At 68.8% G+C, this 54,342-nt stretch carries 58 protein-coding genes and 1 pseudogene (2 of these 59 running past the window's edge); 25 read left to right on the top strand and 34 right to left on the bottom strand.

The annotated features are described in order from the left end of the window. Positions 1 to 179: the start of an enoyl-CoA hydratase gene (locus tag BLW81_RS14150; protein WP_083407702.1), read on the bottom strand. Its footprint begins 640 nt before the window's first position; the window shows 179 of its 819 coding nt (coding positions 1-179); its start codon is at positions 177 to 179; its stop codon lies off the left edge, out of view. Positions 180 to 269: 90 nt separating this feature from the next. Here BLW81_RS14150 and BLW81_RS14155 point away from each other — a divergent pair, with 90 nt between their 5' ends. From BLW81_RS14155 to BLW81_RS14165, 3 genes are read left to right on the top strand one after another with little or no spacing between them, the layout of a single operon-like run. After that, positions 270 to 1,361, top strand: coding sequence for a CaiB/BaiF CoA transferase family protein (locus BLW81_RS14155; RefSeq protein ID WP_083410541.1), 1,092 nt, complete (start codon positions 270 to 272; stop codon positions 1,359 to 1,361). A gap of 17 nt (positions 1,362 to 1,378) precedes the next feature. Continuing rightward, positions 1,379 to 2,131 carry a 3-hydroxyacyl-CoA dehydrogenase gene (locus tag BLW81_RS14160; protein WP_083407703.1) on the top strand — a complete coding sequence of 251 codons (753 nt, stop codon included), beginning with the start codon at positions 1,379 to 1,381 and terminating at the stop codon, positions 2,129 to 2,131. Further along, the gene (locus tag BLW81_RS14165) at positions 2,128 to 3,126 is read left to right on the top strand and encodes an NAD(P)H-dependent flavin oxidoreductase (RefSeq protein ID WP_083407704.1); all 999 of its coding nucleotides are present in this window, start codon (positions 2,128 to 2,130) and stop codon (positions 3,124 to 3,126) included. Before BLW81_RS14160 ends, BLW81_RS14165 begins: the two co-directional genes overlap by 4 nt. 85 nt (positions 3,127 to 3,211) lie before the next feature. Here BLW81_RS14165 and BLW81_RS30160 read toward each other — a convergent pair whose 3' ends face one another. Together BLW81_RS30160 and BLW81_RS14170 are read right to left on the bottom strand one after the other, a co-directional pair. Continuing rightward, the gene (locus tag BLW81_RS30160; RefSeq protein WP_101953086.1) at positions 3,212 to 3,343 is read right to left on the bottom strand and encodes a hypothetical protein; all 132 of its coding nucleotides are present in this window, start codon (positions 3,341 to 3,343) and stop codon (positions 3,212 to 3,214) included. A gap of 199 nt (positions 3,344 to 3,542) precedes the next feature. Then, a complete protein-coding gene (locus tag BLW81_RS14170) occupies positions 3,543 to 4,094 on the bottom strand; it encodes a DoxX family protein (RefSeq protein ID WP_083407705.1) in 552 nt (183 codons plus the stop codon). 152 nt (positions 4,095 to 4,246) lie between these two features. Between BLW81_RS14170 and BLW81_RS14175 the strand changes: the two are divergent. The 3 genes and pseudogenes from BLW81_RS14175 (at position 4,247) to BLW81_RS14185 (ending at position 7,833) form a co-directional block, all read left to right on the top strand. Then, positions 4,247 to 6,519, top strand: a pseudogene (locus BLW81_RS14175) (MMPL family transporter). Further along, positions 6,516 to 7,211: a TetR/AcrR family transcriptional regulator gene (locus BLW81_RS14180; protein ID WP_083407706.1), complete on the top strand. Its 696-nt coding sequence runs from the start codon at positions 6,516 to 6,518 to the stop codon at positions 7,209 to 7,211. Before BLW81_RS14175 ends, BLW81_RS14180 begins: the two are co-directional and overlap by 4 nt. Then, entirely contained in the window at positions 7,192 to 7,833 is a 642-nt protein-coding gene (locus tag BLW81_RS14185; RefSeq protein WP_083407707.1) for a class I SAM-dependent methyltransferase, read from the top strand. Before BLW81_RS14180 ends, BLW81_RS14185 begins: the two co-directional genes overlap by 20 nt. Here the strand turns inward: BLW81_RS14185 and BLW81_RS14190 are convergent. Continuing rightward, complete coding sequence (locus BLW81_RS14190; RefSeq protein WP_083407708.1) at positions 7,830 to 8,543, bottom strand: NAD-dependent deacylase; 714 nt, start codon at positions 8,541 to 8,543, stop codon at positions 7,830 to 7,832. The two genes, BLW81_RS14185 and BLW81_RS14190, sit on opposite strands and share 4 nt — an antisense overlap. A 36-nt stretch (positions 8,544 to 8,579) precedes the next feature. Here BLW81_RS14190 and BLW81_RS14195 point away from each other — a divergent pair, with 36 nt between their 5' ends. Then, positions 8,580 to 8,945: an Rv1152 family transcriptional regulator gene (locus tag BLW81_RS14195; RefSeq protein WP_083407709.1), complete on the top strand. Its 366-nt coding sequence runs from the start codon at positions 8,580 to 8,582 to the stop codon at positions 8,943 to 8,945. Here the strand turns inward: BLW81_RS14195 and BLW81_RS14200 are convergent. The 3 genes from BLW81_RS14200 to BLW81_RS14210 form a co-directional block, all read right to left on the bottom strand. Further along, positions 8,942 to 9,718: a class I SAM-dependent methyltransferase gene (locus BLW81_RS14200; protein WP_173839723.1), complete on the bottom strand. Its 777-nt coding sequence runs from the start codon at positions 9,716 to 9,718 to the stop codon at positions 8,942 to 8,944. The two genes, BLW81_RS14195 and BLW81_RS14200, sit on opposite strands and share 4 nt — an antisense overlap. A gap of 73 nt (positions 9,719 to 9,791) precedes the next feature. After that, positions 9,792 to 10,313: a DUF1697 domain-containing protein gene (locus tag BLW81_RS14205; protein WP_083407711.1), complete on the bottom strand. Its 522-nt coding sequence runs from the start codon at positions 10,311 to 10,313 to the stop codon at positions 9,792 to 9,794. Continuing rightward, positions 10,310 to 11,140, bottom strand: a complete 831-nt coding sequence (locus BLW81_RS14210) for a class I SAM-dependent methyltransferase (protein WP_162277403.1) — start codon at positions 11,138 to 11,140, stop codon at positions 10,310 to 10,312. Before BLW81_RS14210 ends, BLW81_RS14205 begins: the two co-directional genes overlap by 4 nt. A gap of 48 nt (positions 11,141 to 11,188) precedes the next feature. On the opposite strand from BLW81_RS14210, the gene BLW81_RS14215 reads away from it, so the two are divergent. After that, positions 11,189 to 11,632 (top strand): PPOX class F420-dependent oxidoreductase, encoded by a 444-nt coding sequence (locus BLW81_RS14215; RefSeq protein ID WP_083407712.1) that lies wholly within the window; start codon positions 11,189 to 11,191, stop codon positions 11,630 to 11,632. 15 nt (positions 11,633 to 11,647) lie between these two features. Continuing rightward, positions 11,648 to 11,818 carry a DUF5302 domain-containing protein gene (locus tag BLW81_RS29380; protein WP_157897696.1) on the top strand — a complete coding sequence of 57 codons (171 nt, stop codon included), beginning with the start codon at positions 11,648 to 11,650 and terminating at the stop codon, positions 11,816 to 11,818. Between the two features lies 1 nt (position 11,819). On the opposite strand, the gene BLW81_RS14220 is transcribed toward BLW81_RS29380, so the two are convergent. From BLW81_RS14220 to BLW81_RS14250, 7 genes are all read right to left on the bottom strand, one after another. Beyond that, the gene (locus tag BLW81_RS14220) at positions 11,820 to 12,983 is read right to left on the bottom strand and encodes an MFS transporter (protein WP_268875599.1); all 1,164 of its coding nucleotides are present in this window, start codon (positions 12,981 to 12,983) and stop codon (positions 11,820 to 11,822) included. 74 nt (positions 12,984 to 13,057) lie between these two features. Continuing rightward, positions 13,058 to 14,692, bottom strand: coding sequence for a monocarboxylic acid transporter (locus tag BLW81_RS14225; RefSeq protein WP_083407713.1), 1,635 nt, complete (start codon positions 14,690 to 14,692; stop codon positions 13,058 to 13,060). After that, positions 14,689 to 15,039 carry a DUF485 domain-containing protein gene (locus tag BLW81_RS14230; RefSeq protein ID WP_083410544.1) on the bottom strand — a complete coding sequence of 117 codons (351 nt, stop codon included), beginning with the start codon at positions 15,037 to 15,039 and terminating at the stop codon, positions 14,689 to 14,691. The genes BLW81_RS14225 and BLW81_RS14230 overlap by 4 nt, the downstream gene beginning before the upstream one ends. Before the next feature lie 156 nt (positions 15,040 to 15,195). Then, positions 15,196 to 16,935, bottom strand: coding sequence for a sodium/solute symporter (locus BLW81_RS14235; RefSeq protein WP_083407714.1), 1,740 nt, complete (start codon positions 16,933 to 16,935; stop codon positions 15,196 to 15,198). Next, positions 16,932 to 17,306, bottom strand: a complete 375-nt coding sequence (locus BLW81_RS14240; RefSeq protein ID WP_083407715.1) for a hypothetical protein — start codon at positions 17,304 to 17,306, stop codon at positions 16,932 to 16,934. Before BLW81_RS14240 ends, BLW81_RS14235 begins: the two co-directional genes overlap by 4 nt. Continuing rightward, positions 17,299 to 18,063, bottom strand: coding sequence for a LytR/AlgR family response regulator transcription factor (locus BLW81_RS14245; RefSeq protein ID WP_083407716.1), 765 nt, complete (start codon positions 18,061 to 18,063; stop codon positions 17,299 to 17,301). Before BLW81_RS14245 ends, BLW81_RS14240 begins: the two co-directional genes overlap by 8 nt. Further along, on the bottom strand, positions 18,060 to 19,274 hold the full coding sequence (locus BLW81_RS14250) for a sensor histidine kinase (protein ID WP_083407717.1): 1,215 nt from the start codon (positions 19,272 to 19,274) through the stop codon (positions 18,060 to 18,062). The genes BLW81_RS14245 and BLW81_RS14250 overlap by 4 nt, the downstream gene beginning before the upstream one ends. Positions 19,275 to 19,300: 26 nt before the next feature. On the opposite strand from BLW81_RS14250, the gene BLW81_RS14255 reads away from it, so the two are divergent. Beyond that, positions 19,301 to 19,879, top strand: a complete 579-nt coding sequence (locus BLW81_RS14255) for an HhH-GPD-type base excision DNA repair protein (protein WP_083407718.1) — start codon at positions 19,301 to 19,303, stop codon at positions 19,877 to 19,879. Here the strand turns inward: BLW81_RS14255 and BLW81_RS14260 are convergent. Next, positions 19,869 to 20,276, bottom strand: a complete 408-nt coding sequence (locus BLW81_RS14260; protein WP_083407719.1) for a recombinase family protein — start codon at positions 20,274 to 20,276, stop codon at positions 19,869 to 19,871. The genes BLW81_RS14255 and BLW81_RS14260 overlap by 11 nt on opposite strands. 74 nt (positions 20,277 to 20,350) lie before the next feature. Next, complete coding sequence (locus BLW81_RS14265; protein WP_083407720.1) at positions 20,351 to 21,022, bottom strand: nitroreductase family protein; 672 nt, start codon at positions 21,020 to 21,022, stop codon at positions 20,351 to 20,353. 60 nt (positions 21,023 to 21,082) lie between these two features. Here BLW81_RS14265 and BLW81_RS14270 point away from each other — a divergent pair, with 60 nt between their 5' ends. Next, positions 21,083 to 21,229: a DUF1059 domain-containing protein gene (locus BLW81_RS14270; protein WP_068150949.1), complete on the top strand. Its 147-nt coding sequence runs from the start codon at positions 21,083 to 21,085 to the stop codon at positions 21,227 to 21,229. Positions 21,230 to 21,305: 76 nt separating this feature from the next. On the opposite strand, the gene BLW81_RS14275 is transcribed toward BLW81_RS14270, so the two are convergent. Beyond that, positions 21,306 to 22,241 carry an Rv1157c family protein gene (locus BLW81_RS14275; RefSeq protein WP_083407721.1) on the bottom strand — a complete coding sequence of 312 codons (936 nt, stop codon included), beginning with the start codon at positions 22,239 to 22,241 and terminating at the stop codon, positions 21,306 to 21,308. 53 nt (positions 22,242 to 22,294) lie between these two features. Next, on the bottom strand, positions 22,295 to 22,849 hold the full coding sequence (locus tag BLW81_RS14280) for a hypothetical protein (RefSeq protein WP_083407722.1): 555 nt from the start codon (positions 22,847 to 22,849) through the stop codon (positions 22,295 to 22,297). A gap of 98 nt (positions 22,850 to 22,947) precedes the next feature. Between BLW81_RS14280 and BLW81_RS14285 the strand changes: the two genes are divergently transcribed. After that, complete coding sequence (locus BLW81_RS14285) at positions 22,948 to 24,186, top strand: mannosyltransferase (RefSeq protein ID WP_083407723.1); 1,239 nt, start codon at positions 22,948 to 22,950, stop codon at positions 24,184 to 24,186. Here BLW81_RS14285 and BLW81_RS14290 read toward each other — a convergent pair. Then, positions 24,164 to 24,448 (bottom strand): 4a-hydroxytetrahydrobiopterin dehydratase, encoded by a 285-nt coding sequence (locus BLW81_RS14290; protein WP_083407724.1) that lies wholly within the window; start codon positions 24,446 to 24,448, stop codon positions 24,164 to 24,166. The two genes, BLW81_RS14285 and BLW81_RS14290, sit on opposite strands and share 23 nt — an antisense overlap. 27 nt (positions 24,449 to 24,475) lie before the next feature. Between BLW81_RS14290 and BLW81_RS14295 the strand changes: the two genes are divergently transcribed. Next, a complete protein-coding gene (locus BLW81_RS14295) occupies positions 24,476 to 24,865 on the top strand; it encodes a (deoxy)nucleoside triphosphate pyrophosphohydrolase (protein ID WP_083407725.1) in 390 nt (129 codons plus the stop codon). On the opposite strand, the gene BLW81_RS14300 is transcribed toward BLW81_RS14295, so the two are convergent. Beyond that, a complete protein-coding gene (locus BLW81_RS14300) occupies positions 24,862 to 25,122 on the bottom strand; it encodes a hypothetical protein (RefSeq protein ID WP_407662332.1) in 261 nt (86 codons plus the stop codon). The genes BLW81_RS14295 and BLW81_RS14300 overlap by 4 nt on opposite strands. A gap of 89 nt (positions 25,123 to 25,211) precedes the next feature. Here BLW81_RS14300 and BLW81_RS14305 point away from each other — a divergent pair, with 89 nt between their 5' ends. Beyond that, the gene (locus tag BLW81_RS14305) at positions 25,212 to 26,291 is read left to right on the top strand and encodes a hypothetical protein (RefSeq protein WP_083407726.1); all 1,080 of its coding nucleotides are present in this window, start codon (positions 25,212 to 25,214) and stop codon (positions 26,289 to 26,291) included. A gap of 18 nt (positions 26,292 to 26,309) precedes the next feature. Here the strand turns inward: BLW81_RS14305 and BLW81_RS29625 are convergent, their stop codons facing one another. Further along, positions 26,310 to 26,477 (bottom strand): hypothetical protein, encoded by a 168-nt coding sequence (locus BLW81_RS29625; protein WP_157897697.1) that lies wholly within the window; start codon positions 26,475 to 26,477, stop codon positions 26,310 to 26,312. Positions 26,478 to 26,526: 49 nt separating this feature from the next. Here BLW81_RS29625 and typA point away from each other — a divergent pair, with 49 nt between their 5' ends. Next, positions 26,527 to 28,422 (top strand): translational GTPase TypA, encoded by a 1,896-nt coding sequence (typA, locus tag BLW81_RS14310; RefSeq protein WP_157897940.1) that lies wholly within the window; start codon positions 26,527 to 26,529, stop codon positions 28,420 to 28,422. 78 nt (positions 28,423 to 28,500) lie between these two features. On the opposite strand, the gene BLW81_RS14315 is transcribed toward typA, so the two are convergent. Then, complete coding sequence (locus BLW81_RS14315; RefSeq protein WP_083407728.1) at positions 28,501 to 29,811, bottom strand: hypothetical protein; 1,311 nt, start codon at positions 29,809 to 29,811, stop codon at positions 28,501 to 28,503. Positions 29,812 to 30,369: 558 nt separating this feature from the next. Here BLW81_RS14315 and BLW81_RS14320 point away from each other — a divergent pair. Then, positions 30,370 to 32,196, top strand: coding sequence for an ABC transporter family substrate-binding protein (locus tag BLW81_RS14320; RefSeq protein WP_083407729.1), 1,827 nt, complete (start codon positions 30,370 to 30,372; stop codon positions 32,194 to 32,196). A gap of 66 nt (positions 32,197 to 32,262) precedes the next feature. On the opposite strand, the gene BLW81_RS14325 is transcribed toward BLW81_RS14320, so the two are convergent. Then, positions 32,263 to 33,432, bottom strand: coding sequence for an ICP22 family protein (locus tag BLW81_RS14325; RefSeq protein ID WP_083407730.1), 1,170 nt, complete (start codon positions 33,430 to 33,432; stop codon positions 32,263 to 32,265). A 624-nt stretch (positions 33,433 to 34,056) separates the two neighbouring features. Further along, positions 34,057 to 35,376 (bottom strand): hypothetical protein, encoded by a 1,320-nt coding sequence (locus tag BLW81_RS14330; RefSeq protein WP_083407731.1) that lies wholly within the window; start codon positions 35,374 to 35,376, stop codon positions 34,057 to 34,059. Positions 35,377 to 35,785: 409 nt separating this feature from the next. On the opposite strand from BLW81_RS14330, the gene mshB reads away from it, so the two are divergent. Together mshB and BLW81_RS14340 are read left to right on the top strand one after the other, a co-directional pair. Beyond that, complete coding sequence (mshB, locus tag BLW81_RS14335; RefSeq protein WP_083407732.1) at positions 35,786 to 36,652, top strand: N-acetyl-1-D-myo-inositol-2-amino-2-deoxy-alpha-D-glucopyranoside deacetylase; 867 nt, start codon at positions 35,786 to 35,788, stop codon at positions 36,650 to 36,652. 116 nt (positions 36,653 to 36,768) lie between these two features. Next, positions 36,769 to 37,197 (top strand): hypothetical protein, encoded by a 429-nt coding sequence (locus BLW81_RS14340; protein WP_407662333.1) that lies wholly within the window; start codon positions 36,769 to 36,771, stop codon positions 37,195 to 37,197. Positions 37,198 to 37,200: 3 nt separating this feature from the next. Here the strand turns inward: BLW81_RS14340 and BLW81_RS14345 are convergent, their stop codons facing one another. Further along, complete coding sequence (locus BLW81_RS14345) at positions 37,201 to 38,166, bottom strand: hypothetical protein (RefSeq protein ID WP_083407733.1); 966 nt, start codon at positions 38,164 to 38,166, stop codon at positions 37,201 to 37,203. A 220-nt stretch (positions 38,167 to 38,386) separates the two neighbouring features. Between BLW81_RS14345 and BLW81_RS14350 the strand changes: the two genes are divergently transcribed. After that, complete coding sequence (locus BLW81_RS14350) at positions 38,387 to 40,966, top strand: bifunctional FO biosynthesis protein CofGH (RefSeq protein ID WP_083407734.1); 2,580 nt, start codon at positions 38,387 to 38,389, stop codon at positions 40,964 to 40,966. 29 nt (positions 40,967 to 40,995) lie between these two features. Here the strand turns inward: BLW81_RS14350 and BLW81_RS14355 are convergent, their stop codons facing one another. After that, positions 40,996 to 41,337 carry a hypothetical protein gene (locus tag BLW81_RS14355; protein WP_157897698.1) on the bottom strand — a complete coding sequence of 114 codons (342 nt, stop codon included), beginning with the start codon at positions 41,335 to 41,337 and terminating at the stop codon, positions 40,996 to 40,998. A gap of 191 nt (positions 41,338 to 41,528) precedes the next feature. Here BLW81_RS14355 and BLW81_RS14360 point away from each other — a divergent pair, with 191 nt between their 5' ends. Continuing rightward, positions 41,529 to 42,077, top strand: coding sequence for a YceI family protein (locus BLW81_RS14360; protein ID WP_083407736.1), 549 nt, complete (start codon positions 41,529 to 41,531; stop codon positions 42,075 to 42,077). Between the two features lie 5 nt (positions 42,078 to 42,082). Here the strand turns inward: BLW81_RS14360 and BLW81_RS14365 are convergent, their stop codons facing one another. Genes BLW81_RS14365 through BLW81_RS14375 form a run of 3 tightly spaced genes read right to left on the bottom strand, consistent with a single transcriptional unit; the run spans position 42,083 to position 45,300 of the window. Then, on the bottom strand, positions 42,083 to 42,694 hold the full coding sequence (locus BLW81_RS14365; protein ID WP_083407737.1) for a DUF1353 domain-containing protein: 612 nt from the start codon (positions 42,692 to 42,694) through the stop codon (positions 42,083 to 42,085). A gap of 42 nt (positions 42,695 to 42,736) precedes the next feature. Beyond that, entirely contained in the window at positions 42,737 to 44,746 is a 2,010-nt protein-coding gene (locus BLW81_RS14370) for an NADPH-dependent 2,4-dienoyl-CoA reductase (protein ID WP_083407738.1), read from the bottom strand. Beyond that, positions 44,743 to 45,300 (bottom strand): PadR family transcriptional regulator, encoded by a 558-nt coding sequence (locus BLW81_RS14375; protein ID WP_083407739.1) that lies wholly within the window; start codon positions 45,298 to 45,300, stop codon positions 44,743 to 44,745. The genes BLW81_RS14370 and BLW81_RS14375 overlap by 4 nt, the downstream gene beginning before the upstream one ends. Positions 45,301 to 45,563: 263 nt before the next feature. On the opposite strand from BLW81_RS14375, the gene fdxA reads away from it, so the two are divergent. Together fdxA and dapC are read left to right on the top strand one after the other, a co-directional pair. Next, positions 45,564 to 45,887, top strand: coding sequence for a ferredoxin (gene fdxA / locus BLW81_RS14380; RefSeq protein ID WP_083407740.1), 324 nt, complete (start codon positions 45,564 to 45,566; stop codon positions 45,885 to 45,887). Beyond that, positions 45,884 to 47,005 (top strand): succinyldiaminopimelate transaminase, encoded by a 1,122-nt coding sequence (gene dapC, locus BLW81_RS14385; protein WP_083407741.1) that lies wholly within the window; start codon positions 45,884 to 45,886, stop codon positions 47,003 to 47,005. The genes fdxA and dapC overlap by 4 nt, the downstream gene beginning before the upstream one ends. On the opposite strand, the gene BLW81_RS14390 is transcribed toward dapC, so the two are convergent. Continuing rightward, positions 47,002 to 48,582, bottom strand: a complete 1,581-nt coding sequence (locus BLW81_RS14390; protein WP_083407742.1) for a PucR family transcriptional regulator — start codon at positions 48,580 to 48,582, stop codon at positions 47,002 to 47,004. The genes dapC and BLW81_RS14390 overlap by 4 nt on opposite strands. Positions 48,583 to 48,676: 94 nt before the next feature. Between BLW81_RS14390 and pruA the strand changes: the two genes are divergently transcribed. Then, the gene (gene pruA / locus BLW81_RS14395) at positions 48,677 to 50,302 is read left to right on the top strand and encodes an L-glutamate gamma-semialdehyde dehydrogenase (RefSeq protein WP_083407743.1); all 1,626 of its coding nucleotides are present in this window, start codon (positions 48,677 to 48,679) and stop codon (positions 50,300 to 50,302) included. Then, positions 50,299 to 51,261 carry a proline dehydrogenase family protein gene (locus BLW81_RS14400; RefSeq protein WP_083407744.1) on the top strand — a complete coding sequence of 321 codons (963 nt, stop codon included), beginning with the start codon at positions 50,299 to 50,301 and terminating at the stop codon, positions 51,259 to 51,261. The genes pruA and BLW81_RS14400 overlap by 4 nt, the downstream gene beginning before the upstream one ends. Here BLW81_RS14400 and BLW81_RS14405 read toward each other — a convergent pair. From BLW81_RS14405 to BLW81_RS14420, 4 genes are all read right to left on the bottom strand, one after another. Continuing rightward, positions 51,258 to 51,761, bottom strand: a complete 504-nt coding sequence (locus BLW81_RS14405) for an Rv2253 family sensor-like surface protein (RefSeq protein ID WP_197680372.1) — start codon at positions 51,759 to 51,761, stop codon at positions 51,258 to 51,260. The genes BLW81_RS14400 and BLW81_RS14405 overlap by 4 nt on opposite strands. Positions 51,762 to 51,829: 68 nt before the next feature. Beyond that, entirely contained in the window at positions 51,830 to 51,982 is a 153-nt protein-coding gene (locus tag BLW81_RS29775) for a nuclear transport factor 2 family protein (RefSeq protein ID WP_220096833.1), read from the bottom strand. Positions 51,983 to 51,998: 16 nt separating this feature from the next. Beyond that, positions 51,999 to 52,382: a VOC family protein gene (locus tag BLW81_RS14415; protein ID WP_157897699.1), complete on the bottom strand. Its 384-nt coding sequence runs from the start codon at positions 52,380 to 52,382 to the stop codon at positions 51,999 to 52,001. A 72-nt stretch (positions 52,383 to 52,454) separates the two neighbouring features. Beyond that, positions 52,455 to 52,940 (bottom strand): NUDIX domain-containing protein, encoded by a 486-nt coding sequence (locus BLW81_RS14420; protein ID WP_456093746.1) that lies wholly within the window; start codon positions 52,938 to 52,940, stop codon positions 52,455 to 52,457. A 94-nt stretch (positions 52,941 to 53,034) separates the two neighbouring features. On the opposite strand from BLW81_RS14420, the gene BLW81_RS14425 reads away from it, so the two are divergent. After that, a protein-coding gene (locus BLW81_RS14425; RefSeq protein WP_083407747.1) for an acyl-CoA synthetase crosses the window boundary here: on the top strand, positions 53,035 to 54,342 show its 5' portion. 93 nt of this gene lie beyond the right edge of the window; 1,308 of the gene's 1,401 nt are visible here — the first part of the coding sequence; its start codon is at positions 53,035 to 53,037; the stop codon falls past the right edge of the window.

Raw genomic sequence — 54,342 nt, forward strand, 5'->3', positions numbered from 1 at the left:
ACCCGCCGGTCGGAGGCCGCGGTGTTGAGGGTGTCGGCGATACCGGCCAGCATCGGCTGGTTCAGCGAGTTGAGGCTGTCGGGCCGGTTCAGCGTCACCGACAGCACACCGTCGGCGAGTTCGACGGTCAGATCGTCGATACCGGTGTAGGTGGGGGCGTCCGCATCCACAGATGTCATGACCAGAACCCTAGGGATAAGCGACTTGGTTATACAAGTAAGCTTTGTCGGCGATCAATGGCGTTCGTCGAACGGAAGGCGGCTGAAGCAATGGCGGGACCTCTGCACGGACTGCGGGTCATCGAACTCGCGAGCATCGGACCCGGCCCGCACGCCGCGATGATCCTCGGCGACCTCGGGGCGGACGTCGTGCGCATCGAGCGGCCGGGCAAGCTCGGTGGCATCCCCACCAGCAAGCGTGAGGCGACCCTGCGCAACCGTCGCTCGGTCGCGGCCGACCTCAAGAGCGACGAGGGCCGCGCGCTGGTGCTCAAGCTCGTCGCCAAGGCCGACGTGCTGATCGAAGGGCTGCGGCCGGGCGTGACGGAGCGACTGGGCCTCGGCCCGGAGGACTGCGCGAAGGTCAACGAGCGGCTGATCTACGGGCGGATGACCGGCTGGGGTCAGACCGGCCCGCGTGCGCTGCAGGCCGGCCACGACATCAACTACATCTCGCTCAACGGCGTGCTGCACTCGATCGGCCGGGCCGGTGAGCGGCCGGTGCCGCCGCTGAACCTGACCGGTGACTTCGGCGGCGGGTCGATGTTCCTGCTCGTCGGCATCCTGTCGGCGCTGTTCGAGCGGCAGACCTCGGGCAAGGGACAGGTCGTCGACGCCGCGATGATCGACGGCTCCAGCGTGCTGGCCCAGATGATCTGGGGCTTCCTGCAGGACGGGCTGTGGACCGACAAGCGCGGGGTCAACATCCTCGACGGCGGGGCCCCGTACTACGACACCTACACCTGCGCCGACGGCCGCCACATCGCCGTCGGCTGCATCGAGCCGCAGTTCTACGCCCAGTTCCTCAAGGGCCTCGGGCTGGAGAACGAGGACCTGCCCGACCAGAACGACATGGGCCGCTGGCCCGAACTGCGGGCGCGGTTCACCGAAGTGATCGCCGCCAAGGACCGCGACCACTGGGCCTCGGTGTTCAACGGCACCGACGCCTGCGTGACGCCGGTGCTGTCGTTCTCCGAAGTCGAGTCCGAACCGCACGTCACCGAGCGCAACACCTTCTACCGCGACGGGGACCACCTGCAGCCGATGCCCGCGCCGCGGTTCTCCCGCAGCGCGCCCGCAGCGCCGACGCCGCCGGGAGCTCCCGGCGCCGACACCGAAGCCGTCCTACGAGACTGGGCCTAGAGAAAGGAACACCACAAGTGGAGATCAAGGACGCCGTAGCCGTCGTCACCGGCGGTGCATCGGGCCTCGGCCTGGCCACCACCAAGCGGCTGCTCGACAAGGGTGCCTCGGTGGTCGTCATCGACCTCAAGGGTGCGGACGCGGTCAAAGAACTCGGCGACCGTGCGCAGTTCGTCGAGACCAACGTCACCGATGAGGCCGCCGTCAGCGCCGCGCTGGACGCCGCGGAGAAGATGGGCCCGCTGCGCATCAACGTCAACTGCGCGGGCATCGGCAACGCCATCAAGACGCTGAGCAAGGACGGACCGTTCCCGCTCGACGGGTTCAAGAAGGTCATCGAGGTCAACCTGGTCGGCACGTTCAACGTGCTGCGGTTGAGCGCCCAGCGGATCGCCCAGCAAGAACCGATCAACGGTGAGCGCGGCGTCATCATCAACACCGCGTCGGTCGCGGCGTTCGAGGGCCAGATCGGCCAGGCCGCGTACTCGGCCTCCAAGGGTGGCGTGGTCGGCATGACGCTGCCGATCGCCCGCGATCTGTCGCGCGAGCTGATCCGCGTCGTCACCATCGCGCCCGGCCTGTTCAAGACCCCGCTGCTGGGCTCGCTGCCCGAGGAGGCGCAGGCGTCGCTGGGCAAGCAGGTGCCGCATCCGGCGCGCCTGGGCGATCCCGACGAGTACGGCGCGTTGGCCACCCACATCGTCGAGAACCCGATGCTCAACGGTGAGGTGATCCGGTTGGACGGCGCAATCAGGATGGCTCCGCGGTGAGCATCCGGACGAAGTTTACTGAGACGTTCGGGATCGAGCACCCGATCGTCCAGGGTGGTATGCAGTGGGTTGGCCGCGCTGAACTCGTTGCGGCCGTGGCGAATTCGGGCGCGCTCGGGTTCATCACCGCGTTGACGCAGCCGACGCCGGCCGACCTGGCCAACGAGATCGCCAAGTGCCGCGATCTGACCGACAAGCCGTTTGGCGTCAACCTGACGATCCTGCCGACGATCAACCCGCCGCCGTATGACGAGTACCGCCAGGTGATCGTCGACTCCGGCATCAAGATCGTGGAGACCGCGGGTTCCAATCCGGCGCCGCACCTGCCGATGTTCCACGACAACGGCATCAAGGTGCTGCACAAGTGCACGTCGGTGCGGCACGCGGTCAAGGCGCAGAGCCTGGGTGTGGACGGCATCAGCATCGACGGGTTCGAATGTGCTGGGCACCCGGGTGAGGACGACATCCCGGGTCTTGTGCTGATCCCGGCCGCGGCGGACAAGATCGACATCCCGTTGATCGCCTCGGGTGGGTTCGCCGATGCGCGGGGCCTGGTCGCGGCGCTGGCGCTCGGTGCCGACGGCATCAACATGGGCTCGCGGTTCATGTGCACCGTGGAGTCGGCGATCCACCAGAAGGTCAAGGAAGCGATCGTCGCGGGCAGCGAACTCGACACCGAGCTGATCTTCCGGCCGCTGCGCAACACGGCGCGGGTGGCCAGCAACACGGTGTCGCGTGAGGTGGTCGAGACCCTCAACCGCGGTGGTCAGTTCGAGGACGTCAAGGACCTGGTCGCCGGGTCGCGCGGGGTGAAGGTCTACGAGACCGGCGACCTCGACGCGGGCATCTGGTCGGTCGGCGCGTCGATGGGCCTCATCAACGACATTCCGACGGTCGGGGATCTGGTCGCGCGCATGGTCGACGAGGCCGAGCAGCTGATCGGCAGCCGGCTGAGCGACATGATCGCGGACGAGGAAGAAGAGAACGTGGCGTAACGGTTCGGCGCGCAGGGGCTCATCAGAGCGCCCGTGCCGGGCAAACTCACCAACGCGAACGCGCGCCTACGGGCGCGCGTTTCGCTTATACGGCGGTCGGCAGGGTGTGCTCGTCGTCGAGCTGTTCGGAGGTGTCGCCCTCGACCAGGACATCGCCGTGGTAGAGCGCCTCGAAGTCAACCTTGATGACATCTGCACTGGTGTCGTCGATCCACATGTACTCGACAGTAGGGATAACCTTTAAGGATTCTTTGAGTCACGTTTCGGAATACTGTGGCAATTCTTACCGCCCGGTAGGGTCCGTTATTACCTGCCGGTAAGGATTTAGCTGGTCCAGTGCGCGAGCGTGCGGTTCCGTCCGCTGCACCGGCGGGTCGCGTACGAAACCGCACACTCGGCGGGCAGGCGGGGTTCGGCTAGCCCGGATTGCTGAAGTGGATAGGGTTCGTGCCCAGCAGCGCCACCCAGGTGAGGATTGCTGCGGCCACCGCCGCGATGAGCAGTCCGACCGCGACGCGGGTTCCCCAGTGTGTCCGGCCCAGCACCTTGGCGTCGAGTGAGTAGGCGCCCGCGCCGAGGAACAGCAGGCCGACGGCGCCCAGCCCGATCAGGAAGGGCACGTTGAACGGGTCGGACCAGAAGGCGGCCCCCGAGACGTTGACCGCCCAGGCGTCGACCATCGCCGAGATCACCGCAAACGCCGCCAGCGGTGTGAGCCCGCCGAGGATCAGGCCCAGGCCGCCGAGCGTCTCGGCCGCGGTGACCATGGCGGCGGCCAGGCCGGGCAGTCGCCAGCCGGCCTGCTCCATGAAGCCGACCGTCGCGCTGAAGTCGAAGGCCTTGATGAGCCCGGCCTGAAGGATCGCCGCACCGACGCCGATGCGCAGGATCAACAGGCCGATGTCGGCGGCGGAGTCCGGCCGCGTGGTGATCCCGTGGGTGAGTGTCGTCGTGTCTGGCGCAGTCATGGTGATTACGACTAGCAGACACTTCACAACTCATCGACAGGTTTTGCACTGAACGTATCCAGCGTCCGAACCGTGTCCGGAGTGAGGGCGCGTTGAAGCAGTCGACTTACCGTTGTTAAGTTAGCGCCGTTAGCCATCGAGCGGAGGACGGCGTGCTCCAACGAATCGCCCACCTGGCCATCGGGGCGCCCCGGCGCATCATCGCGGTTGCGGCACTGGTCATGGTGGCCTGCGGCATCTTCGGCGTACCCGTCGCCAAGCACCTGTCGGCCGGCGGATTCCAGGACCCGACGTCGGAATCCGCACGCGCCACCCAACTGCTGGTGGACAAGTTCGGTCAGGGCGACATGGAGCTGATCATCAGCGTGACCTCCGACAGCGACGTGCGCGGCCCGCAGGCACGCGCGGTGGGCACCGAGCTGGTCGACGAACTCGCCGCCTCGCCATACGTCGCTCAGGTCACCTCGGCGTGGACCGCGCCGGGTCCCGCCGCGCCCGCGCTGATCAGCAAGGACGGCAAGACGGGGCTGATCGTCGCGGGCATCACCGGCGGTGAGAGCGGCGCGCAGGATCACGCCAAGGAACTCACCGAGCGGCTCGTGCACGATCGCGACGGCGTCACCGTGCGCGCCGGCGGCGAGGCGATGACCTACGTGCAGATCAACGGGCAGAGCGAAAAAGACCTGCTGCGGATGGAAGCGATCGCGATCCCGCTGTGCTTCGTGGCGCTGGTGTGGGTGTTCGGCGGCCTGCTGGCCGCGGCGTTGCCGCTGGCGATCGGCGCTTCGCGATCCTGGGGTCGATGGCCGTGCTGCGGGGGGTCACCTTCGTCACCGACGTGTCGATCTTCGCGCTCAATCTGTCGGTGGCGATGGGGCTGGCGCTGGCGATCGACTACACGCTGCTGATCATCAGCCGGTACCGCGACGAGCTGGCCGACGGCGCGGATCCGGAGCGCGCGCTGCTGCGCACCATGGCGACCGCGGGGCGGACCGTGTTGTTCTCGGCGTTGACCGTCGCGCTGTCGATGGTCGCGATGGTGCTGTTCCCGATGTACTTCCTCAAATCGTTCGCCTACGCCGGGATCGCGGTGGTCACCTTCGCCGCCGTCGCCGCCGTGGTGGTGGCACCCGCAGCGATCGTGTTGCTCGGCGACCGGCTCGACGCGCTGGACGTGCGGCGGTTCGTGCGCCGGCTGTTCGGCAGGCCGGAGCCGGTGCGCAAACCCGCCGAGCAGACGTTCTGGTACCGCTGCACCAAATACGCGATGCGCCGCGCCGTTCCGATCGGGGTGTTGATCGTGGCGCTGCTGCTGCTCCTCGGCGCACCGTTCCTCGGCGCCAAATGGGGGTTTCCGGACGACCGCGTGCTGCCCATCACGGCGTCGGCGCGACAGGTCGGTGACGATCTGCGCACCAACTTCGCCGTCGACTCCGCGCAGAACGCCACGGTCGTCATCCCCGACACCCGCGACCTGAGGCCTGGCGACCTCGACCGCTACGCCGCGGACCTCTCGCGGGTGCCCGACGTGTCGTCGGTCTCGGCGCCCGGCGGAACTTTCGAAGACGGCCGCCGCGTCGGCCCACCGTCGGCGGCGACCGGCGCCAAGGACGGCAGCGCCTTCCTGACCGTGACCAGTACTGCGCCGTTGTTCAGCGACGCCTCCGAGGACCAGCTGAACCGGCTGCACGACGTGGCCACCCCCGGTGACGTCCCGGTCCAGGTGACGGGGGTCGCGCAGATCAACAGGGACAGCTCCTCGGCCATCACCTCGCGGCTGCCGATGGTGCTCGGGGTGATCGCGGTGATCACCTTCGTGCTGCTGTTCCTGCTGACCGGAAGCGTGATACTGCCGCTGAAAGCGTTGGTGCTCAACGTGTTATCGCTGACCGCCGCATTCGGCGCGCTGGTCTGGATCTTCCAGGAGGGGCACCTGGGCGCGCTGGGCACCACACCGACCGGAACGCTGGTGGCCAACATGCCGGTGCTGTTGTTCTGCATCGCGTTCGGACTGTCGATGGACTACGAGGTGTTCCTGGTGTCGCGGATCCGCGAGTACTGGCTCGCGTCGGCGCACACCGACGCGTCACCGCAGTCACGCAACGACGAGAGCGTCGCGCTCGGTCTGGCCAGGACCGGTCGCGTCGTCACCGCGGCGGCGCTGCTGATGTCGATCTCGTTCGCCGCGTTGATCGCCGCGGAGGTGTCGTTCATGCGGACGTTCGGCGTCGGGTTGACGCTCGCGGTGCTCGCGGATGCGACACTGGTGCGCATGGCGCTGGTGCCCGCGTTCATGCATCTGCTCGGCCGGTGGAACTGGTGGGCGCCGAAGCCGCTGGCCCGGCTGCACGAACGGATCGGGATCAGCGAGTCCGGCTCGGCTCGCTCCGAGGAACGAACGGTGGAATCGGCGGCGACAAGATGAAGCCGGACACCATCAAGCGGCGGCGTGCACCACGGGGTGCCGGCGAGCAGTTGCGCGACGAGATCCTCGACGCGACCACCGATCTGCTGCTCGAGACCGGTCACGCCAAGGACGTGTCGATCCGGTCGGTGGCGCAGCGGGTCGGCGTGACACCGCCGTCGATCTATCTGCATTTCGCCGACAAGGACGCGCTGCTGGACGCGGTGTGCGCGCGGTACTTCGAGAAGCTCGACGAGGAAATGCAGTCGGTCGCCGCCGGTCAGCCGTCGACGATCGAGGTGCTGCGCGCGCAGGGCCTCGCCTATGTGCGGTTCGCGATGAAAACCCCACAGCTCTACCGCATCGCGACGATGGGCGAGAGCCGGCCGGGCAGCGATGTGGACGTGGCGCTGAACAGTTCGGCGTTCGTGCACCTGCGGCACACGGTCGAGCAGCTGATGGCCGAGCGCATCTACCCGCCCGGCGACGCCACCGCCGCGGCGCTCGAGTTGATGACCGTCGCACACGGTGTGGCGGCCATGCTGATCTCCAAACCGTATCTGCCGTGGGGCGATGCCGAGGACTTCACCGATCGCGTGCTGGCCGCGGTGTGCCTGGGACACATCACGCTGGGAGTCATCGACCGCGACGCACCGGCCCAGGCATCCGTCGCGAAACTGAAGGGACTGCTCGATGTCGAACACAGTCGATAACCCGTTCTTCGCCAAGCTGTGGACGGTGCTGTCCGCCCACGAGACCGACGCCATCCGGCGGTTGCGCCGCGAGAACCTCGACGGGCTGACCGGCCGGGTGCTCGAGGTCGGCGCGGGCACCGGGACGAACTTCGAGTTCTACCCGGACACGGTGACCGAGGTGGTGGCCGTCGAACCCGAGCGCCGGCTCGCCGAACAGGCGCAGCGCGCCGCCGCCACCGCGCCGATACCGGTCACCGTCCGCACCGACACCGTCGAGCAGTTCATGGCCGCCGGCACTCAGCCGTTCGACGCGGTGGTCTGCTCGCTGGTGCTGTGCTCGGTCGAGGAACCGGAAAGCGTTCTGCGGCAGCTGCTTTCGCTGCTGCGGCCGGGTGGCGAACTGCGCTATCTCGAGCACATCGCCGGCGACGGCGCGCGGGCGCGCCTGCAACGGATCGCCGACGCGACCGTGTGGCCCCGGCTGCTCGGGAACTGCCACACCCACCGCCACACCGAGGACAGCATCGTCGCCGCCGGTTTCCAGGTGGCCGGCAAACGGCGGGAATGGACGATGCCGCGGTGGGCGCCGTTGCCGGTCGCCGAGGTTGCGATCGGCCGCGCTGTGCGGCCCGCGGGCTAGTCCAACAGTGCGGGCAGGCGCTGCAGCAGCGTCGGCAGCGCGGCGGCCGCCGGTTCGCGCAGCGACACCGTCGCGGAGTCCGACAGCGGGGTGCGCTCGGGATTGACCTCGATGACGGGAATGCCGTTGGCCAGCGCGAACTCCGGCAACCCGGCAGCGGGGTAGACGATCGACGACGTGCCGACCACGACGACCAGGTCGGCGCCGGTGACCGCTTCGACCGACCGCTGCCACGCGTCCTCGGGCAGCGCCTCGCCGAACCACACCACGCTGGGACGGATCATCCCGCCGCACACGCAGCGCGGCGGGTCGACCGTCTCCACCGGCTCGGGCATCTCGGGAAGCTCACCCTCATAGCCGACTTGGCAACGGTCGCAACGGAATTCGAACAGGCTACCGTGCAGGTGGTAGACCTTCTTGCTGCCCGCGCGCTCATGCAGGTTGTCGACGTTCTGGGTGACGACGTGCACGTCGGCGTAGTCCTGCCAGGCGGCGACCGCGCGGTGGCCGTTGTTCGGCTGCACCGCACCCATCATGTAGTGGCGCCACAGGTACCACGCCCACACCCGCTCGGGGTGGGCGCGCCAGCCGTCCGAGCTGGAGATCTCGTAGGGGTCGACCTTCGCCCACAGCCCGGTCTCGGCGTCGCGGAACGTCGGCACCCCGCTCTCGGCGGAGATACCCGCACCGCTGAGGACCGCTACTTGCACATGACCAAACTAGCGGCTCTGCGTAATACTGAACACGTGGCCAACTTGGGGGATTGGGTACGCATCGATCAGCGCACGTCAGGCGCCTTGTTCGACCAGCTCAGGACGCAGATCATCGACGGCGTGCGCGACGGCAGGCTGCCGCCGGGAACCAGGTTGCCCACCGTGCGGGAACTGGCCGGTCAGCTCGGCCTCGCGGTGAACACGGTCGCGCGGGCCTACCGGGAACTCGAGGCCGCCGGCATCGTCGAGACCCGCGGCCGGTTCGGCACGTTCATCGCCCGCGCCGACCCGGCGGACGAGGCGATGGCCGCGGCCGCGCACACCTTCGTGTCGGCGGCCAAGGCGCTCGGAATCGACAAGGCCGGCGCGCTGCGCTACGTCGAGATGGCGTTCGATTAACCGAACTCGAGCAGTGTGAACACCGGCCGGACCGGGTCGAACAGCGGAAGGCGCTGCATCGTCCACAGCGCCGCGTTCAGTGCCGCGCCCCGGCCGGGCGGCAGCGGCACGTCGTGCACGGCGCGGATCCCCGGGATCTCGTTGACCAGGTTGGCGACCTGCGACGGGGTCATGGAGAACGGCATCGGCGGCACCCGGTAGCTCAGCGACGGCCGCAGCAGGCCCCGGCTGATCAGCCGGGCGAACCACGCGGGCGGCAGGTCGAACATCATCCGGCCGCCGGGGAAGCGGCGCGCGCATTCGCCGATCAACCCCAGCGCTTCGTCGGGCTGCAGGTACATCAGCAGCCCCTCGGCGGTGATGAACACGCCGTCGGAAGCGTCCACCTGGTCCATCCAGCTGAAGTCCAGCGCCGACTGGGCCAGCATCCGAATCCGGTCCGACGGCGGCAGCAGCTTCTGGCGAAGCTCCACCATGGGCGGCAAATCCACTGTCAGCCAACGGAATTCGTGGCCGACGCCGGCGGCGTCGAGGCGGTAGAAGCTGGTCTGCAGGCCCTCGGCGAGCGCCACCACCGTCGCGCGCGGGTGGTCGCCGAGATAGCGGCGCGTCTCCTTGTCGAACGCCATCGACCGCACGGCCATGTCCTGGCGGCGCGACGAGCCGAACTTCGCGTAGTCGAAGTCGATCGAGTCGGCGAGCGTGATCGCCATCGGATCGTCGATGAGGGCGTCCGGGCGGCGCGCCTCGGTGGCACGTACCTGCAGCGTCATCAGCGCGGTCTCGGAAACCCCGCTCAGCGCGGACCCGTCGACCTTGGGCGAGGAGCTCACGCCAGCGAGGGTACTAGCGCAGGACTTTGTCCAGCGTGCGCAGGTTGCGGGTGGTGGTCGACGACTTGTACCGCTTCTTGCCCATGGTCTTGCCGATCGTGGTCTCCAGCGTTGTCGACCGCGGCACCTGCCAGTAGATGACGCCGTCGCCGCGCTCGATCTTCTCGTGCGGGCCGGCGCCGTCGGCGAGCGCGGCGAGCTCGTCGAGCACCTGCTCGTCGGTCACGAACGTCACGTAGGAGTGGTGGCCGTCCACCTCGCGCTCGAAGGGGAACGCTGCGGAGATCGCCGCCACCGCATCGATCGGGTACGCCAGCACCCAGGCGTCGTAACCGAACGCGTCGCGCAGCGCCTTCTGCGCCTTGGTGCGTACCGCATCAGTGCCGGCTCTGCTGTCCAGCAGCACGTTGCCGCTGGCGAGAATCGTTCGCACATTGGTGAATCCGGCGCCCTCGAGTGCGGCGGCGACCTCCGCCATCTTCAGGTTCACCCCGCCGACGTTGACGCCCCGCAGGAACGCCGCATACCGCGTCACGACGCGAACTCCAGCAGGGTGTGGCTGGGGCGGCCGCGGCGCAGGAAACCGACCCGGTCCCACAGCGGAGAGGCCAGCACCGTGAACAGGCCGCGGCCGCGCGGCATCGCGATGTCATGGGCGGCGCGCACGCCCGGGATGTGGCCGGCCAGCGCGACCGCGTCGTCCGGCGACATGCCGAACGGCATCGGCGGCGCGGTGTAGCGGTCGGAGAGTTTCAGTTTGCCCTGCATGGTGCGCACGCTGAACCAGCGCGGCACCGAGTCGAACATCATCCGGCCGCCGGGGAAACGGGCCGCGCAATCGCGGATCAGGTTCAGCGCGTCGTCGGGGTCGAGGTACATCAGCAGGCCTTCAGCGGTGATGAACACGCCCTCCGAACCGTCCACCTGGTCCATCCAGCTGCGGTCCAGGGCGGACTGCGCGAGCTCTACGACGCGGTCTTCACGCGGCAGCAGCTTGCGTCGCAGCGCCATCACCGGCGGCAAATCGATTGAGTACCAGGTCACTTCGTCGAGGACGCCGAGCCGGTCGAGGCGCCAGAAGCTGGTCTGCAGGCCCTCGGCGAGCGCCACCACCTCTGCCTGGGGATGCTCGGTGAGGTACTGGCGGGTGACGGTGTCGAAGGCGACCGCGCGCAGCCCGTGCGACTGGTTGGGCTTGCCGAACTTGCGATAGTCGTAGTCGATCGCGTCGAACAGCGTGACCGCCCACGGGTCGCGGATCACCCCGTCGGACCGCTTGGCCTCGCTGGCCCGGTTGTGCAGCGTCCACAGCGTGGTGGCCGAGACGCCCTCGAGAACATTGCCGTCGATCAGATCGGTCACATGTCAATGGTAAGGACGCTGGGTTATGAACAGACGTAGTCTTTCGTCATGGGACGCCACGTGTTCGACGACATGCTGCTCGCGCTGATCGGTGGGAATTCGCTGGGGGTTCTCGCGACCATCAAACGCGACGGCAGGCCGCAATTGTCAAACGTGTCGTACTACTTCGATCCGCGGGCGCTGACCATCCAGGTGTCGATCACCGAACCCCGCGCCAAGACCCGCAACATGCGACGCGACCCGCGCGCGTCGATCCACGTCAGCTCTGACGACGGCTGGGCGTACGCGGTCGCCGAGGGTGACGCGGTGCTCACCCCGCCGGCCGCCGCCCCCGACGACGACACCGTCGAGGCGCTGATCGCGTTGTACCGCAACATCGCCGGGGAACACCCGGACTGGGACGACTACCGCCGCGCCATGGTCGACGACCGGCGGGTGGTGATGACGCTGGGGATCTCTCACGTATATGGGATGCCGCCGGGGAGGCGTTAGAGCTACGCTGCCGTCATGGCATCGGATGCACCGGAAGACGACACCAAGCGGAAGTTCCGGGAAGCGCTGGAGCGCAAGAACGCCAAGGCCGCCGGCGGCGCCGCACACACGGACGGCGGAGCCAAGCAGCCGCGGGCACACGGGCCGGTCGAGAACCGCCGCGAGTTCCGGCGCAAGAGCGGCTGACCTAGCGCCTCTCTCGGACCAGGATCGCGGCGAGGCAGATCGCCGCGAGCACGGCCACGCCCACCGCGAAACTGACGCCCGCAACGCGTAAACCCCAGTGCTGCGCGGCCACCCCGACGCCGACCACCGGCACCGAGATCGCCACGTAGCCGATGACGAAGTACGTCGAGTTGACCTCGGCGCGCCGCTCGGCCGGGCTGCTCTCGGAGATGGCGGCCAGTCCTCGGCTGAAGCTCATGCCCTGCCCGGCGCCGGACACCACGGCCGCGGCGACGAGCCCGATGAGCGACGAAAGTTGCAGTGCGACAGCGAGGATCACCATTCCGGCGACGAGGATCGCGCAGCCCAGGGCCAGCGCCCGCTGTGGTGCCATCGTATTGGTGAGGACCTGGGTGAGCGCGGACGCGGCGAACACGGAACCGGCGATCAGCCCGGCCACCGCGTGGTTGCCGATGCCGACGACGTCGACCACAAACGACGGTGCGACCGCGGCGAACAGGCCCGTCACGGCGAACCCGGCGAAGCCCGCGATGCCGGCCAGGATGAACACCGCCCGCACCTCCGGGGGCACCGACAGCCGCTGCACGGCGAGCCGGCCGGACCGCGGCGACGTCTCCGGCACCAGCAGCACCGCGACCCCGGCAAGGGCGGCGAGCACGATGTGCACGACGAAGCTCAGGTGCAGGGGTTGCGGTGCGTACTGCACCAGGACTCCGGCCACGATGGGCCCGGCGCCCAGACCGCCGATGTTGGCGACCGTGGCGACGGCCGCGGCCCTGCTGCGCCACTGCGGCGGGGCGGCCTCGATGACCGCCGCCGTCGCGGTGCCGGTGAAGACACCGGCCGACAATCCGGAGAACACCCGCGCGACGAGCAGCGCCGGCACCGAATCCGCGACCAGGAATACCCCGCCGCTGATCAGTGCGGCGACCACGCCGCCGAGCAGCATCGGGCGCCGTCCGATCGCGTCCGACCATCGGCCGAACGCCAACAGCGCGAACAGCACGCCGCCCGCATACGCCGCGTAGATGACGGTGGTGGTGAGCACGTTGAAGTGCATCTGCTCGCCGTAGAGCGCGTACATCGGCGTCGGCATCGTGGTGCCGAGCATGATCGCGGCGAACGCGTACGCCAGCAGCGGGAACGCGATGCGGTGGGCGGTCACACGAGGACCCGCCGAGGCGGTTTCAAGCACGCTTGTTGATAACCACCTCGGCGGGCACCCTAATCCCGATCAGCTCAGTGAGCGACGGCTTTCTCGGCGCCGACGCCGGTCAGGGAGCGGACCTCGAACTCGGCGTTGATGTCGGGATCGCCGCGGTCCGGCGAGCTCAGTGTGCCGACGATGCCGAGCAAGAACGCCAGCGGGATCGACACGATGCCGGGGTTGGCCAGCGGGAACCACGCGAAGTCGACATTGGGCAGCATCGCGGTCTTGGATCCGGACACGGCCGGGGAGAACACGATGAGCAGGATCGTCGAGATCAGGCCGCCGTACATGCTCCACAGCGCGCCGCGGGTGTTGAACCGCGGCCAGTACAGCGAGTAGATGATCGTCGGCAGGTTGGCCGCAGCGGCCACCGCGAACGCGAGCGCCACCAGGAACGCGATGTTCTGCTCGGCGGCCAGGATGCCCAGGCCGATCGAGAGCACACCGAGCACCACGACGGTGATCCGCGAGACCCGGACCTGCTCGGCCTCGGTCACCCGGTGGCTCTTGAGCACGCTGGCGTAGATGTCGTGGGCGAACGACGTCGCCGCGGTGATGGTCAACCCCGCGACCACCGCGAGGATCGTCGCGAAGGCCACCGCCGAGATGATCCCGAGCAGGATCACCCCGCCCAGTTCGAAGGCCAGCAGCGGCGCCGCGGCGTTCTGTCCGCCGGGTGCGGCCAGGATCGTGTCGGGGCCGACCAGCGCGGCCGCGCCGTAGCCCAGCGCCAGGGTGAACAGGTAGAACGCGCCGATCAGCGCGATCGCCCAGACCACCGAGCGGCGGGCCTCCTTGGCCGTCGGCACCGTGTAGAAGCGCATCAGCACGTGCGGCAGGCCCGCGGTGCCGAGCACCAGCGCCAGCGCCAGCGAGATGAAGTTGATCTGCGAGGTCAGCGACGCGCCATACTGCGCGCCGGGGGCGAGCACGTCGCGGGCGGCGACGGCCTCGCTGCTCGAACCGGACACCGCGGACTGCGCGGCGCCGAGGATCTCAGAGAAGTTCGCGCCGAACTTGCCGAGCACCCACACCGTCATCAGCGCCGCGCCGCCGATCAACAGCACGGCCTTGATGATCTGGACCCAGGTGGTGCCCTTCATGCCGCCGATCAGCACGTAGACGATCATCAGCAGACCGACGACGGCGATCACCACGGCCTGGCCGAAGTCGCTGGTGACGTTGAGCAGCAGCGCGACCAGACCGCCGGCGCCGGCCATCTGCGCCAGTAGGTAGAACAGGCAGACCGCCAGCGTCGTGGTGGCCGCGGCCAACCGGACCGGGCGTTGCTTGAGCCGGAAGCTCAGTACGTCGGCCATCGTGAATTTGCCTGCGTTGCGGAGCAATTCGGCCACCAGCAGCAGGGCGACGAGCCAGGCGACGAGGAAGCCGATGGAGTAGAGGAAGCCGTCGTACCCGTACACGGCGATCGCGCCGGCGATGCCGAGGAAGCTGGCAGCCGACAGGTAGTCACCCGAGATCGCGATGCCGTTCTGCGGCCCGGTGAACGAGCGGCCGGCGGTGAAGAACTCCGCAGCGGTCGCGTTCTTCTTGCTGGCGCGGATCACGATGTAGAGCGTGACCGCGACGAACAGCGCGAAGATGCCGATGTTGGCCGCGGGGTTGCCGACGGTGGTGTCGGCCTGGGCGAGCAGCGTGGTCATACCGCACCGCCTTCGAGCTTGTTGCGGATCGCCTCGGCCCGCGGGTCGAGATCGCGGTTGGCGAAGCGGACGTAGATCCCGGTGATGATGAACGTCGAAACGAACTGGCCGAGCCCGATCAGCAGCCCGACGTTGATGTTGCCCCACACCTGGATGGCCATGAAGTCGTGGGCGAACGCGCCCAGCATCACGTAGGCCGCGTACCAGATGAGGAACACCGCGCTCATCGGGAAGACGAAGCGGCGCAACCGACGGCGGAGATCTTGAAACTCCGGGCTGGCCTGCACGGCCCGGAATTCGGCGCCGCTGACCGGGGTGTCCCGGTGCGGCATGTCTAGTTGGGGCATCACGAACTCCTGACTCGGGGTGTGAACGGCTCAGCTGCCGAAGCTAGATGAGATGCACGTCACATACCCATAGGCAGGACGGTCCACGCGCCGAAGCCCGGCACCGGTGCGGTGAACGGTCGATCGTCGACGATGAGCGGCGGGCAGATTCTCCCGTCAGGCCCGGGGCAGGCGTTCCACGCCCATGCCGAGGCGTTCCGGCACGTGCATGCGGGCGAAGATCTGCGCGACGCCCGCGGGTGCGGACGCCCGGGTCATGCGGCTCACCGCGATCATCGTCGTGAAGGCGACGGGCACGCTGACGGCCGCGGGGTAGCCGATCATCACCGCGGGCCATCCGCCGAGCGCGTCCTCGTCGATCGCGCCGGTGACCGCGAGCGTCACCGCCGTGCCCGACAGCAGGCCGCCGACGGCCAGCCCGCAGCCGGCGCCGACCGCGGTGAGCCCGCGCCACCAGATGCCCAGCACCAACAGCGGGCACAGCGTGGACGCCGCGACGGCGAACGCCAGCCCGACGCTGCGCGACAACTCGAGGCTGCCGGTGGTCGCCAGTGACAGCGGGATCGGGATCAACCCGCCGACGATCGCGGCGATGCGGAAGTCCCGGACCCGGCCGCGCAGCACGTCGGTCGACAGGGCGCCGGCGATGCTGACCAGCAGCCCCGACGACGTGGCGAGAAACGCCGCGATCGCGCCCGCCGCGACGAGCGCGGCGAGCAGGTCGCCGACCGGGCCGCCGATCGCCGAGCCGGGCGCGAGCAGCACCGCGGCGTCGGCGTTGGCGGTGATCAGCAGTTGGGGCACGTAGAGCCGGGCGAACGCGCCGAGAAGCGTTGGGAACAGGTAGAACAACGACAGCAGCATGATCACCGCCAGCGCGGTGCGCCGGGCCTGGCGGCCGTCGGGGTTGGTGTAGAACCGGACCAGCACGTGCGGCAGGCCCATGGTGCCCAGAAACGTCGCGACGATGATCGACAGCACCTGATAGAGCGGATGGCCGCCGCCGAGCCCGCCGCCTGAGGCGATCCACTCGGTGCCGGTGGTCGGTGCACCGGCCACCACCGGGGTGGACGCGCCGGCGGCCAGGGTGAGCGTCGAGCCGGCGCCGAGCGTGTGCTCACCGGGCGTCGGGATCGGTTGCTGGTCAACCGGATTGCCGTCGAGGGTGCCGCTGACCGTGATGCCCGCGGGCTGGGCGACCTGCACCACCACGTCGGTCTCGATGGCGACCGTGGTCTGCTGGTTGACCGTGGGGGGCAGCGGCCCGCCGAGTTCGCCGCCGCCCGAGAAGAACAGGCCGAGCAGCGCCAGCGCGGGGATCGCGACGGCGGTCAGCTTGAGCCAGTACTGGAACGCCTGCACGAACGTGATCGACCGCATGCCGCCGGCCACCACGTTGGCGATCACGATCGCGCCGACCACCAGCGGTCCGAGCCAGACGGGCACGCGCAGAAGCGTTTTCAGCGCCAGCCCGGCGCCCTGGTACTGCGGGACCAGGTAGAAGACACAGATCACCACCACCACGAGCATGGCGACCTTGCGCAGCCGCGCCGAGCCGAGTCGGAACTCGGCGAAGTCGGGGACCGTGTACGCGCCGGACCGCCGTAGCGGTGCCGCGACGAACAGCAGCAGTCCGAGATAGCCCGCGGTGAACCCGACCGGATACCACAACGCGTCGGCGCCGTACTTGGCGATCAGCCCGGCGACGCCGAGAAACGAGGCAGCCGAGAGGTATTCACCGGAAATCGCCGCGGCGTTCCAGCGGGGCCCGACACTGCGGGAAGCCACCAGGAAGTCGGAGGTGGTGCGGGAGAGCCGGACACCGTAGAAGCCGATCGCGACGGTGGCCACCGCGGCCGCGAGCAGGGCGGCGGCCGTCAACGGGGAGCCGGTCATGGTTCGCTGTCGACGACGCCGACGAAATCGCGCTCACCTTGTTCGGCCAGGCGCACGTAGAGCCTGCCGACGCCGTAGAGCAGGGGATAGGCGAACACGCCCATGACGAGCCAGTTCAGCCGCACGCCGAACACGGTGATCGCGGCCAGATCGGGAAAAGCCGCGTTCAGCAACGGGATTGCGACGACCACACAGACGACGACCGCCGCCAGGCGCAAGGCCAGGCCGAGCTGGGCGCGCATCAGGCCGCGCACCAGCGCGTCACCGACCTGGGTCTGCTCCTGCACCTCGACGCGGGTGCGGACCATGCGGGCGCCGCGGCGCTGGCCGAGCACGACGCGTTGGCGTTGCGGGCGTCCCGGCTCAGTCATCGGGCCTCAGATTGCGCATCGGGTCCCGGACGACGCGGTCGCGCAGCTCGCGCGCCTGGCGCCGGCTGACCGGAATTTCGACCGCGGGGGAGGCGCCGTTGGCGCGCAGCCGCACCAGCACCGCGCCGTCGCTGGTGCGCAGGCCGGTGACCATGCGCAGCGCCACCAGATAGGACCGGTGGACCCGCTGGAAACCCTTGTCACGCCAACGGGTTTCGAGTGTGCTGAGCGGTATCCGCACCAGGTGTGAGCCCGACGCCGAGTGCAGCCGCGCGTAGTCGCCCTCGGCCTCGACCCAGCCGATGGTGTCGCGCGGCACCAGGTGGGTGACGCCGCCGAGTTCGGCGGGGATGACGTCGTCGTCGGTGGTGGACTCGGCCGATTCGACCGAGCGCGCGGCCAGTACCCGGCGCACGGCTTCGTCGAGGCGTTCCTGCCGGATCGGCTTGAGCAGGTAGTCCAGCGCGCCGACGTCGAACGCCGCGACGGCCTTGTCGTCGTGCGCGGTGACGAACACGACCGCGGGCCGGTGCGAGAAGTTGGCCAGCACCTTGGCCAGCTCGATGCCCGACAGCCCGGGCATGTTGATGTCGAGGAAGATCGCGTCGAACGCACGGCGGTTGAGTTCGCGCAGCGCCGATGTGGCGTCGCCGCAGCGCAGCACGTCGCCGATGTCGCCGTGCTGCTCCAGCAGGTAGGCCAGCTCGTCGAGCGCGGGTGCCTCGTCGTCGACCGCAAGCACCGATAACCTGCTCACCCGAACGCTCCTCCGCTGGCCCGCACGCCCGACCGGAACTTGGGCACCCGCATGACCACCCGCGTGCCGGCGTCGATCGCCGTCTCGACCACCAGACCGTAATCGTTGCCGAACGCCGCGCGCAGCCGATGATCGACATTGGTCAGCCCGACGTGCGCGGAATGACTGTTGGCCGTGGGCGACCCGTCGGCCAGCGCGTCACCGGGCCCGGCCCGTAGCATCTCCGGATCCATCCCGACGCCGTCGTCTTCGATGGTGATCACGCAGTCCGAGCCCTCGTCGCGGGCGATGATCTCGATCTCGCCGCCGCCGCGGCCGGCGAAACCGTGTCGGACGGCGTTCTCCACCAACGGCTGCAGCGCGAGGAACGGCACCACGACGTTGAGCACCTCGGGGGCGACTTGCAGTTTGACCTTCAGGGCTTCGCCGAAACGGGCGCGTTCCAGCGTCAGGTAGCGGTCGATGTTGCGCAGTTCGTCCGACAGCGTGGTGTACTGCCCGGCGGCCCGAAACGAGTAGCGGGTGAAGTCGGCGAATTCGAGGATCAGCTCGCGGGCGCGGTCGGGGTCGGTGCGCACGAACGACGCGATCGTGTTGAGCGCGTTGTAGATGAAGTGCGGACTGATCTGGGCGCGCAGCGCGAGCACCTCGGCGCGGTCGAGGCGGGCGCGGGAGGCGTCGAGTTCGGCGAGTTCGATCTGGCTGGCCGCGTAGCGGGCGACCTCGCCGACCGCGCCGAGCAGGCCGGGCGCGGGGGAGTGGGTGGTCACCACGACCAGCACGCCGACGACCTCGCTGCCCTCGGCGAACAACGGTTGCGCGACGACCGCCCAGGTCCTGGCGTGGGTGAGCACGCGGCGCTCCCCGGAGATCGACTCGGCCGCCGCGCGTTCGCAGGCGTCGAGCACGTCGTCGGACCACAGGCCGGTGTCGGGTGGGTCGTGGGCCAGCAGTCCGCCGTCGCCGCCGTACATGGCGACTCCTTCGGTGCCGGTCAGCCCGCGCAGGAACGGCGCGGCGGTTTCCGCGGAGTCGGTGTCCAGTCCGCGGCGCAGCGCCCTGGCGGCGAGCGAGGCGGTGTGCAGCGCGGCGTGCACGGCGCGTTCGGTCGGCGTGGCCACCACGCGGCGGGTGCGCACCGCGATGACTGCGGCGGCGACCGCGGCCACGATCAGTACCGCGGCCAGAACCAGTGCGAGCTCGCCCGACATGATGGGGGCCACCTTAAACTGGGGAGGTGGCGAAACTGCAGCTTGTGCAAGATCCGGCGGCCGATGCGCTGCTGGAGTCCAACCCGTTCGCGTTGCTGACGGGCATGTTGCTGGATCAGCAGTATCCGATGGAGCACGCGTTCGGCGGTCCGAAGAAGATCGCCGACCGGCTCGGTGGCTTCGACGTCCGCGAGATCGCCGACTATGACCCCGAGAAGTTCGCCGAGCTGTGCTCGAAAACCCCTGCGATACACCGGTTTCCGGGCTCGATGGCCAAACGCGTCCAGGCGCTGGCGCAGCTGATCGTTGATCGCTACGACGGGGACGCCGCCGCGGTGTGGACGTCCGGCGATCCCGACGGCGCCGAGGTGCTGCGTCGGCTCAAGGGGCTGCCCGGCTTCGGTGAGCAGAAGGCGAAGATCTTCCTGGCGCTGCTGGGCAAGCAGTACGGCGTGACCCCAACGGGGTGGCGCAAGGCCGCGGGCGACTACGGCAAGGCGGGTTCGTACATGTCGGTGGCCGACGTCGTCGACGCCGGATCGCTGGAGAAGGTGCGGTCGTACAAGAAGCAGGCGAAAGCGGCCGCGAAGGCGGCTAGGGGCTAGGAACCGCCTTGCGCCGGGCCGGCGCGGCGTCGTCGGAGTCCAGCCGCGCCAACGTCTTGAGGACGCCTGCCACGACACGTCCCGTCGCGGTCCCGGTGTCGAGACCCTCCCTGAGGGTGCGCAGTCGCAGGCCCCGCTCGGTGAGTTCGGCGATCGTGCGGGTCACCTCGGTGCCGGTGCGGCCGAGCCGGTCGAGTCCGACGACGATGACGGTGTCGCCGGAACGGGCGTAGCTCAGCAGCGCGTGCAGCCCGGCGCGCACCCGGTCGGCGGATTCCGACAGTCGGTCGGTGAACACCCGACGCGGGTCGACACCCGCAGCGCTGAGCTCCGCGAGCTGACCGTCCAGGCCCTGCTCGGCGGTGCTTGCTGTGGCGTACCCCAGCGTGCAGGTCACCCGTCCACGGTCCCACGGTGCGTGCGGCCTTGGAAGCGACCGGCCGACATCGAGTCTCGTTGCCGACAGAACCGTTACCGGATGTCGACCTGGCCGAGCGCCGGACCGTCGAACCGTTCCCTGGTGGCGATCTCGGCCACCGGCCTACGTTTGAGTTTGGTCAGCTGGCGGACCGGCTTGCCGAGCGGCAGCAGCGCCGCGACGGCATAGGTGTCGGGGATGCCGAGCAGTTCCTTGATGCGGGGCTCCGACGCCACCGCTGCGGTGGTCAACACGCCGCCGTAACCCTCGTTGCGCGCGGCCAGCAGGATGTTCCACACGAACGGGTACACCGACGCGCCGGCGATCAGCCCGATCCGGTCCAGGTGCTGATCGAACGCCGCCACGACGCCGAGGTCGACACACACCACCAGCACCACCTCGGCGGTCCGCAGCGGCGACTGGTCGGGCACCCGGACCGCCGCGATGGTCTGCGCGTCGACACCGCAGGGCTGCACCGGATTCCACGGGCTCTCGCCGTTGCGGGCCTGCGCGATGTAGCGCTGAGCGGCCGGCACCGCACAGGCGATCAGCTCTTCGCGGGTCTGCTCATCGCGCACCGCGATCACCCGGTTGCCCTGCCGGTTGCCGCCGCTGGGCGCGAACCGCGCGTTGTCGAGGATGCGTTCGAGGACGTCGTCGGGCAGCGGCTCGCCGGTGTACTCGCGCACCGCGGCGGTCGTGCGCATGACGTCGTAGATGTCCATCGCTCTATCTTGGGGCTGTATCTTGGGCTTGTCGGTGGCGACCTGTGCGAAGGTGAGGATATGAAGACGCACCTGAACTGCCCGTGTGGCGAAGCGATCGTCGGCAAGGACGAGGAGGATCTGGTCGAGAAGGCCCAGGCCCACCTGTCCGAGGCGCATCCCGGTCGCGATTACGACCGGGACGCGATCCTCTTCATGGCTTACTGATCCCAGACCGACGCAATGGTCGATCGCGGGCCGGCGGATCGACCAAAACGTCGGTTTCGCGAGAACGAGTGACCCGTCACGGCACCACCGTCGAGCCGATGGTCGGCATGAACTGGCACTGCTTCTCGGTGGTGGTGACCTGCCCGAAGATCGTCGACAGGATGCTGCCCGATCCGGTGTCGGCGATGGCCGTCAGCGTCGTGGGCCCCTCCGGGTTGATGTCCGGGCGTGGCTTGAGCGTCGCGCTGCCCGACTTGCCGGTGGTCAGGTTGACCCAGGTGACGTTGAGCGGCAGCGTCTGCTCCGCCGCGGGGCCCGGTGTGCCGACCGCGGTGAACACGTAGGCCGTCTGACCGGGACCCGGCCCGGGTGTCGGGATCTTCGCCGGCCCGGCCACCGAGATCGCGGTGGCCAGCACGTTGCCGCCGTCCTTGAGGCAGCCGTTGCTGATCGACGGGTAGAGGAAGTCCTGCTTGGGCGGGGCGTCGGCACCGAACGCGGCGCCCGGGGCCGCCGCGGGCGCGGCCTCGGGTGCCGGAGCCGCTTCGGGTGCGGGGGCCGGAACGGGAGCCGGGGCGGCCGCTTCGGGTGCCGGCGCGGGGGCCGGCAACGCCTCGACGGGACCGACCGCGTGTGCCGGGTCGATGCCCGCCGGCAGATGGGCCTGCTCGCCCGGTACCGCACCCGGTGCGGGCGTGTGCGCGACGAACTGGTTCACCGCCGACGCGACATTGCGCGAATCCGCCGGGGCGATCGCATCGCCGGCGAACACCGCGGCGGCGGCCATCAGCGTGGAAGCCGCGTTGGTCGGGTCGGCGGCGGCCTGCTGGATCGCCGGGCTGATGCCCTGGACCGCGCTCAGGCCGGGCGCCTGCAGCACGTCGATCGGCAGTGCGGGCGCCGGCGCGGGCGCCGGTTGTGCCCCGGCCACACCGGCCACGCCGCCGACGAGCAGCGTGGCCGATGAACCGATCGCGACGGCGACGGTGGCGAACATCCTTCGAGCTGACATGGCTCCCCCTTGGTGTGCGAGTGGTGGTGTGTTGGCCTTCGTCGCCGTCACTGTCAGGGCAGGGCCGACAGCGGCATCAGCAGCGGTGCCACGCTCGCCGGCGCTGCGGCAGGTGCGGCAGCCGCAGCGGGCGCGGCGGCGACCGGAGCGCTCGGCAGGGCGGCGTTCGCGGCGGCCGGCAGCAGACCCGTCAGCGGCGAGTTCTGCGGCAGCAGTGACGCCAGGCCGGTCGGCAGGTTCGACAGCAGGTTCGCCGGGTTGGCCGGTGCGGTCGAGCTCGCCGGCGTGTTCAGCGGCGCGGCCGGCATGCCGGGCAGCGTCGAGGGCGGCTGGGGCAGGGTGACCGTGGCCGTCGCCGACGGCGGTGCCGCGGCCGGAGCGGCTGCCGGAGCCTGCGCATTGCCCAGCAGCGAGGTGAAGCCCTGCATCAGCTGCGTGGCGGCGGCAGGATTCGCGAGCTGCTCGATGAACGGCAGACCGGGCACGCTGGGCGCCGGCGCCGGCGGGGCGGGCTGAGCCGCCGCGGTGGCGCTCAGCGCAACAGCAGCCGACACCGCTCCCGCCGAGGCAATCATCGTGGTTACGAACAGTTTTCTGGTGCGGTGCATGGTTCTCCCAATCGGTTGTGTGGCACGCCTTCGCCCGAAGCTACGGAGTTACTGGTGTTACTCAAGTGACACGTGTGGCGGTTATTCAACCGTTACGGATGCGAAGGGAATCGGTGACCGTCTATAGAGTCAGTCGAATCGACACCTCGACCGCCGCCGATCCGTCGGCGCCGCGCGGACCTTCCCGACTGGCCGCCGCGGCGCCGATCCTGCTGGTGGTCAGCATCGCGGCCCGGCTGGCGTGGACGTATCTGGTGCCCAACGGTGCGAACTTCGTCGACCTGCACGTCTATGTGGGCGGGGCCGGCGCGCTCGACGGTCCCGGTGCGCTCTACGACTACGTCTACGCCGACCAGACCCCGGACTTCCCGCTGCCGTTCACGTATCCGCCGTTCGCGGCGGTGGTGTTCTACCCGCTGCACCTGCTGCCGTTCGGGCTCGTCGCGTTCCTGTGGCAGCTCGGCATCATCGCCGCGCTGTACGGGGTGGTGCGGGTCAGCCAGCGGCTGCTCGGCGGCGGGGACCGGCGTGTCGCGATGCTGTGGACGGCCGTCGGCATCTGGATCGAACCGCTGCGCAGCACCTTCGACTACGGGCAGGTCAATGTTCTGCTGGTGCTGGCGGTCCTGTACGCGGTGTACAGCACGCGGTGGTGGGTGTCGGGCCTGTTGGTCGGGCTGGCGGCGGGCATCAAACTGACGCCGGCGGTTTCCGGGCTCTACTTCGTGGGAGCGCGGCGATGGGGCGTCGTCCTCTGCTCGGCGGTGACTTTCTTTGCCACGATTGGCATTTCGGCGTTGATCGTCGGAGGGCAGACGCGTCGCTACTTCTTCGATCTGCTGGGCGACGCCGACCGCGTCGGGCCGATCGGGACGTCGTTCAACCAGTCGTGGCGGGGCGCGATCTCGCGGATCCTCGGCCACGACGCCCAGTACGGGCCTGCGGTGCTGGCGGGGATTGCCGTGACCGCGGTGCTGGCGCTGCTGGCGTGGCGCGCGATCGGCGGCGCGGCGGATCGACTGGGCGCGCTGGTCGTGGTGCAGCTGTTCGGGCTGCTGCTGTCGCCGATCTCGTGGACGCACCACTGGGTGTGGTTGATCCCGCTGATGATCTGGCTGTTGCACGGTCCGCTGCGGTCCCGACTCGGCGCGCGCGTGTTGGGCTGGGGCTGGCTCGCGTTGACGCTGATCGGGGTGCCGTGGCTGCTGAGCTTCGCGCAGCCGACGATCTGGGAGATCTCGCGGCCGTGGTATCTCGGGTGGGCCGGGCTGGTCTACGTCGTGGCGACGCTGGCGACGTTGGCCTGGGTCGCCGCTACTGGCCGACGATCCCGTTGATGTCGCGGGCCATCTCGACGTCCTTGTCGGTGATGCCGCCCTCGGAATGCGTGACCAGCGCGAAAGTCACTGTGCGCCATCGGATGTCGATGTCGGGGTGATGGTCTTTGGCTTCGGCGTGCTCGCCGACCCGGCGGACCGCGTCGATACCGTCGAGGAATGCCGGGAACTTGATCGAGCGACGCAGGGTGCCCTCGGCGCGCTCCCAGCCGGGCAGGTCGGGCAGTGCGGCGTCTACTTGGTCGTCCGTTAACACAGCCATGCGATTGACGGTATACCTTCGATCGCGATGTCAGATCAGATCGTGGTCGCCGGTGCGCTGATCGACGGCGCCGCGCTGCTGGTCGCCCAGCGTGAGCGGCCACCCGAGCTCGCCGGATTGTGGGAACTGCCCGGTGGCAAGGTCGCCGCGGGGGAGAGCGACGAGGCCGCGCTGGCGCGTGAACTGGCCGAGGAACTCGGCGTCGACGTAACGGTGGGTGCGCGCCTCGGAGCCGACGTCGCGCTGGGCCCGGCGACGTTCCTGCGGGCCTATCTCGTCACTCAGACCGGGGGCACGCTGCACCCCAACGACCACCGCGCGCTGCGCTGGGTCACTGCTGACGAACTCGATTGTCTCGCTTGGGTTCCCGCCGACCGCGCCTGGGTGGCCGACCTGAAGCTCGCGCTGGGCGGCTAGTAGCGCAGCCCGTCGTCGACGACTCGGACCCCCGCGTGATGATGTAGCGCGTAGATCGGATGCATCAGTGCCGGATGGCGGCAGTGGACGCAGGTTTCGCGCGAACGGTTGGTCGACGACAGCGTCAGGTGGTGACAGGTCGCGCACCGCACTACGTAGGACGCGCCCATCCAGTTGAGTAATCCGATGTAGATCGCCGCGACTGCCGCGGCTGCGAGCAGTCCGATGAGTACCAGGGCGGAAATCTCGTACGCCACGATCAACTACCTCCCTCTGATCGGGGATGCTGTCGACAATACGAGTGCACCCTGCTCATAGCCTGTGAACGCGGCTAGTGTTCCAAGCCATGCGTGTGCTGCGCGTCATCTGGCGAGGTGTGCTCGCGTTCGACCGGATCGGCGCTCGCGTACCGCAACTGGTGCAGATGTGGCTGGTGGAGCTGTTCTTCGCGGTGCCGCTGACATCCTTCATCGCGAAACTCATCGACATCCGCGGGGCGTTCGGTGTCCCGGGCACCGGCGCGTCTCTCGACGGCGTGTTCTGGGGCGCGCTCGCGGTGTCGGTGGTGTGCGGCTTCTTCTTCGTCCGCGGGCTCGTCAAACCGCGTGTGAAACACGGGTCGTGGACGCCGATGGTCAGCGCCGACATCGGCGACGTCACCCTCTACGGCGGCAACCGCGCGTGGCGCGTCGAATACGACTATCTGATAAGCCATCCGTCGTACTCGCTGCTGCTGTTGCTCACCGCGCCGATCCCCGCCGTCATGGTGCTCATGACGATCAATCACGGCGACAACACGTTCTACTGGCGCGTGGCGGGCGTCGTCGGACTCGTCGTCCTGGCGCTGATGGCGGTGGCGCGCTTGGTGAGTTGGTACGTGTTCCGGATCGCCCGCCGCGACATCGATGCGCACGCCGCCGCGCAGGGTATGTCCCCGCGCAAGCTCGGCTGGGAGATGGCGTGGAAACCGCTGCTGATGCTCGTGGTGATGTGCTACGTCGTGGTCGGCGTCCCGATCGCCTACATGTGGTGGGACGAGCTGCGCACGATCGACAAGCTGCCCGTCGTGACTGTCGCCGACGGGGTCGATGCGGTGGACCAGTACCGGCGGGTCGAGGGCGACGTCGTCGGCAAACCCGTCTACTGGGCGCCGGGCGGGACCGGCCGGGGCGGCAACAACTTCTCCGGAGCCGGTGTGCTGGTTAATCTTCCGTCCGGCGGTGAAGCGCTGCTCCTGGCCGAGTCGCTGTCGGTGCCCGACTTCGTCGGGGTGATGGACGACGTCCGCAACGACGAGATCCGCACCCACGGGCGTGTCATCGACGCGATCACCGAGACGCAGCAGCAGTACTACGGCTTCGACGAAAATGCCTTCGAGGACCCGCCTCCGGACGGGCGGGTGCTGGTGCTCCTGTCATACCCGTAGGCGCCGGCGGGGTAGGCGCTATTTGCGCCGCGCGCGCTTGAACACCTTCGTCAGATCCTTGCCGCGCAGCCCGTTGCGTTCGGCCTTGCGAACCTCGTGCACCACGACGGGGCAGCGCTTGCACCGCGGTTTGCTGCGGCAGCATTTCTTCTTGGGTTTGAGGTCGGCGAGCTTGCTGGGCTTCAAGTGACGGGCATCTCTCGTTTTCGTGATTGGCCGACCGCACTGCGACAATCTGTCAGTGGATTTTCGCAACGTCGCCATCGTGGCACACGTCGACCATGGGAAAACGACCCTGGTCGACGCGATGCTTCGCCAATCGGGCGCCCTGACACACCGTGGTGACGACGCCACCGAACGCATCATGGACTCCGGTGACCTGGAGCGTGAAAAGGGCATCACGATCCTGGCCAAGAACACCGCGGTGCACCGACACCACGCGGACGGCAGCGTGACCGTCATCAACGTCATCGACACCCCTGGACACGCCGACTTCGGCGGCGAGGTCGAGCGCGGGCTGTCGATGGTCGACGGCGTGTTGCTGCTGGTCGACGCCTCCGAAGGGCCGCTGCCGCAGACCCGGTTCGTGCTGCGCAAGGCGCTGGCCGCCCACCTGCCGGTGATCTTGGTGGTCAACAAGACCGACCGGCCGGACGCGCGGATCAGCGAGGTCGTCTCCGACAGCCACGACCTGCTGCTCGACGTCGCCTCCGACCTCGACGAGGAGGCCCAGAAGGCCGCCGAGGACGCGCTCGGTCTGCCGACGCTCTACGCGTCGGGCCGCGCAGGCATCGCCAGCACCACCGAACCGGCGAACGGGGAGAACCCGGCCGGCGACAACCTCGACCCGCTGTTCGACGTGCTGATGGAGCACATCCCGCCGCCGACCGGCGATCCCGAGGCCCCGCTGCAGGCCCTCGTCACCAACCTCGACGCGTCGGCGTTTCTGGGCCGGCTGGCGCTGATCCGCATCTACAACGGCAAGCTGCGCAAGGGCCAGCAGGTCGCGTGGATGCGTGAGGTCGACGGCGTCCCCGTGGTGACCAACGCGAAGATCACCGAACTGCTGGCCACCGTCGGCGTCGAGCGCAACCCGACCGACGAGGCCGTCGCCGGCGACATCGTCGCGGTCGCCGGCATGCCCGAGATCATGATCGGCGACACGCTCGCCGATCTGGAGCACGCGCACGCGCTGCCACGCATCACCGTCGACGAACCGGCGATCTCGGTGACGATCGGCACCAACACCTCGCCGCTGGCGGGCAAGGTGTCGGGCCACAAGCTCACCGCGCGGATGGTGCGCAACCGGTTGGATCAGGAGCTGGTCGGCAACGTGTCGATCAAGGTCGTCGACATCGGCCGCCCCGACGCCTGGGAGGTGCAGGGCCGCGGCGAGTTGGCGCTGGCAGTGCTGGTCGAGCAGATGCGCCGCGAGGGCTTCGAGCTGACCGTCGGTAAGCCGCAGGTGGTCACCCGCACGATCGACGGCAAGCTGCACGAGCCGTTCGAGGCGATGACCATCGACTGCCCCGAGGAGTTCGTCGGCGCCATCACTCAGTTGATGGCTGCGCGCAAGGGCCGCATGGAGGACATGACCAACCACGCGGCGGGCTGGGTGCGGATGGACTTCATCGTGCCCAGCCGCGGGCTCATCGGCTTCCGCACCGACTTCCTGACGATCACGCGCGGCACCGGGATCGCCAACGCGGTGTTCGACGGCTACCGGCCGTGGGCGGGGGAGATCCGCGCCCGGCACACCGGCTCGCTGGTGTCAGACCGCAGCGGCAGCATCACGCCGTTCGCGATGATCCAGCTCGCCGACCGCGGACAGTTCTTCGTCGAGCCCGGGCAGGACACCTACGAGGGGCAGGTCGTCGGAATCAACCCTCGCGCAGAGGATCTCGACGTCAACGTCACCCGCGAGAAGAAGCTGACGAACATGCGGTCGTCCACGGCCGACGTGATCGAGACGCTGGCCCGGCCGCTGGAGCTCACCCTCGAGCAGGCGATGGAGTTCTGCGCCGAGGACGAATGTGTCGAGGTGACACCGGAAGTCGTTCGGGTGCGCAAGGTCGAGTTGAACGCGAGCCTGCGGGCGCGCGCGAAAGCTCGGGCCAAAGCCCGCGGGTAGTCCCGCGAGTGGCCAGTTATCACGCGCTATTGCGTAGGTAAGCGCTGATAACTGGCCACTCGGCGGGGGCTACTTCTCCTACTTCTCGGACTTCTCGTGCTTCTCGTGCTTGGGCGCCTTGTCCGAGGTGTCGGACTTGCTGGTCGAGCTGTCGGACTTGGCCGCCGAATCACTCTGCGCGGAGTGCTCATTCGTGCTCTCAGACGGCTTGGCCGGTTTGGCGGGCTTGGCCTCGTGCGACGTCTCCGCCTCGCCCGCGTCGGCCGCCGCGTTGTCCTTGGGCGTTTCCGCGGGCTTGTCGGCCTTGTCGGTCTTGTCGGCCTTATCGGTCTTGTCGCTCGTCGCTGCGTCCGGTTTCCGTGTCGCGGAATCGCTTTCACTCTTCGACGGCGACACGGACTCGGCGGCCGGGGTGTGTTCCGGCGCCGTGGCCGTGGGCACCGACACGGTGACCGCGGTGGTGTGTGCGGCGCTGGGCAATTCGGCTGCGGGGGCGGCGGTGACCTGCGCTGCCTTCAGCGTGGTGGGCGGTGCGGGCAGCGCGTGCAGTGCCGAGGCGACGATGTTGCGCAGGTTCAACAGGCCCGAGATCGTGCCGGCGGTCAACTCGCCGAAGTCCCCGAGCGGCGAGAGCAGGCCGGCCGACGGCAGCCCCAGCGGCGAGGTGCCAAACCCGTTGAGCACCGCGCCGGTCAGGGTCGCGGGGGCGTTGATCAGTGCGCCGGCCAGGCCACCGAGGTCGCCCTGGCCCAGCGCGTCGACGACCTGCTGTGCGGTGGCGGCACCGGCGTTCACCAGCGAGATGACCGGAGCACTGACCGCCAGCAGCGCGGGGAGCGCGAGTTGCGGGACGGCCGCGACGACGTTCGCCAGGTTCTGCACGGTGTTGGCCACCACCGGCCATCCCGCGTTGAACCCGTCGACCAGGCTCAGCACGACCGGCAACACCGAGGACACCACCGTCTGCACAGCACCGGTGACGTCACCGGCTGCGAGCTGACCACCCGCGGACTGCAATGTGGCGGGCAGCCCGGCGATCGAACCGTTGATCGCCCCGACGGTCTGCTGCGCGGCATGCGCAAGGACAGCGACGTTCGAGAGTTGGTCGGCGATGATCTGGCTGAGCACCGGTGCCGGGTCCGCGCCGAGTTGCCCGCCCAGCTGGCCGAGGTTGTCGACGGTGGCGGCGATGACCTGGGCCCACTGCTGCAGCGGGTTGGCCATCGCGGCCAGTTCGACCTGTGCCGCGGACAGCTGCGGCACGTGCACGTCGGGCAGGTGGATCTCGGGCAGGGTCGGCGCGATCGGGCTCACGGCGATGACCGCAGCACCGGCCAGAGCGATGGCGGGTCCAGCGTGGCGCCGGGCGGCCGGTGGCACGTCGTACATGGGGAACTCCTTAACTAAAACGAAACGACTGCCAGAACCTACCCATGAGTAAGATCAGAAATCCATACCATTCCTAAACCTGTATAGATGCTCTATAGATGCTGTGAATGCCGGGCAATTCTTGTTTACGGTGCCGTTAAGTCGCTGGTCACAGGGATACCGGTCATCAGTTGAATGGCGCAGCGTCAAATTCCGCGTTGACCGATATTTCTTTCTCGACTGTCGCTATGACGTCCACAAGATTGTGCTTACCTAGGTGCCATTAGCCAATGCCGAAGGCTGGCCGATCTTGATCAGCCCCGACCTTCGCGAACCCGGTTCGCTGCGGACGGCGCCAGAGTTTCGGCCGCTGCGGGCGGGCCCGCCCGTCGTCTGTGCGCAGCGAAGTTTGCGGCTCGAACTGTCCGGCGCCGTCATTTATTCGCCGGCTTCCGGGCCGCGCTACGAGCTGGCAGCACCTGTCACTTCTGCGGGAAGACTGGCCGAGCGCGCTCGACGGCTGCCGATACCCTGAAGGGCGTGCCGGCCCCCCTACGCGTCATCGCCGCAGTGTCTGCGATGGTGAGCCTGGTCGCCGGTTGCACCGTCAGCCCGCCACCGGCCCCGCAGAGCACCGACACCTCGGAGACCACGGCGCCCCCGCCCGTCCGCGCGATGCAGGTGATCATGGCGATCGATTGGATCGGCCCGGGATTCAATCCGCATCTGCTCAGCGACCAGTCCCCGGTGAACGCGGCGATCAGCTCGTTGGTGCTGCCCAGTTCGTTCCGGCCGATCCCTGATCCCAGGACACCGACCGGATCGCGCTGGGAACGCGACCCCACCCTGCTGGAGTCCGCCGAGGTCACCAGCGAGGACCCGTTCACGGTCACCTACAAGATCCGTCCCGAGGCGTCGTGGACCGACAACGCACCGATCGGGGCGGACGACTTCTGGTACCTGTGGCAACAGATGGTCAGCCAGCCCGGCGTCGTCGACCCGGCCGGCTACGACCTGATCACCGGCGTCCAGTCCGTCGAGGGCGGCAAGACCGCGGTCGTCACGTTCTCTCAGCCGTATCCGGCCTGGCGCGAGTTGTTCAACAACATCCTGCCCGCGCACATCGTCAAGGACGTACCGGGCGGATTCGCCGCGGGGCTGGCGCGCGCGCTGCCCGTGACGGGTGGACAGTTCCGGGTGGAGAGCATCGATCCGCAGCGCGACGAGATCCTGCTCGCCCGCAACGACCGGTACTGGAGCACGCCGGCCAAACCGGACCTGGTTCTCTTGCGGCGAGGTGGGGATTCCGCGGCGCTGGCCGACTCCATCCGCAACGGCGACACCCAGGTGGCCCAGGTGCACGGCGGCGCGGCGGCGTTCGCGCAACTGTCCGCGATCCCGGATGTGCGGACGGCGCGCATCGTCACTCCGCGGGTGATGCAGCTCAGCCTGCGCGCCCAGCAGCCGGCCCTCGCCGATTCCCAAGTGCGCAAGGCGATTCTGGGTCTGCTCGACGTGGATCTGCTCGCCGCGGTCGGTGCCGGTGACGACAACACCGTGACGCTGGCGCAGGCGCAGGTGCGGTCACCGTCCGACCCCGGGTATGTGCCGACAGCGCCGCCCGCGATGGCCAAGGAGGACGCGCTCGGACTGCTCGCCGGCGCCGGGTACGAGGTGGAACCGGTCGAGACCGCGGCCCCGCCGACGCCGGGGAACCCGCCACCCGACAACGACCGCGGCCGGATCACCAAAGACGGAGAGCCGCTGTCGTTGGTGATCGGCGTCGCCGCCAACGACCCGACGTCCATCGCGGTGGCCAACACCGCGGCCGATCAACTGCGCAACGTGGGGATCACAGCGTCGGTGTCGGCGCTCGATCCGCCGATCCTCTACGGCGATGCGTTGACCAACAACCGGGTGGACGCGGTGGTCGGCTGGCATCACGCCGGCGGGGACCTGGCGACGTCGCTGGCATCGCGCTACGGGTGCCGAGCCTTGGAAGCGACGCCCGTACCGACCGCGCAACCCGGCACGCCCCCGCCGACGACCACCAGGACGACGGCCCCCACGAGCGTCCCCGCCACGCCGGCGCCCACTCCGACCGCCACGACGACCAGTCCGGCTCCGGAGTCCGACGAACTGGTTCAAGCGCCGAGCAACATCACCGGCATCTGTGACCGCAGCATCCAGCCCAAGATCGACGCGGCGCTCGACGGCACCGAAGACATCGCCGAGGTGATCACGGCCGTCGAACCGCGATTGTGGAACATGGCGACGGTGTTGCCGATCCTGCAGGACACCACGATCGTGGCCGCCGGACCCAGCGTCCAAAACGTCAGCCTGTCCGGCGCGGTGCCCGTCGGCATCGTCGGGGACGCAGGCCAGTGGATGAAGATCCGCCAGTAAGCCCCACGCGCGCAAGGCGATCGGCCCCTTCCCGGGAGGAAGGGGCCGATCGTTTGGCGTGACGTGTTACTCGGTGTCGCCGCCCGAGCCACCGTCGTCCGAGCCACCGTCGTCTGAGCCACCGTCGTCTGAGCCACCGTCGTCCGAGCCGGCGTTCTCGTCGCTGTCGGTGTCGTCGTCGGCCGCGGTGTCACCGGTCGAGTCGTCGGCACTCGACTCGTCGCCGCCGGTCTCACCCGGCGTGGCCTTGTTGCCGTCGGTCAGGTCGGTGCCGCCGCCGGGCTTGCCCTGCTCCTCGGTGTCGTCCTGCTCGGTGCCGTCCTCCTCGGTGCCCTCGGAGGCTTCCTCGCCCTGGCTCTCCTCGGTGTCGTCTTCGTCGCCGGCCACCGCCGTGCCGCTGCCGTCGCCACTGCCGCCGGTCGACTCGGCCGAACCCGTTGCGGTCGAAGCGTTCTCGACCGACGCTGTCTCGTCGGCGGACGTGGACACCGCCACGGTCAACGCGTCCTCAGAGGGCAGATCCGACGCCTCCGGCAGGCTCGCCGGGGCCGCACTCGGTGTGATCGCCGCCGCGATCATGTCGCGGATCTGCATGAGGACGTTGATGGCGCCCAGGCCGTCGCTCAACAGACCGCCGTCAACTCCGAAGCCGTTGAGGAAGCCGTTGAGCACGACTGCCGGGGCGGCGACGACGGCGCCGAGCACGCCGATCGGGTCACCGGCCGACGCCGCGTCCACGACGTTCTGGATGGCTTCGGCCGTCGCGTACACCGAGCTCGACAGCGGGGCCAGCAGCCCGATCCCGGCGAACGCCGCGATGGTCTGGAATTGCTGCGTCACGGCCAACAGATTCGCCACCGGTGCTTCCAGCGCGGACTGCAACACCGGCAGCAGCGGAAGCGCCGCGAACAGCGCAGGCTGGAAGAGGGCGGCGACCAGGTGCGGTGCCGCCCCGGTGAAGTTGCCCGCCCCGATCAGTTCGAAGGCCTGCTCGAGTTCCGGAGCCGCGATCGTCTGGAAATTGCTGAACAGATCGCCGCCGAACGCCTGAAGCCCCTCGAGGGCGGCTCCGGCTGTGGTCCATTGGTTTTCGAAGATCTGGGTCAGGATCGGGGCAGGGTTCGCCAGGAACGTCTCCGCGAGACCGCCGATGTTGCCTGCTGTGGTCTCGATCAGTTGGAAATACGCCTCGATCGGATTGACCGATGCCGCCAGCTGCACCGGCTTGGATGCCATCGCCGCTGCGGCAGCCTGAAGGTCCGAGGGGACCACGGGCGATACGGGCGCCAGTGCGATCGCGCCTGCACCGACTAAACCGACACCTGCCGTCAGATACGACCGGAATGCACCCTCCACTGCAAACTCCTTTACCTCTATGTAATCGGGGGACACACGGAAGTTACCGCTAAGTAAGGTTTTGCGGAACGTCTTTTCTGAAAAAGGTTTACGCAGGTCAGGCGCTGGTAAGACCATTTGCGAGCAAATCGTCCGTTGTGACGGTAGAGCACCTAATAACTGGCGTGAGTTTTGGCAAATTATCGAGATCGCTAATTCTGATGGCGAACGCAGAGCGCGCCATAGGTGAACTTATTGCGGTCGCTAATTAGCTGTCCTCGGTTTCAGGCGCGACTCTTCCAGTCCGATGCGCTGTTGAGCGCCGACCGCGAAGTTGCCTTCGGTGGGCTCGTGATACAGACGGCGCACGCGCGCCCGCGCCGCTTTGTTGGCGTCGCCGAGAATCGGGGAGAGCGTGTGGCATTTGCCCGAATCGCCGGCCCGTGACGCATGCTGCCGGCGGCTCGCGAACAAAAGAAATCGGCCCCTTCTCGCCTGGAGAAGGGGCCGATCGTTCAGTGGGGGTTACTCGGTACCGCCGCCGTCGCCGCCGCCGTCGCCGCCACCCGTGTCGCCGTCGCCCGCGTCGCCGCCGGTGTTGACGGTGGGAGTGGTCTCGGTCGGCTCGGTCTCCTCGCCGGTGCCGTCACCGGCTCCGGTGGTGCCCTCGCCGACGTTGACCTGGCCCGGCTCGACCTTGTTCCCGTCGCTCAGATCGGTGCCGCCGCCGGCCTTGGTTTTCTCCTCGGTTTCTTTCTCGAGGTCGCCGTCGTCGCCGTCGTTCTCCTCCTCGAGGCCACCGGTCTGGCCGCCCTCGGCGCCCTCCGAGCCTTCGCCACCTTCGGCGCCCTCTTCGCTCTCTTCGTCGGACGCGCCGGTCGAACCGGTTCCGCCGTCACCGGAGATGTTGACGTTGACGAAGTTGGCGTCGTCGTTGGGCAGCGAGTTCGCGGTGATGCCCTCGTCGGTGCTGGTATCCGACTCGGTCCGCAGGAGCGTCATGTCCTGAGGTGCGATCGCATCCGCGATCGCCTGGCGGATCCCGAGCAGGAAGCCGATGGGTCCGGCCCCGAGGGCGCCGAGAAGGCCTTCGGGCGTGAGAACGCCAGGGGCGGGCAAGATTCCGAGCAACAGCGGACCGTAACCGCCGTTGAGCACGCCGTCGGCGATCACGGCGGGGGTGTTCACCAGGGCGCTGACGACCTCGCCGAGGTCGCCGGAGCCCACGGCGTCGATGACGCCTTGGACCGCGGTTCCGACGGAGCCGATTCCGCTGAGCACGGGGCCGGCGATCGCGAGTGCGCCGCCGAGGATCGCGCCCACCAGGACGTCCTGCACCACGGCATTGAAGTTGTTCACGGCGGTGGTGATCGGAACGACGATGGCGCCGACGACCTCGAGCAGCGGCAGCGCGAAGGTCAACGGAAGGCTCAGCAGAGTGTTGAGCGCGCCCTCGACATTGCCGTTGCTGAGGTCGTTGAACGCTGTCTGCAGCAGCTGCGGGACCTCGTCGGTCAGCGCCGTGGCGATGCCGTTGGCGGCGGTACCGACCGCGGCGACGAGGCTCTCGATGTTGGCGAACTGGTTCGCGAGGACCTGTTGAAGCACGGGCACCGGGTTCGACAGGAAGATCTCGGCGAGTGCCTGAGTGTTGCCGAGGGACCGTTCGAAGACCTCGGTGTAGAAGTCGACCGGATTCGCCGTCAGCGCGACCGCGGCGCTCGATATCGAGGCAGCCGACAGCTTGGAATCCGGCGGCGCGACCGCGATCGGGGCGATCGCGAGGGCGCTCGCTCCGACCACGGCTATACCCGCCTTCATGCGGGGACGAACAGCGACCTGCATTGCATCTCCTTTGACTTCGCTGTAACTGGGGCCAGTCGCAATTTACCTTTACGTAAGTTTGCGTGCATTCAGTTTTGGCGGAAAAACTGAAACGTGTTCCACCTTTTGAACTGCTCGAACAGTACTTGCTACAAAGTCGCGCCTCTCTGCAAAACATTCGCTGGGGTATTCGCTTCGTGGATAGGCGTGCCGTTGGAAAGCGGGACTAATTAACTGACGGCTGACGGTAACGTCAAAATCGCATCAAGATCACGAAAGGGTTACGGTAGGGGACGTTGCAGACCGCGCCCCCGCCGGCGTCAGCGATCCGCAGGGGCACGCGCAGCGATGTTGATCTGGCAAACAATCGGTGCAACGACGGCTCGGGTGCGCGTGCGGGGGTTGACGGAAGTTGGGCAAGCTAGTGCGAATGGAACGTCCTCGACTGTTGTTCGTCCATGCGCATCCCGACGACGAGACGCTCACGACGGGCGCGACGATCGCCCACTACGTCGCCCGCGGCGCAGACGTGCGTGTCGTCACGTGCACGCTCGGCGAGGAGGGTGAGGTGATCGGGGAGCGGTGGGCGCACCTTGCCGTCGACGCCGCCGACCAACTGGGCGGCTACCGCGTAGCCGAGCTGACCGCCGCGCTCAACGCGCTCGGCATCGACGAACCCGAGTACCTCGGCGGCGCCGGCCGGTGGCGCGACTCCGGTATGGCCGGCACCCCGGCGCGCCACCACCAGCGGTTCATCGACGCCGACCCCCGCGAGACCGTCGGGGCGCTGGTGGCCGTGATCCGCGAGCTGCGCCCGCATGTCGTCGTCACCTACGACCCGCATGGCGGGTACGGCCACCCCGACCACATCCATGCGCACCGGGTGACGACGGCTGCCGTCGAGCAGGCGGCGGGCGGAGACCACCCGTGGGCCGTGCCGAAGCTCTACTGGGCGGTGACCGCGACATCGGCGATGGCCGAGGGGCTCGCCGCGATGACCGACGTGCCCGCAGCATGGTCCAGGGTGAGCGTCGACGACGTCGGTTTCGGCTATCCGGACGACGAGATCGACGCGGTGATCGAGGCGCCTGATGTCCTGCCGGCCAAGATCGCCGCGATGCGGGCACACGCCACGCAGATCACCGTCGCCGCCAACGGCGAGTCATTCGCGCTGTCGAACAACATCGCGCTGCCGGTCGGCGCCGTCGAGCACTACATCCTCGTGGCTGGCGGCGCCGGCGAGCGGGACGCACGCGGTTGGGAGACCGATCTGCTGGCCGGGTTGAAGCTCGGATAGCGATGTCGCGAAGGGGTAAGCTCCCGGACAGTCGGCGGCGCACGGAAGGGACGGCACATGGATCAGGATCTCGATCCCAACCTGCAGCACTGGCAGGACCGCCTCGACAACCTGCAGTGGGTGCTCGGGTCGATCACCGGGCTGCTGGACAGCATCCCGACCTGAGTTCGCCCGCTCCGGCCGCGGAGCGTCGGCATGTGGCGGTGCTGACGCTGCTGGCCGTCGACGGCGTGCTCTGCGCGATCGCCGCCGCCCTTTTCCTCCCGCTCCGCATTGGAGCAGTCCCCTTCCCGATCAGCGCCCTGATCGCCGGTGCGGTCAATGTCGCGCTGGTGTGGGCGGCGCTGCACTGGACCTCGTCGCCGCGCGTCGCCGCAGTACCGCTGTGGACCTGGCTCGCGACGGTCGGGGTCCTGACGTTCGGCGGTCCCGGTGACGACGTCGTCTTCGGCGGCGCGGGCGTGATGGGGTACGCGGCCCTGTTGCTGATCGTGCTCGGCGCGGCGCCGCCGGCCTATCTGCTGTGGCGCCACGTGAACAGCTGACCGCTACTCGGCAGGCGCGGTCTCGTTCTCGTTCTCGGTCTGGGTCTCGGACGGCTCTTGCGTGGGGGCGACGGTGGTCGCGTCGTCGTTGTCGGCGTCGTCAGCCGTCGTCGCCTCGTCGACATCCGGGTCCTGCGACGTGGGGCCGCGCACCTCGCCCTGCGCCGACACGGTCCCGTTGGAGCCGGTGGTCGGTGTTGGGCTGATCTCGGCGACGGGGTCGGTGTCGATGACGCCGTCGGTGGGCGACTCTTCCTCTATCTCCTCGTCCGCATGCTCGACGTCTTCGACATCTTCCTTTTCGGCGATGTCCTCGGTGAACGACGTACGCATCGCCGAGGCGTCCTGGTCCTCGACCACCTCTTCCGTCGTCGCCGCGACGAAGGGGCCGATCGGCGGGATCGGCGGCAGCGGCGGCAACCAGAACGCGATCTGCGCGTTGGCGAAGTAGATGAAAGCGTTCACCGTGTCGACGCCGACGTTGGCCAGGCCTTGTCCGAAGCTGATCTGGCCGTCGATCCAGTCCGCGAAGTTGAACGTGACGCTGCGGGCGATCTGCTCGCCGGTGTTGTAGAAGATCATGATCTGCGGGGCGAACCACCCCACGACCGGAATCCAGCCGACCGCATACTCGGCCACCTCGAAACCCCACTGGACCCACGGCTCGATTGCGTTGTAGGCGTTCTCGATGAACGTGCCCACCGAGTTGCCGACCGCGACCGGTGGGAACTGCGGTGCGGGGAACGCCGCGGCGGCGCTCGGCGGCACGAAGAAGCGTTGCAGGAGGTCGGGCAGATCCGTCACCGCCAGCGGTTCGACGGCGGCGGCGAGTCGCATCGGCGGCGTCGCGACGTGCGAAACGGCGGTGCTCGGTTGGCTGCGCGCCGGCGCGGGCGCAGCGACCGTCAGGGCCGTCGCAGTTACCGCCGCGGCACCGATGGCCAGGCTCGCGCGAACTGTCTTCTTCATGGAAATCGCCTCCCGGCACGTCACCAACCACGTCTGCTCAGCAACTTACGCGCATGTCAGTTCGATACCGCGGATTCGATCAATCAAGCCCGACGTGGCGCGCACCGGGCCGATTCGCGAGGACTAGGGTGGCCGGTATGTCGGGCGGATGGCAGACAGCGTCGATTGCGGGAAGTGAGACAGCGGGGATGATTCTCGTCGACACCGGGGTTACAGGGGAGTGGCTCTGAACCCTCAGCGAGGCGCCGATCTGCCCAGTCCGGTGGTCCCACCGAAGTCCGATGCCCCCAGTCCTGCCGCGCTGCGGCGGGTGCTGCGACGTGCCCGCGACGGCGTGGCGCTCAACGTCGACGAGGCCGCGATCGCCATGACCGCGCGCGGCGACGACCTCGCCGACCTGTGTGCCAGTGCGGCGCGCGTGCGCGACGCCGGCCTGGAGGCGGCGGGCCGTCGTGGCGGGTCGGGGCGCCTACCGGTCACCTACTCGCGCAAGGTCTTCATTCCCGTCACGAACCTGTGCCGCGACACCTGCCACTACTGCACGTTCGTCACGGTGCCGGGACGGTTGCGCGCTCAGGGCAAGGGCATGTTCATGGAGCCCGACGAGATCCTCGACGTGGCCCGACGCGGAGCCGAACTCGGTTGCAAGGAAGCGTTGTTCACGCTCGGCGACCGGCCCGAGGCCAGGTGGGACGAGGCCAAGCAGTGGCTCGACGAGCGTGGCTACGACTCGACGCTCGACTACGTGCGCGCGATGGCGATCCGGGTGCTCGAGGAGACCGGATTGCTGCCGCACCTGAACCCCGGCGTGATGAGCTGGTCGGAGCTGTCGCGACTGAAGCCCGTCGCGCCGTCGATGGGCATGATGCTCGAGACCACGTCGCGGCGGCTGTTCGAGACCAAGGGCCTGGCGCATTACGGAAGCCCCGACAAGGATCCCGAGGTCCGGTTGCGCACCCTGGCCGACGCGGGCCGGCTGTCGATCCCGTTCACCACTGGCCTGCTGGTGGGCATCGGGGAGACGCTCGTCGAGCGTGCCGAGACGATTCATGCGATCCGCCGCTCGCACAAGGAATTCGGGCACGTGCAGGAAGTGATCGTGCAGAACTTCCGCGCCAAGGACCACACGGCGATGGCGGCCACGCCGGACGCGGCGTTCGAGGATTTCGTGGCCACGGTGGCCGTCACCCGGCTGGTGATGGGCCCGAAGATGCGCATCCAGGCGCCGCCGAACCTGGTGTCCCGTGCCGAGTGCCTGGCCCTGGTGGGTGCGGGCGTCGACGACTGGGGTGGCGTGTCGCCGCTGACCCCCGATCACGTCAACCCCGAACGCCCGTGGCCGGGCTTGGACGAGTTGGCGGCGGTGACGGCCGAAGCGGGCTACGACCTCGTGCAACGGCTCACCGCGCAACCGCAGTACGTTCAGGCGGGCGCGGCGTGGATCGACCCGCGGGTGCGCGGCCATGTCGACGCGCTGGCCGATCCCGACACCGGGTTCGCGTTGGATGTCAACCCGGTCGGCAGGCCGTGGCAGGAGCCCGATGAGGCGTCAGAGTCGTTGGGGCGGGTGGATCTTCACGCGGCGATCGACGACGCGGGCCGGCTCACCGAGACACGCAGCGACCTGGACAGCGCGTTCGGCGACTGGGAATCGATCCGGGAGAAGGTCTCCGAACTGGCGGCCCGGGTACCCGAACGCGTCGACACCGACGTGCTGGCGGCGCTGCGGGCGGCCGAGCGCGATCCGGCCGCACTGTCCGACGACGAGTATCTCGCGCTGGCGACCGCCGACGGACCGGCATTGGATGCTGTTGCGGCGCTGGCGGATTCGCTGAGGCGCGACACCGTCGGCGACGACGTGACGTTCGTCGTCAACCGCAACATCAACTTCACGAACATCTGCTACACGGGCTGCCGGTTCTGCGCGTTCGCGCAGCGTAAGGGTGACGCCGACGCCTACTCGCTGTCGGTCGACGAGGTCGCCGACCGAGCCTGGGAGGCGCACGTCGCCGGCGCAACCGAGGTGTGCATGCAGGGCGGTATCGATCCCGAACTGCCGGTGACCGGTTACGCCGATCTGGTGCGCGCGGTCAAGAAACGGGTGCCGTCGATGCACGTGCATGCGTTCTCGCCGATGGAGATCGCCAACGGCGTGACCCGCAGCGGCCTGTCGATCCGCGAATGGCTGACATCCCTGCACGAGGCCGGACTGGGCAGCATCCCCGGGACCGCGGCCGAGATCCTCGACGACGAGGTGCGCTGGGTGCTGACCAAAGGCAAGCTGCCCACCTCGATGTGGATCGAGGTCGTCACGACCGCACACGAGGTCGGGCTGCGGTCGAGTTCGACGATGATGTACGGCCACGTCGACCAGCCGCGGCACTGGGTCGGGCACCTGCGGGTGCTGCGCGAGATCCAGGACCGCACTGGGGGTTTCACCGAGTTCGTGCCGCTGCCGTTCGTGCACCAGAGCTCGCCGCTGTATCTGGCGGGCGGCGCGCGACCGGGCCCGACGCATCGGGACAACCGCGCGGTGCACGCCCTCGCGCGGATCATGCTGCACGGCCGGATCTCCAACATCCAGACCAGCTGGGTCAAACTCGGCGTCGAGCGCACGCAGGTGATGCTCAACGGCGGTGCCAACGACCTGGGCGGCACGCTGATGGAGGAGACAATCTCAAGGATGGCCGGCTCGGAGTTCGGCTCGTTCAAGACGGTCGAGGATCTGGTCGCGATCGCCGAGGGCATCGGCCGCCCGGCCCGTCAGCGCTCGACGACCTACGACGCCCTGGCTGCCTGACCGTTCGTGCACGCTCGCGCGTGCGAGTGTCAGTCGACGACCAGGCAGCTGTTGTCGTCGCCGTTGCCGACGGCGCCCTGGTTCTCGATCACCACGCGGCCGGTGTTGTCCTCGACGACGCGGCAGTAGACGTTGCCGCCCGGCCACGCGTGCGGGTTGACGCCGACGTGGGCGGGCGCCCCGGCGGGCACCACGTGGTGGAACGTCTTGGGCGCCGGATCGCCGAAGTTGCACTGGCGGTCGGGCCGCGTCCCGCCGCTGACTTCGGCGACGTCGATCGCGATGCAGCTCGGCGGCGTCCACGACAGCTCCGTGGTGTAGCTGCGTTCGATCCAGATCGGGTCCTGGGCGGTCGCGACCGGAGCGCCCACGAGCGCGAGTGCGATCGGCGCGAGGTTGCCCCGGCTCCCGTGAATGCACGCGACCCCGCCGCAGCGGTCAACCATGCGACCCCGGTTCCCTTTGACGGCACCGCGCGGGAATTTAATCGGACTGGGGTCCGTTTACGATATGAGTGTCGGCGCAGGGCCGGCACCGCCACGAACGACTGAAGGAGACTCCCATGACCGCAGCAGTGAGCACCGGCCTGAGCACCGGCACCTGGGCCATCGACCCGGTGCACTCGACCATCGGCTTCTCGGTACGCCACCTCATGGTCAGCAAGGTGCGCGGCAGCTTCGACACGTTCAGCGGCGCGATCACCGTCGCTGAGGACGGCACGCCGTCGGTGACCGCGGAGATTGCCGTGGACTCCATCAACACCCGCAACGAGCAGCGCGACGCCCACTTGAAGTCCGCGGACTATTTCGACGCCGAGAACCATCCCGTCGCCACCTTCACCTCGACCGGAGTCCGGACGAATGGTGACACCTACCTGATCGACGGAGACTTCACCCTCAAGGGCATCACCAAGCCGGTCACCCTCGAGGTCGAATTCAACGGCGTCAACCCCGGCATGGGACACGGCGAGGTGGCCGGCGCCGAGGCGTTAGTCGTGCTGAACCGCAAGGATTTCGGCATCGATCTCGACATGCCGCTGGAGACCGGTGGCACCGTCGTCGGCGACAAGGTGACCATCACCCTCGAGATCGAGGCGCTCAAGCAGGCCTGACCTCGTCACGTCTTCAGCTGGATCGCCGGCGGCGCCTCGTCGGGCACCACGAGAGCGATCGCCGACTCCAGCAACCAGAACACGACCGTCGACACCAGGATGGCGAGGGCGGGCAGGGCGACGATCGGCGCGGCGACGAGCAGCACCAGCAGCAGCGCCCCGGGCAGATCTTTCAACCACCCTGACCCGCCCTTGCCCTGGACGATCGCCGACAGCCGCACCGCACTCCAGATGATCCAGCGCCGTAACAGGCTGACGCCGTCGCGTTGCATCTGCAGGCGGAAGCGGTAATCGGCTTGCCGGCGGTCGCATCCGGTGCGGTCCGGGTAGCGCCACAGGTAGTCGTGCAGCACCGCCGCGCGGGCGTAGCGGCCCGCGCGCGGAACGAACCAGGCGACGGCCCCGGGGACCGAGACCAGGTCGGTCGCGAAGTCCGCGCAGACCTCGAACGCATCGTTCGGGCTGTCGAACTTCAGCGGCTGCGTGGTCCGCCACTCGTCCCAGGCACTCTCCTTGAAGAACCGCTTGGCGGCTCGCACGGTGTCGAGCTCGGCGGCGGTCAGTTGGCGGACATGCAGGACGGCGGCTTGATCGGTGGGTGGTGCGCAACGCTCCATTCCGCAGGTATAGCAAGCCCGCGCAACGAGGGAAACCGTTGGCTACAGCCGGGCGGCCAGCTCGGTGCCCTGGCGGATCGCCCGCTTGGCGTCGAGTTCGGCGGCGACGGCCGCGCCGCCGATGACATGCGGCTCGATACCGTTGGCCCGCAACGTGTCCGCGAGATCGCAGACCGACTCCTGGCCCGCGCAGATCACCACGTTGTCGACCTCGAGCACCCGGGCACCCGATCGTTTCGGCCCGAAGCTGATGTGCAGTCCGGCGTCGTCGATGCGCTCGTAGTTGACGCCCGACAGTTGTTCGACACCTTTGGCTTTGAGCGACGCGCGGTGCACCCAGCCCGATGTTTTGCCGAGCCGGCGACCCTGCGGGCCCTTCGTGCGCTGCAGCAGATAGACCCGGCGCGCGGCCGGTGCGGGGATCGGCGTGGTCAGCGCGCCGCGGGCCTCTTGCGGGTCGGTCGCACCCCACTCGGCCTTCCATTCCTTCAAGTTCAGTGTCGGCGACTCGTCGGTCACGAGAAGTTCGCTGACGTCGAAACCGATACCGCCGGCACCGATCACGGCGACCGACTTGCCCACCGTCCCACCGACGATCGCCTCGGCGTAGGACAGCACCTTCGGGTGGTCGATGCCCGGGATGTCGGGAAACCGCGGGCGCACACCGGTCGCCAGCACGACCTCGTCGAAACCCGCCAGCTCGTCGACCCCCGCGCGGGTGCGCAAGCGCAGGTCGACGCCGTGCTTGTCGAGCATCCGGGTGTAGTACCGGATCGTCTCGGCGAACTCCTCCTTGCCGGGAATCCTTCTCGCCAGATCGAATTGACCGCCGATCGTCGCGCCCGCCTCGAACAGGGTCACGCGGTGGCCCCGTTGCGCAGCGGCGACGGCCGCAGCCAGTCCGGCGGGGCCCGCCCCGACGACCGCCACCCGCTTGGCGCGGCGCGTCGGACCCAGCACCAATTTCGTCTCGTGTCCGGCGCGCGGGTTGAGCAGACACGACACCGTCTTGTGGGCGAACGCGTGATCCAGGCAGGCCTGGTTGCACGCGATGCAGGTGTTGATCTCGTCGGCCGCGTCGGCCTCGGCCTTGCGCACCCAGTCCGGATCGGCCAGCAGCGGCCGCGCCATCGAGATCAGCTGCACCTGACCCTCGGCCAGGATCTGTTCGGCGGCCTCGGGCATGTTGATCCGGTTCGAGGCGACGACGGGGATGGCGACGTGCTCGGCGACCGCGTTGCTGATGTCGACGAACGCGCTGTTGGGAACCGACGTGACGATCGTCGGCACCCGCGCCTCGTGCCAGCCGATGCCGGTGTTGAGCAACGTCGCACCGGCAGCCTCGACTTCGGTTGCCAGCGCGACGATTTCGTCCCAGCTCTGGCCGTCCTCGACGTAGTCGGCCATCGACATCCGGTAGCAGATGATGAAGTCGTCGCCCACCGCGGCGCGGGTGCGGCGCACGATCTCGACCGGGAACCGTCGGCGCTTCTGCGGCGAGGGTCCCCATGCGTCGTTTCGTTTGTTCGTGCGCGGCGCCAGGAACTGATTGAGCAGATAGCCCTCACTGCCCATGATCTCGACGCCGTCGTAACCGGCTTCGCGCGCCAGCGTCGCGCACCGCACGAAGTCGTCGATGGTGCCCTCGACATCGCGCAGCGCTCGCGGGCGGAACGGGTTGATGGGCGCCTTGATCGACGACGCGCTGACCGAGAACGGGTGGTACGCATAGCGTCCGGCGTGCAGCACCTGCAAGAGGATCTTGCCGTCGGCGTCGTGGACCGCGTCCGTGATCGCACGGTGCCTACGCGCCTCCGCCGACGAGACCAGTTGTGCGGCGAACGGCAGCAGCCAGCCGGTCCGGTTCGGCGCGTAGCCACCCGTGATGATCAGGCCGACGCCGCCGCGGGCGCGTTCGGCGAAATAGGCCGCCAGCCGGTCGGTGTCGCGGGCGCGGTCCTCCAGGCCGGTGTGCATCGAACCCATCACCACCCGGTTGCGCAGCGCGGTGAAGCCGAGATCCAGCGGCGACAACAGATGCGGATAGCTCATCGGTCCTCCTCGAGCGCCGCGGCGACCTCGTCGAGCCAGTCGATCGCGCTCTCTTCGGCGCGGATACCGCCGCGCAGCACCAGGTACTGATGCAATGCGGCGCCGCGCAGCGCGCGTGGGTCGGGGAATTGACGCTTCTCGAACTCGCGGTAGGTGTCGAGCAACTCCGCGCGTTCCACGCGCAACGCCGCGACCTGGCGGCGCACGGCGGCGACGTCACCGAACCTCGCGCCACGCACCTTCACGGCGAGGTCCCGGGTGCGGGTGTCGGCGACGCTGCCGCCCCGGCCGGTCAGCGGTGCGGCGATCCACCGGGCCAACTCGGCGCGTCCGGCGTCGGAGACGGTGTAGACCTTCTTGTCCGGCCTGCCCTGCTGCACGACCGGGGTGACGTGCACCCAGCCGTCGTCCTCCATCGTGCGCAGCGTGCGGTAGATCTGCTGGTGCGTAGCCGCCCAGAAGTAGCCGATGGACCGGTCGAACCGGCGCGCGAGCTCGTAGCCGCTGCCCGACTGTTCGGCGAGCGCCACCAGGATGGCGTGGGGGAGAGCCACCGCCGAAGCCTAGGTCGCACGGCGTCCATATGCAACTTGTTGCACTGCAATGACATGCATAGGGGTGTCTCACTAGGAACCTGTATGTGCGACGTTTAGTATCAGTAACCACGCGCCACCCTTAACCGGGGTTGCGCGGGAAGTTAGGGCACACTGAGGCGACCGTCCAGGTAGCGACCACGGATACTTGCGGCCGAGTTCAGTTGCTCACCCGTACGGCAGCCCACCGGTCAGGAGATCGAGGAGACCTTGAGGAGAACACAGTGACGTACGTCATTGCCGAACCCTGCGTCGACGTCAAAGACAAGGCGTGCATCGAGGAGTGCCCCGTCGACTGCATCTACGAGGGTGCCCGCATGCTCTACATCCACCCCGATGAGTGTGTGGACTGCGGCGCCTGCGAACCGGTGTGCCCGGTCGAGGCCATCTACTACGAGGACGACGTCCCCGACCAGTGGAGCAGCTACACCCAGAACAACGCCGATTTCTTCGCTGAACTCGGCTCGCCGGGTGGGGCGTCGAAGGTCGGCCAGACCGACAACGACCCGGAGGCCGTCAAGAGCCTGCCGCCGCAAGGTGAGGACTGACAACGGCTCGCACGAAGCCGCGTCAGCCCCGTAGCGCGTCGCTGCCGGTGTTCCCCTGGGACACCTTGGCCGACGTGACCGCGGTCGCCCGTTCGCACCCCGACGGCATCGTCGATCTGTCGGTGGGGACGCCGGTCGACCCGGTCGCGCCGGTGATCCGCGACGCGCTGGCCGCCGCGAGTTTCTCGCCCGGCTATCCGACCACCGCGGGGACGCCGGACCTGCGCAGGTCGGCGGTCGACGCGCTGGAGCGCCGATACGGCATCACCGGATTGTCCGAGGACGCGGTGCTGCCGGTCATCGGCACCAAGGAGCTGATCGCCTGGCTGCCGACGCTGCTCGGGCTGGGTCCCGACGATCTGGTCGTCGTGCCCGAACTCGCCTATCCGACATACGAAGTCGGTGCACGGCTGGCCGGCGCGCAGATCGTGCTCGCCGACTCGTTGACGCAATTGGGTCCGCGTACCCCCGCGTTGGTCTACCTCAACTCGCCGAGCAATCCGACCGGCAAGGTGCTCGGCGTGGACCACCTGCGCAAGGTGGTCGGCTGGGCGCGTGAGCGCGGCGTCGTGGTGGCTTCCGACGAGTGCTACCTCGGGCTGGGCTGGGACGCCGAACCGCTGTCGGTGCTGCACCCGTCGGTCAGCGACGGCGACCACACCGGGTTGCTGGCCATCCACTCGCTGTCGAAGACCTCGTCGCTGGCCGGGTACCGGGCCGGGTTCGTGGCGGGCGATCCCGCGGTCGTCGCCGAGTTGCTGGCGGTGCGCAAGCACGCCGGGATGATGGTGCCCACCCCCGTGCAGGCCGCGATGGTGGCCGCGCTCAAGGACGACGAGCACGAGCGCGAACAACGGGCCCGCTACGCCAAACGCCGTGAACTGCTGCTGCCCGCCCTGCAGTCGGCCGGGTTGACCGTCGACGACTCCGAGGCGGGGCTGTACCTGTGGGCCACCCGCGGCGAACCGTGCCGCGACACCCTGGCCTGGCTGGCCCAGCGCGGCATCCTCGTCGCGCCGGGGGAGTTCTACGGCCCCCGCGGCACCAAGCATGTCCGGGTGGCGTTGACCGCGACCGACGAGCGGATCGCCGCGGCGGTCGAGAGGCTGACGGCCTAGGAGGCGGTCGCCCGCAGCCCCAGCGCCAGCACCAACCGGTCGTCGGGGTCGGCCAGCGAGGTCGACAACAGCTTCTCGATGCGACGCACCCGGTAGCGCACCGTGTTCGGGTGCACATGCAGCAGCTGCGCGACGGCGGCGATGTCGCCGAACCCGTCGAGGTAGGCCGACAGCGTCTCGGCGAGCATCGGATCCTGTTCGCGCAGTTGACGAATCCGCGGATCGACCAGTCGCGGGTCGCCGGCGACGCGCGCCACGATCTCGTCCAGCAGCACAGTCGTCCGGGCGTCGTCGAGCGCGGTGACGGACCCGAACGCTTGCGGGTGCCGGGCGGCGCTGTCGAACACGCGGTCCACCTCGGCGCGCGCGGTCGCGGCGGCGGCCAGCCCGGCGACCGGGGCGGCGACCACCGCGCGCAACGTGCGGCCGAGTTCGCATTCCAGGCTGGCGACGACACCGCGGACCCACGACATCACCGTCGACGGCGCGCCGGACTTCGGCAGCAGCACATAGACCCGTTCGCCGATCGTCGCGACCTGCGCATCGGTCCGAAACGCACTGGCCGACAGCGCGATCACATCCTGCGGCGCACGTCCGTCGGGATCCACGAAACCGACCACCGCGCCACGACCGTCGGCATCGATCCCCAACTCCGCTGCGACGGCACCGATGTCGACGTCCTCGCCGGCCAGGCCGAGCAGCTGCTGCACCCGCACGGCATGGCTGGACGGCGTCGCCGACAGCCGCGCCATGATCCTGGCCGCCAGCACTGCCCCGCCGCGCAAGACCTGTTCGGCGTCGTCGGTCAGCGGCGCCGAACCTTGTTGCAGCCAAATCATTCCCGCGAACCTGGCCCGCCGGGAATCGGCTGTCGCGGGTAGGTGGATGCCGACGGCCAGCCGCGGCCGCAGCCCCAGTTCGGGCCGCGCGGCGACGCGCACCACCTCGCCGCCGGCGCGCAGCGCGTCGAAGATGCCCTCCCGTCCGATCCATGCGAGATGTTCGGGTGGGCCGGCGCGACCCAGGATGGTGAGCCGGCGCAGGTCGTCGGCCTCGTTACTGGACGCCGAGTACGCGAGCACATGCGACCCCTCGTCCTCGATGCTGATCATCCCGCGGGTGCGGTCGGCGATCGACTGCGCGAGCCCGAACAAGTCGGTGCCGGGATCGTGATGCGGGTCGTCGCGGTCGCCGTGGTGCTCGAAGGCGTGGTTCACCAACCGGTACAGCGACTCCCACCGGGCCCGCGGTTCGACGGCCACGACCGCGGTGCCCAGCGCGACCGCGCGCCGCACGGCGGCATCCGACGGTTCCTTGACGAAGATCGCGGCGGGGATCCGGCCGGTGCCGGCGGTCTGCTGTTCGAGCCAGCGCACCGCGTCCGTATCGGTGACCCCGAGCAGAAAGAACACATCGGCCGAGCCGGGGCCGACCGCCAGGCCCAACCGGACGTCGTCGGCGTCGACCAGGGCCGCCGACCCGACCGGCAGGTCCAACCCGCGCGGCGCCTCGACCAGCGTCACCATGGTCCGGTCGAGGGCCAGCAGCAACTGGCCGAGACCCAGACCGGTGCCCATCGCGGTACTCCTTTGTTCAAACCGACTATAGAGTGCATTGCGCGTTGTCGGATCGGCTATCGGTCGGTGAGTGGGGACGGCCCATCATCGGTACATGGATGCCGTCACCGATGTGCCCCTGCCCACCAACGAGCCCGTCCACGACTACACACCCGGTTCGGGGGAGCGCACCCGCCTGCTCGAGGCGCTGTCCTCGGTCGCCCCCGAACCCGTCGATCTGCCCCACGTCATCGGCGGCCGCCGCCGCGTCGGCGGCGGTGAGCCCGTCGACGTCGTGCAACCGCACCGCCACGCCGCTCGGCTGGGCACGCTGCGCAACGCGACCCACGCCGACGCCGCCGCCGCCGTCGACGCCGCGATCGCCGCGAAGGCGGACTGGGAGGCCACCCCGTTCGACGAACGCGCCGCGATCTTCCTGCGCGCCGCCGATCTGCTCGCCGGACCCTGGCGCGAAAAGCTGTGCGCCGCGACGATGCTCGGTCAATCCAAGTCCGTATATCAGGCCGAGATCGACGCCGCCTGCGAGCTGATCGACTTCTGGCGGTTCAACGTCGCGTTCGCGCGCACGATCCTGGCGCAACAGCCCGTCAGCGTGCGCGGCGTCTGGAACCGGACCGACTACCGCCCGCTCGAAGGATTCGTCTACGCCGTCACGCCGTTCAACTTCACCGCGATCGCGGGCAACCTGCCGACGGCGCCGGCGCTGATGGGCAACACGGTGATCTGGAAGCCGTCGCCGACGCAGACCTTCGCGGCGCACCTGACCATGCAGTTGCTCGAACAGGCCGGTCTGCCGCCCGGGGTGATCAACATGCTCACCGGTGACGGCAGAGCGGTTTCCGATGTGGCACTGACGGATCCACGGCTGGCCGGCATCCACTTCACGGGCTCCACGACGACGTTCCAGCATCTCTGGCGTGAAGTCGGCACCGGCATCGACCGCTATCACACCTACCCGCGGCTGGTCGGCGAGACCGGCGGCAAGGACTTCATCGTCGCGCATGCCAGCGCGCGACCGGACGTGCTGCGCACGGCGCTGATCCGCGGCGCGTTCGACTACCAGGGCCAGAAGTGCTCGGCGGCCTCGCGAGCGTTCATCCCGCGGTCGGTCTGGCAGCAGATGGGCGACGACTTCCTCTCCGCGACCGAGGCGTTGACCTACGGCGACGTCACCGACCTGTCCAACTTCGGGGGAGCGCTGATCGACGAGCGGGCGTTCGCCAAGAACGTCGACGCGATCGAACGCGCCAAGAACGCCAACGTGACGATCGCTGTCGGCGGCGAATACGACGACAGCGAGGGCTATTTCGTGCAGCCGACGGTCCTGCTGTCCGACGATCCGCGTGACGACGCGTTCTGCACCGAGTACTTCGGACCGATCCTGGCCGTGCACGTCTACCCCGACGACGAGTACGACCGCATCCTCGACGTCGTCGACACCGGGGCCAAGTACGCCCTGACCGGAGCGGTGATCGCCGACGACCGTGCGGCGGTGTTGGCCGCCGAGCGGCGGCTGCGCCATGCCGCGGGCAACTTCTACGTCAACGACAAGCCGACCGGCGCGGTGGTCGGACAGCAGCCGTTCGGCGGGTCGCGCGCCTCGGGCACCAACGACAAGGCGGGATCGGCGCTGAACCTGCTTCGATGGACGTCGGCCCGGTCGATCAAGGAGACCTTCGTCCCGCCCACCGAGCACGCCTACCCCCACATGGCGCGATGAGCGGCCTGTTCGCGCGGGTGGCGCGGCCGCTGATCCTGTCGGCGAGCCGGCGTGACGGTCTGCGCCGGACCGCCGAGCGGCTGCCGGTCACGCGGGAGGTCGTGCACCGGTTCGTGCCGGGGGACACGGTCGCTGACGCCCTGACTGCCGTTGCCCGACTGCGGGATTCGCACCGGCTGGTGTCGGTCGACGTCCTCGGAGAGGACGTGACCGACGTCGAGGACGCGAACCGCAACGTCGACACCTACCTGGAACTGCTCGACGGGCTGGCCGGCCGCGCCGAGGGTCCGGGAGCCGTGCCCACGCTCGAGGTGTCGGTGAAGCTGTCGGCGCTCGGGCAGGCGCTGGGCAGGGACGGGGAGAAGATCGCGCTGGACAATGCCCGCGCGATCTGCGAGCGCGCGCTGCGTGCAGGTGTTTGGGTGACGGTCGACGCCGAGGACCACACCACCACCGATTCGACGCTGTCGGTGGTGCGGGAGTTGCACGCCGACTTCGACTGGGTGGGAACGGTTCTGCAGGCCTACCTCAAGCGCACGCCCGCGGATTGTGAACAGTTCGCGCACACCCGGATCCGATTGTGCAAGGGCGCCTACGACGAACCGGCGTCGGTCGCCTACCGGGAACCGGCCGAGATCACCGACTCCTATCTGCGGTGTCTTCGGACGCTGATTGCGGGTGACGGCTACCCGATGGTCGCCTCCCACGACCCGGTGATCGTCGCCGCCGTGCCGGCGCTGGCGGCCGAATTCGACCGGGGCAGCGACCGTTACGAGTACCAGATGCTCTACGGCATCCGCGACGCCGAGCAGCGCAGGCTCACCGATGCGGGGAGCTCCGTGCGGGTCTACGTTCCGTTCGGGACGCAGTGGTACGGATACCTCGTGCGCAGGCTGGCCGAACGTCCCGCGAACCTGATGTTCTTCCTGCGGGCGCTGCTGGACCGGCCGGCGGGTTAGACCGGGCGCGCGCCGACCGGCATCACCACGGTGCCGCGGCAGGCACCGGCCAGGATCTCGGTGCGCCAGGTCCCGAACAGGGTGCCGTCGATGTCGGGGGCATAGAACACCCGCGAGCGGGCCGGGGCGTATTCGCTGGGCACGCCGTCACCGCGGAAGCACTCCCACTGCCAGTTGTAGGCGTACTGCCAGCGCGCGCCGTCCCAGGTGTAGCGAACCGGCTGGGGGATCGTGGGATTGGTGGGTGCGGGCCCGTCGACGACGGTCGCCACGCACAGCCCCGCCGAGCAGTCGGTCGCCAGCGTGTACACCGCGCTGAAGTCAGGCTCGGCCTGCGCGGCGGCGATACTCGTGCCCATCTTGTCCGATGCGTAGGTGATGATCTGGTAACGCCCGTTCCACGCGGGGTTCGCCGCACCCGCCGCAGGCAGCGCCGACAGACCGGCGGCCACTGCGCAGACCAGGCCGACCAGTGTGCAGGTCAGACGGCGGACAGACATGCTCCGCAGCGTATTTGGCCGGACCGTCAAAAGCGTCACGACACGGTTTGCCGACGGCTACGAGACCATCACGGATTCGTATCGGCGAACGAATGGTGCTCGTGGGTGACGACCCACCGGCCGTCGCGTTTGCGCAGCCCGATCGTCAGGCGGAGCAGGAGTTCGGGATGGGCGGCCAGATAATCCGGTTTGCCACAACGCAGTAGCGCCCGCGCCGCGATGTGGTGGCGCTCGTCGTCATGGTCGGCTCACGCGGGGCGAGAAGATGCGGAAGGTGTTGTCCTCCGGATCGCGGAAGACGACCCAGTGCAGGCCGTCCTCCTCGTGATCACTCACCCGCGCGGCACCCACCGACTGGACCCGGTCGGCGTGCTCGGACCACGCGGGGCCGCCGTCGAAGTCGATCATCAGGCGGTTGCGCCCGGTGCCCAACTCCGCGGCCGGGCGCGCTTGGAACATCCACGTCACCCCACCGTCGTCGAGGCCGATCGTCGCGAACTCCACTGTCGGATTCTCGTCGACCGGACGGTTGAGCACGCTCGACCAGAAGTCCGCCAGCGCCGCGGCGTCACGGCAGTCGAACGAGTACATGCCGATGCGCATGGTTTCTGGTGCGGTCATCATCACTCTCCAGTAATCGCTGATGCGTCATAGGTGAAGACCGGACAGCGCAGCCGAACTCATCGCACAGGGCTAAAGACCTGACAGCAACAGCAGCGTCCACGCGGCCATCGACTGGGCGTCGGTGATCACACCGTCGCGCATCATCTGCTCCATCTGGGCGCGATCGAACCAGGCGCTGTGCATGTCCTGCTCCTCGTGCTCACGTTCATGCTCACCCTCGGTGATGCCGGTCGCGAGGAACACCCAGCCGCGCTGACTGCTCATCCCCGGGGCCACGTCGAGCTGACCGAGCCGGTCCAGGCGCTCCGCGCGCAACCCGGTCTCCTCGCGCAGTTCCTGCGCGGCGAGGTCGGCGGGTTCGAGTTCGCGGCCGCCGGGCGCGGTGCCCTGCGGGAACTCCCATCGTCGCAGGCCGATCGGGTAGCGGTACTGCTCGACCAGCGCGAACCGGTCGCCGTCGCGGGGTATCACCAGCGCGTACGTGGGTTTCTCGACGACCGCGTAGACGCCGCCGCTGCCGTCCGGCCGCCGGATGTCGTCCTCACGCAGCGCCATCCACGGGTTCCGGTAGACCTCGCGCGAGGCGAGCCGCTCAATGTCTGTCACGCGCCAAGTATCGCCGAGGCCGCTGTGGGTAACCTCGCTCATTATGTTGCTGGCTTCACTGAACCCCGCCGCGGTTGCCGGCGGCGCCGACATCGGGGACGCGGTGCGCATCGACGGCGCGGTGCTCTCGCGCAGCGATCTGGTCGGCGCTGCGACCTCGGTGGCCGAACGGGTGGCCGGCGCCGGCCGGGTCGCGGTGCTGGCCACGCCGACCGTCTCGACGGTGCTGGCGGTGACGGGCTGTCTGATCGCGGGTGTTCCCGTCGTCCCGGTGCCCGCCGACGTCGGCACCGCCGAGCGCAGGCACATCCTGACCGACTCCGGCGCGCAGGCGTGGCTCGGGGACAAGCCGACCGAAACCGAGGGGCTGCCGCACGTCCCGGTCCGGGTGCACGCGCGCTCGTGGCACCGCTACGCCGAACCGCCCGCCGACGCACCGGCGCTGATCATCTACACCTCCGGAACCACGGGGGCGCCCAAGGGCGTCGTGGTGAGCCGGGCGGCCATCGCCGCCGACATCGACGCGCTCGCCGAGGCGTGGCAGTGGACGCCCGACGACACGTTGGTGCACGGGCTGCCGCTGTACCACGTGCACGGCCTGGTACTCGGCCTGCTCGGCTCGCTGCGGATCGGAAACCGATTCGTGCACACCGGAAGACCGACACCGGAGAACTACGCCGCGGCCGGCGGGTCGTTGTACTTCGGGGTCCCGACGGTGTGGTCGCGGGTGGCCGACGATCAGGCATCGGCGTCCGCGCTCGCGTCGGCGCGCCTGCTGGTCTCCGGTAGCGCGCCGCTCCCGGTGCCGGTGTTCGACAAGGTCGCCGCGCTGACCGGGCACCGACCGATCGAACGGTACGGGTCGACCGAATCGCTGATCACGATCAGCACCCGCGCCGACGGCGAACGTCGGCCCGGCTGGGTGGGTCTGCCGGTGGCCGGCGTGCAGACCCGGCTGGTCGGCGAAAACGGCGGTGCCGTCGCGTACGACGGGGAAACCATTGGGCGGCTGCAGGTTCGGGGAGCCACGCTGTTCGACGGATACCTCAACCGGCCCGATGCCACCGCCGAGGTGTTCGAGCCCGACGGCTGGTATCGCACCGGTGACGTGGCGGTCATCGACGCCGACGGCATGCACCGCATCGTCGGCCGCGAATCGGTCGACTTGATCAAGACCGGTGGCTTCCGGGTCGGCGCCGGCGAGATCGAGACGGCGCTGCTGGGACACCCGGGTGTGCGGGAAGCCGCGGTGGTCGGGCTGCCGGACGAGGATCTGGGTCAGCGCATCGTGGCGTTCATCGTCGGCGATGCTGAACCCCAGGCGCTCGTCGACTATGTGGCACAGGAGCTT

It is taken from the genome of Mycolicibacterium rutilum (genome assembly GCF_900108565.1).
In the GTDB taxonomy this organism is placed as follows: domain Bacteria; phylum Actinomycetota; class Actinomycetes; order Mycobacteriales; family Mycobacteriaceae; genus Mycobacterium; species Mycobacterium rutilum.

What these genes read in the sequence shown, in the direction of transcription:
- BLW81_RS14420 (WP_456093746.1), bottom strand. Translation starts at nt 52,940, where the DNA reads ATGGCGCTGCGTGAGGACGACATCCGGCGGCCGGACGGCAGCGGCGGC.
- BLW81_RS14270 (WP_068150949.1), top strand. Translation starts at nt 21,083, where the DNA reads ATGAAGACGCACCTGAACTGCCCGTGTGGCGAAGCGATCGTCGGCAAG.
- BLW81_RS14315 (WP_083407728.1), bottom strand. Translation starts at nt 29,811, where the DNA reads ATGTACGACGTGCCACCGGCCGCCCGGCGCCACGCTGGACCCGCCATC.
- BLW81_RS14370 (WP_083407738.1), bottom strand. Translation starts at nt 44,746, where the DNA reads ATGAGCTATCCGCATCTGTTGTCGCCGCTGGATCTCGGCTTCACCGCG.
- BLW81_RS14320 (WP_083407729.1), top strand. Translation starts at nt 30,370, where the DNA reads ATGGTGAGCCTGGTCGCCGGTTGCACCGTCAGCCCGCCACCGGCCCCG.
- mshB (WP_083407732.1), top strand. Translation starts at nt 35,786, where the DNA reads ATGGAACGTCCTCGACTGTTGTTCGTCCATGCGCATCCCGACGACGAG.
- BLW81_RS14265 (WP_083407720.1), bottom strand. Translation starts at nt 21,022, where the DNA reads ATGGACATCTACGACGTCATGCGCACGACCGCCGCGGTGCGCGAGTAC.
- BLW81_RS14200 (WP_173839723.1), bottom strand. Translation starts at nt 9,718, where the DNA reads ATGACGCTGCAGGTACGTGCCACCGAGGCGCGCCGCCCGGACGCCCTC.
- BLW81_RS14305 (WP_083407726.1), top strand. Translation starts at nt 25,212, where the DNA reads ATGCGTGTGCTGCGCGTCATCTGGCGAGGTGTGCTCGCGTTCGACCGG.
- BLW81_RS14240 (WP_083407715.1), bottom strand. Translation starts at nt 17,306, where the DNA reads ATGACTGAGCCGGGACGCCCGCAACGCCAACGCGTCGTGCTCGGCCAG.
- BLW81_RS14345 (WP_083407733.1), bottom strand. Translation starts at nt 38,166, where the DNA reads ATGAAGAAGACAGTTCGCGCGAGCCTGGCCATCGGTGCCGCGGCGGTA.
- BLW81_RS14225 (WP_083407713.1), bottom strand. Translation starts at nt 14,692, where the DNA reads ATGACCACGCTGCTCGCCCAGGCCGACACCACCGTCGGCAACCCCGCG.
- BLW81_RS14325 (WP_083407730.1), bottom strand. Translation starts at nt 33,432, where the DNA reads ATGGCATCCAAGCCGGTGCAGCTGGCGGCATCGGTCAATCCGATCGAG.
- BLW81_RS14365 (WP_083407737.1), bottom strand. Translation starts at nt 42,694, where the DNA reads ATGGAGCGTTGCGCACCACCCACCGATCAAGCCGCCGTCCTGCATGTC.
- BLW81_RS14235 (WP_083407714.1), bottom strand. Translation starts at nt 16,935, where the DNA reads ATGACCGGCTCCCCGTTGACGGCCGCCGCCCTGCTCGCGGCCGCGGTG.
- BLW81_RS14405 (WP_197680372.1), bottom strand. Translation starts at nt 51,761, where the DNA reads ATGTCTGTCCGCCGTCTGACCTGCACACTGGTCGGCCTGGTCTGCGCA.
- BLW81_RS14185 (WP_083407707.1), top strand. Translation starts at nt 7,192, where the DNA reads ATGTCGAACACAGTCGATAACCCGTTCTTCGCCAAGCTGTGGACGGTG.
- BLW81_RS14390 (WP_083407742.1), bottom strand. Translation starts at nt 48,582, where the DNA reads ATGGGCACCGGTCTGGGTCTCGGCCAGTTGCTGCTGGCCCTCGACCGG.
- BLW81_RS14155 (WP_083410541.1), top strand. Translation starts at nt 270, where the DNA reads ATGGCGGGACCTCTGCACGGACTGCGGGTCATCGAACTCGCGAGCATC.
- BLW81_RS14285 (WP_083407723.1), top strand. Translation starts at nt 22,948, where the DNA reads ATGCGAAGGGAATCGGTGACCGTCTATAGAGTCAGTCGAATCGACACC.
- BLW81_RS30160 (WP_101953086.1), bottom strand. Translation starts at nt 3,343, where the DNA reads ATGTGGATCGACGACACCAGTGCAGATGTCATCAAGGTTGACTTCGAG.
- BLW81_RS29380 (WP_157897696.1), top strand. Translation starts at nt 11,648, where the DNA reads ATGGCATCGGATGCACCGGAAGACGACACCAAGCGGAAGTTCCGGGAA.
- BLW81_RS14215 (WP_083407712.1), top strand. Translation starts at nt 11,189, where the DNA reads ATGGGACGCCACGTGTTCGACGACATGCTGCTCGCGCTGATCGGTGGG.
- BLW81_RS14280 (WP_083407722.1), bottom strand. Translation starts at nt 22,849, where the DNA reads ATGCACCGCACCAGAAAACTGTTCGTAACCACGATGATTGCCTCGGCG.
- BLW81_RS14250 (WP_083407717.1), bottom strand. Translation starts at nt 19,274, where the DNA reads ATGTCGGGCGAGCTCGCACTGGTTCTGGCCGCGGTACTGATCGTGGCC.
- pruA (WP_083407743.1), top strand. Translation starts at nt 48,677, where the DNA reads ATGGATGCCGTCACCGATGTGCCCCTGCCCACCAACGAGCCCGTCCAC.
- BLW81_RS14330 (WP_083407731.1), bottom strand. Translation starts at nt 35,376, where the DNA reads ATGCAGGTCGCTGTTCGTCCCCGCATGAAGGCGGGTATAGCCGTGGTC.
- BLW81_RS14360 (WP_083407736.1), top strand. Translation starts at nt 41,529, where the DNA reads ATGACCGCAGCAGTGAGCACCGGCCTGAGCACCGGCACCTGGGCCATC.
- BLW81_RS14415 (WP_157897699.1), bottom strand. Translation starts at nt 52,382, where the DNA reads ATGACCGCACCAGAAACCATGCGCATCGGCATGTACTCGTTCGACTGC.
- BLW81_RS14290 (WP_083407724.1), bottom strand. Translation starts at nt 24,448, where the DNA reads ATGGCTGTGTTAACGGACGACCAAGTAGACGCCGCACTGCCCGACCTG.
- BLW81_RS14180 (WP_083407706.1), top strand. Translation starts at nt 6,516, where the DNA reads ATGAAGCCGGACACCATCAAGCGGCGGCGTGCACCACGGGGTGCCGGC.
- BLW81_RS14275 (WP_083407721.1), bottom strand. Translation starts at nt 22,241, where the DNA reads ATGTCAGCTCGAAGGATGTTCGCCACCGTCGCCGTCGCGATCGGTTCA.
- BLW81_RS14295 (WP_083407725.1), top strand. Translation starts at nt 24,476, where the DNA reads ATGTCAGATCAGATCGTGGTCGCCGGTGCGCTGATCGACGGCGCCGCG.
- BLW81_RS14400 (WP_083407744.1), top strand. Translation starts at nt 50,299, where the DNA reads ATGAGCGGCCTGTTCGCGCGGGTGGCGCGGCCGCTGATCCTGTCGGCG.
- BLW81_RS14230 (WP_083410544.1), bottom strand. Translation starts at nt 15,039, where the DNA reads ATGCCCCAACTAGACATGCCGCACCGGGACACCCCGGTCAGCGGCGCC.
- BLW81_RS14170 (WP_083407705.1), bottom strand. Translation starts at nt 4,094, where the DNA reads ATGACTGCGCCAGACACGACGACACTCACCCACGGGATCACCACGCGG.